Origin of the sequence: Anaerovibrio sp. JC8 (assembly GCF_002100115.1) — a bacterium.
Classification (GTDB): Bacteria; Bacillota; Negativicutes; order Selenomonadales; family Selenomonadaceae; genus Anaerovibrio.
The window spans coordinates 57672-115342 of sequence record NZ_ANBM01000001.1 but is presented as its reverse complement, the minus strand read 5'-3'; the positions used below and the strand labels follow the sequence as shown (position 1 = coordinate 115342).

General features: G+C 47.1%; 54 protein-coding genes and 1 pseudogene (2 of these 55 cut by a window edge). 51 read left to right on the top strand and 4 right to left on the bottom strand.

The window, feature by feature from the left end:
• From D081_RS00520 to D081_RS00455, 14 genes are all read left to right on the top strand, one after another.
• Positions 1-1669: the 3' portion of an endonuclease MutS2 gene (locus D081_RS00520; RefSeq protein ID WP_085022186.1), read on the top strand. It extends 707 nt beyond the left edge of the window; only the last 1669 of its 2376 coding nucleotides appear in the window; its start codon lies beyond the left edge, outside the window; its stop codon occupies positions 1667-1669.
• 69 nt (positions 1670-1738) lie between these two features.
• Positions 1739-3835, top strand: a complete 2097-nt coding sequence (locus D081_RS00515; RefSeq protein ID WP_085022185.1) for a transglycosylase domain-containing protein — start codon at positions 1739-1741, stop codon at positions 3833-3835.
• A gap of 48 nt (positions 3836-3883) precedes the next feature.
• Positions 3884-5107: a tyrosine--tRNA ligase gene (tyrS, locus tag D081_RS00510; RefSeq protein WP_085022184.1), complete on the top strand. Its 1224-nt coding sequence runs from the start codon at positions 3884-3886 to the stop codon at positions 5105-5107.
• A 288-nt stretch (positions 5108-5395) separates the two neighbouring features.
• Complete coding sequence (locus D081_RS00505; RefSeq protein ID WP_085022183.1) at positions 5396-6130, top strand: YebC/PmpR family DNA-binding transcriptional regulator; 735 nt, start codon at positions 5396-5398, stop codon at positions 6128-6130.
• Positions 6131-6189: 59 nt separating this feature from the next.
• Complete coding sequence (gene ruvC, locus D081_RS00500; RefSeq protein ID WP_085022182.1) at positions 6190-6684, top strand: crossover junction endodeoxyribonuclease RuvC; 495 nt, start codon at positions 6190-6192, stop codon at positions 6682-6684.
• Between the two features lie 200 nt (positions 6685-6884).
• On the top strand, positions 6885-8114 hold the full coding sequence (locus D081_RS00495) for an aspartate kinase (RefSeq protein ID WP_085022181.1): 1230 nt from the start codon (positions 6885-6887) through the stop codon (positions 8112-8114).
• 226 nt (positions 8115-8340) lie between these two features.
• Positions 8341-9582, top strand: coding sequence for a pyridoxal phosphate-dependent aminotransferase (locus tag D081_RS00490; protein WP_085022180.1), 1242 nt, complete (start codon positions 8341-8343; stop codon positions 9580-9582).
• 145 nt (positions 9583-9727) lie between these two features.
• Entirely contained in the window at positions 9728-10357 is a 630-nt protein-coding gene (locus tag D081_RS00485; protein WP_085022179.1) for a DUF47 domain-containing protein, read from the top strand.
• Entirely contained in the window at positions 10350-11342 is a 993-nt protein-coding gene (locus tag D081_RS00480) for an inorganic phosphate transporter (RefSeq protein WP_085022178.1), read from the top strand. Before D081_RS00485 ends, D081_RS00480 begins: the two co-directional genes overlap by 8 nt.
• Before the next feature lie 113 nt (positions 11343-11455).
• Entirely contained in the window at positions 11456-12448 is a 993-nt protein-coding gene (locus D081_RS00475; protein WP_233127373.1) for a uridine kinase, read from the top strand.
• 91 nt (positions 12449-12539) lie between these two features.
• On the top strand, positions 12540-13151 hold the full coding sequence (locus tag D081_RS00470; protein ID WP_085022176.1) for a hypothetical protein: 612 nt from the start codon (positions 12540-12542) through the stop codon (positions 13149-13151).
• Positions 13152-13230: 79 nt separating this feature from the next.
• Positions 13231-14250: an HlyD family secretion protein gene (locus tag D081_RS00465; RefSeq protein WP_085022175.1), complete on the top strand. Its 1020-nt coding sequence runs from the start codon at positions 13231-13233 to the stop codon at positions 14248-14250.
• Between the two features lie 184 nt (positions 14251-14434).
• On the top strand, positions 14435-16321 hold the full coding sequence (locus D081_RS00460) for a glutamine synthetase (protein ID WP_085022174.1): 1887 nt from the start codon (positions 14435-14437) through the stop codon (positions 16319-16321).
• Positions 16322-16481: 160 nt separating this feature from the next.
• Complete coding sequence (locus tag D081_RS00455) at positions 16482-17060, top strand: peptidoglycan-binding protein (RefSeq protein ID WP_233127372.1); 579 nt, start codon at positions 16482-16484, stop codon at positions 17058-17060.
• Between the two features lie 58 nt (positions 17061-17118).
• Here D081_RS00455 and D081_RS00450 read toward each other — a convergent pair whose 3' ends face one another.
• On the bottom strand, positions 17119-18189 hold the full coding sequence (locus tag D081_RS00450; RefSeq protein WP_085022173.1) for a GGDEF domain-containing protein: 1071 nt from the start codon (positions 18187-18189) through the stop codon (positions 17119-17121).
• A 240-nt stretch (positions 18190-18429) separates the two neighbouring features.
• Between D081_RS00450 and D081_RS00445 the strand changes: the two genes are divergently transcribed.
• Positions 18430-18822, top strand: a complete 393-nt coding sequence (locus tag D081_RS00445) for a hypothetical protein (protein ID WP_085022172.1) — start codon at positions 18430-18432, stop codon at positions 18820-18822.
• 140 nt (positions 18823-18962) lie between these two features.
• Positions 18963-21116, top strand: coding sequence for a response regulator (locus D081_RS00440; RefSeq protein WP_085022171.1), 2154 nt, complete (start codon positions 18963-18965; stop codon positions 21114-21116).
• A 47-nt stretch (positions 21117-21163) separates the two neighbouring features.
• Here D081_RS00440 and D081_RS00435 read toward each other — a convergent pair whose 3' ends face one another.
• From D081_RS00435 to D081_RS00425, 3 genes are read right to left on the bottom strand one after another with little or no spacing between them, the layout of a single operon-like run.
• On the bottom strand, positions 21164-21337 hold the full coding sequence (locus D081_RS00435) for a prevent-host-death family protein (protein ID WP_085022170.1): 174 nt from the start codon (positions 21335-21337) through the stop codon (positions 21164-21166).
• Positions 21338-21353: 16 nt separating this feature from the next.
• On the bottom strand, positions 21354-21584 hold the full coding sequence (locus tag D081_RS00430) for a hypothetical protein (RefSeq protein WP_085022169.1): 231 nt from the start codon (positions 21582-21584) through the stop codon (positions 21354-21356).
• Between the two features lie 17 nt (positions 21585-21601).
• The gene (locus D081_RS00425) at positions 21602-22555 is read right to left on the bottom strand and encodes a magnesium transporter CorA family protein (protein ID WP_085022168.1); all 954 of its coding nucleotides are present in this window, start codon (positions 22553-22555) and stop codon (positions 21602-21604) included.
• A 354-nt stretch (positions 22556-22909) separates the two neighbouring features.
• On the opposite strand from D081_RS00425, the gene D081_RS00420 reads away from it, so the two are divergent.
• From D081_RS00420 to plsX, 35 genes and pseudogenes are all read left to right on the top strand, one after another.
• Entirely contained in the window at positions 22910-23614 is a 705-nt protein-coding gene (locus D081_RS00420; RefSeq protein WP_085022167.1) for a TVP38/TMEM64 family protein, read from the top strand.
• Between the two features lie 23 nt (positions 23615-23637).
• Positions 23638-24249, top strand: coding sequence for an acyltransferase family protein (locus D081_RS00415; RefSeq protein ID WP_085022166.1), 612 nt, complete (start codon positions 23638-23640; stop codon positions 24247-24249).
• Positions 24233-24772, top strand: coding sequence for a hypothetical protein (locus D081_RS00410; protein WP_085022165.1), 540 nt, complete (start codon positions 24233-24235; stop codon positions 24770-24772). The genes D081_RS00415 and D081_RS00410 overlap by 17 nt, the downstream gene beginning before the upstream one ends.
• 95 nt (positions 24773-24867) lie before the next feature.
• Positions 24868-25128, top strand: a complete 261-nt coding sequence (locus D081_RS00405) for a DUF4321 domain-containing protein (RefSeq protein ID WP_085022164.1) — start codon at positions 24868-24870, stop codon at positions 25126-25128.
• 10 nt (positions 25129-25138) lie between these two features.
• Entirely contained in the window at positions 25139-25726 is a 588-nt protein-coding gene (locus D081_RS00400) for a nucleoside triphosphate pyrophosphatase (protein WP_085022163.1), read from the top strand.
• A complete protein-coding gene (gene radC / locus D081_RS00395; RefSeq protein WP_085022162.1) occupies positions 25698-26384 on the top strand; it encodes a DNA repair protein RadC in 687 nt (228 codons plus the stop codon). The genes D081_RS00400 and radC overlap by 29 nt, the downstream gene beginning before the upstream one ends.
• Positions 26385-26515: 131 nt before the next feature.
• Entirely contained in the window at positions 26516-27553 is a 1038-nt protein-coding gene (locus D081_RS00390; RefSeq protein WP_085022161.1) for a rod shape-determining protein, read from the top strand.
• A gap of 1 nt (position 27554) precedes the next feature.
• The gene (mreC, locus tag D081_RS00385) at positions 27555-28487 is read left to right on the top strand and encodes a rod shape-determining protein MreC (protein ID WP_085022160.1); all 933 of its coding nucleotides are present in this window, start codon (positions 27555-27557) and stop codon (positions 28485-28487) included.
• On the top strand, positions 28487-28981 hold the full coding sequence (gene mreD / locus D081_RS00380) for a rod shape-determining protein MreD (protein WP_085022159.1): 495 nt from the start codon (positions 28487-28489) through the stop codon (positions 28979-28981). The genes mreC and mreD overlap by 1 nt, the downstream gene beginning before the upstream one ends.
• A gap of 20 nt (positions 28982-29001) precedes the next feature.
• A complete protein-coding gene (mrdA, locus tag D081_RS00375; RefSeq protein ID WP_085022158.1) occupies positions 29002-30939 on the top strand; it encodes a penicillin-binding protein 2 in 1938 nt (645 codons plus the stop codon).
• 40 nt (positions 30940-30979) lie between these two features.
• Positions 30980-31627, top strand: coding sequence for a septum site-determining protein MinC (gene minC / locus D081_RS00370; protein ID WP_085022157.1), 648 nt, complete (start codon positions 30980-30982; stop codon positions 31625-31627).
• 11 nt (positions 31628-31638) lie between these two features.
• Positions 31639-32427 carry a septum site-determining protein MinD gene (minD, locus tag D081_RS00365; RefSeq protein ID WP_085022156.1) on the top strand — a complete coding sequence of 263 codons (789 nt, stop codon included), beginning with the start codon at positions 31639-31641 and terminating at the stop codon, positions 32425-32427.
• 13 nt (positions 32428-32440) lie between these two features.
• Positions 32441-32701 (top strand): cell division topological specificity factor MinE, encoded by a 261-nt coding sequence (gene minE / locus D081_RS00360; RefSeq protein ID WP_085022155.1) that lies wholly within the window; start codon positions 32441-32443, stop codon positions 32699-32701.
• Positions 32702-32831: 130 nt separating this feature from the next.
• Positions 32832-33167 (top strand): DUF4258 domain-containing protein, encoded by a 336-nt coding sequence (locus tag D081_RS00355; RefSeq protein ID WP_085022154.1) that lies wholly within the window; start codon positions 32832-32834, stop codon positions 33165-33167.
• A 1-nt stretch (position 33168) separates the two neighbouring features.
• Positions 33169-33396, top strand: a complete 228-nt coding sequence (locus tag D081_RS00350; protein ID WP_085022153.1) for a type II toxin-antitoxin system MqsA family antitoxin — start codon at positions 33169-33171, stop codon at positions 33394-33396.
• A 465-nt stretch (positions 33397-33861) separates the two neighbouring features.
• Entirely contained in the window at positions 33862-39873 is a 6012-nt protein-coding gene (locus tag D081_RS00345; RefSeq protein ID WP_085022152.1) for an autotransporter outer membrane beta-barrel domain-containing protein, read from the top strand.
• 132 nt (positions 39874-40005) lie between these two features.
• Entirely contained in the window at positions 40006-41115 is a 1110-nt protein-coding gene (rodA, locus tag D081_RS00340; protein ID WP_085022151.1) for a rod shape-determining protein RodA, read from the top strand.
• A gap of 44 nt (positions 41116-41159) precedes the next feature.
• Positions 41160-43731: pseudogene (locus D081_RS00335) on the top strand (TIGR03960 family B12-binding radical SAM protein).
• A gap of 40 nt (positions 43732-43771) precedes the next feature.
• Complete coding sequence (locus D081_RS00325; protein WP_085022148.1) at positions 43772-45205, top strand: Rne/Rng family ribonuclease; 1434 nt, start codon at positions 43772-43774, stop codon at positions 45203-45205.
• Between the two features lie 149 nt (positions 45206-45354).
• Entirely contained in the window at positions 45355-46071 is a 717-nt protein-coding gene (rpsB, locus tag D081_RS00320) for a 30S ribosomal protein S2 (protein ID WP_085022147.1), read from the top strand.
• Between the two features lie 84 nt (positions 46072-46155).
• Positions 46156-47028 carry a translation elongation factor Ts gene (gene tsf, locus D081_RS00315; RefSeq protein WP_085022146.1) on the top strand — a complete coding sequence of 291 codons (873 nt, stop codon included), beginning with the start codon at positions 46156-46158 and terminating at the stop codon, positions 47026-47028.
• A gap of 135 nt (positions 47029-47163) precedes the next feature.
• Positions 47164-47880, top strand: coding sequence for a UMP kinase (gene pyrH / locus D081_RS00310; protein WP_085022145.1), 717 nt, complete (start codon positions 47164-47166; stop codon positions 47878-47880).
• Positions 47881-47882: 2 nt separating this feature from the next.
• Positions 47883-48440, top strand: coding sequence for a ribosome recycling factor (gene frr, locus D081_RS00305; protein WP_085022144.1), 558 nt, complete (start codon positions 47883-47885; stop codon positions 48438-48440).
• 1 nt (position 48441) lies between these two features.
• The gene (locus tag D081_RS00300; protein WP_085022143.1) at positions 48442-48669 is read left to right on the top strand and encodes a hypothetical protein; all 228 of its coding nucleotides are present in this window, start codon (positions 48442-48444) and stop codon (positions 48667-48669) included.
• Positions 48653-48826 (top strand): DUF362 domain-containing protein, encoded by a 174-nt coding sequence (locus D081_RS00295; protein WP_085022142.1) that lies wholly within the window; start codon positions 48653-48655, stop codon positions 48824-48826. The genes D081_RS00300 and D081_RS00295 overlap by 17 nt, the downstream gene beginning before the upstream one ends.
• Positions 48827-48920: 94 nt before the next feature.
• A complete protein-coding gene (gene uppS / locus D081_RS00290; RefSeq protein WP_085022141.1) occupies positions 48921-49715 on the top strand; it encodes a polyprenyl diphosphate synthase in 795 nt (264 codons plus the stop codon).
• Positions 49716-49727: 12 nt separating this feature from the next.
• Complete coding sequence (locus D081_RS00285) at positions 49728-50555, top strand: phosphatidate cytidylyltransferase (RefSeq protein WP_085022140.1); 828 nt, start codon at positions 49728-49730, stop codon at positions 50553-50555.
• Between the two features lie 95 nt (positions 50556-50650).
• Entirely contained in the window at positions 50651-51799 is a 1149-nt protein-coding gene (locus D081_RS00280) for a 1-deoxy-D-xylulose-5-phosphate reductoisomerase (RefSeq protein WP_085022139.1), read from the top strand.
• 14 nt (positions 51800-51813) lie between these two features.
• Positions 51814-52845: an RIP metalloprotease RseP gene (gene rseP, locus D081_RS00275; protein WP_085022138.1), complete on the top strand. Its 1032-nt coding sequence runs from the start codon at positions 51814-51816 to the stop codon at positions 52843-52845.
• A 17-nt stretch (positions 52846-52862) separates the two neighbouring features.
• A complete protein-coding gene (gene ispG / locus D081_RS00270; RefSeq protein ID WP_369823977.1) occupies positions 52863-53924 on the top strand; it encodes a flavodoxin-dependent (E)-4-hydroxy-3-methylbut-2-enyl-diphosphate synthase in 1062 nt (353 codons plus the stop codon).
• A gap of 4 nt (positions 53925-53928) precedes the next feature.
• The gene (locus tag D081_RS00265) at positions 53929-55638 is read left to right on the top strand and encodes a proline--tRNA ligase (RefSeq protein WP_085022136.1); all 1710 of its coding nucleotides are present in this window, start codon (positions 53929-53931) and stop codon (positions 55636-55638) included.
• Positions 55639-55731: 93 nt separating this feature from the next.
• Positions 55732-56244 (top strand): DUF177 domain-containing protein, encoded by a 513-nt coding sequence (locus D081_RS00260; RefSeq protein ID WP_085022135.1) that lies wholly within the window; start codon positions 55732-55734, stop codon positions 56242-56244.
• 44 nt (positions 56245-56288) lie between these two features.
• Complete coding sequence (rpmF, locus tag D081_RS00255) at positions 56289-56468, top strand: 50S ribosomal protein L32 (RefSeq protein ID WP_027396398.1); 180 nt, start codon at positions 56289-56291, stop codon at positions 56466-56468.
• A 329-nt stretch (positions 56469-56797) separates the two neighbouring features.
• A complete protein-coding gene (fapR, locus tag D081_RS00250; RefSeq protein ID WP_085022134.1) occupies positions 56798-57358 on the top strand; it encodes a transcription factor FapR in 561 nt (186 codons plus the stop codon).
• A 14-nt stretch (positions 57359-57372) separates the two neighbouring features.
• Positions 57373-57671, top strand: the 5' portion of a protein-coding gene (gene plsX, locus D081_RS00245) for a phosphate acyltransferase PlsX (protein WP_085022133.1). It continues 730 nt past the right edge of the window; only the first 299 of its 1029 coding nucleotides appear in the window; the start codon lies at positions 57373-57375; its stop codon lies beyond the right edge, outside the window.

Below are 57671 nucleotides of genomic sequence, written 5' to 3'. Positions count from 1 at the left end.
GGTAGCCGCAGAAAAGCATGAGGTGGAGCGGATTTTGCGGGATATTTCCAGCCAGATTCGCCGTAAGGATGATATCCTTATGGAAAACTGCGATATATTGGCCTTTATTGACTTTACCTTTGCCAAGGCGGGGCTGGCCCGGGATATGAGGGCTGTGGAGCCGATTGTCAGCGACAATGGAAGCACATCCCTGTTATCTGCCCGTCATCCGCTTATTGACAATAACAAGGTGGTGCCAATCGATATTGCCATTGGTGCCGATTATAATATGCTGCTGGTAACAGGACCGAACACCGGCGGCAAGACGGTCAGCATGAAGACCCTGGGCCTCCTGGTGCTCATGGCCCAGGCCGGTCTGTTCCTGCCAGTGGAAAACGGGTCTACAATTGCGGTTTACAATAATATTTACGCCGATATTGGCGACGAGCAGAGCATCGAGCAGAGCCTCAGTACCTTCTCTGCCCACATGACTCATTTAGTTGAGATTTTGGGCAAGGTGGAGTCCGATGACTTGCTGCTGCTGGACGAGCTGGGTGCCGGTACTGACCCTGAAGAAGGGGCGGCATTGGCCATGGCGATTTTGGAGCAGCTGCTGAATATTAAGGCTACAGTTATGGCTACTACCCACTATTCTGAGTTGAAGACCTTTGCCTTCAGCCGGGATGGAATCGAAAATGCCTGTGTGGAATTTGACGTTAATACCCTAAGACCGACTTATAGATTGCTGACGGGAATCCCGGGGGCAAGTAATGCCTTTGCCATCAGCCGCCGGCTGGGGCTCAGTGAGGCTCTGGTTATTCGGGCCAAGCAGCTGATTCAGGCGGACCATGCCCAGTTTGAGAAGGTCATTAACCAGCTGGAAAAAGAGAAGATGATGTATGAGCAGATGAATGCCGACATCGAAGCGAAGCTCCAGCGGGCAGAAAAAATGGAAGCCAAGGCAGAGGCCATGCGGGCTGAGCTGTCCCAGAAAAAAGCGGATATTATCCGCAAGGCCAAGGACGAAGGCTCGGCCCTGGTACGTCGGGCCCGTCGTGAATCCGAGGAAATCATCAAGCAGCTCAAAGAGCAGTTTAACGATATGGGAATTCAGAAGCGGCAGCAGGCCATTCAGGATGCCCGTAACAAGCTGAACGAGGAGGCTGGCCGGGTTCGCCCTGGCATCGTTTCCGCCAAGGCCTTTAGAAAGCCTATAGACCTGAAGACCATAGAGGTTGGTGATATCATTTATGTCACCAAGCTGGATCAGAAGGGCACTGTTCTGGGTATTCATGGCAAGGAGCTGGAGATTCAGCTGGGGGCCATGAAAACCACCATGAAGGCTTCAGCCTGCAAATTCGTGGAAAAGGGCCGAAAGGAGCAGCCGGCCAATGTCGGCACCAAGCAGTCCAAGGGTGGTGGCAGCTTCATCAGAAAAACCCAGGAAGCCCATCGTGATATTGATATCCGTGGCATGATGGTGGACGAGGCAGAGGTTATCCTTGGCAAGTTTATTGATGACTCCATTATGGCGGGGCTGTCCCAGGTGCTTATTATTCATGGTAAGGGAACTGGGGCACTGCGTAAGGGAGTTCACGAGTATTTGAAGCGTCACCGCAATGTTGCCGGCTTTAATTTTGCTGATATGAGTGAGGGTGGCACAGGTGCGACCCTGGTGACATTAAAATAATATATTTCGCGAAATTAATTCATTTATGATAGAATAGTACCGTATATGTGTATAACGAGGAGGTCTATCATGGAAAAACGTACAGGTGCGGCTCAGCAGCGGGCTCGTCAGGCCAAGAAGCCTCAGAAGTCCTCAGGCGGCAGCAGTGCAAGTCGAATCCTGATAATTTTTGCATTAATAATGCTAGTAATGGTAATCGGCGTAGGCTGCGGATTCCTTACAGCTACTTTGAATACAAAGGCGGATCTTGCAGATGTTAGACCGCCGGCGTCATCCCAGATATATGATATTAACGGCAACGAGATTGCCAATGTTCATGCGGATGAAAACCGGGTGCCGGTCAAGATGAACCAGATTCCCGAGAATTTGAAGAATGCCTTTGTGGCAGTTGAGGATGCCCGCTTTTACGAGCATTCCGGCGTGGACCCACGGGGTATTCTGCGTGCTACATGGTCAAATATTACCAGCCAGGGTGTGGCTGAGGGTGGCTCCACCATTACCCAGCAGCTGGCGAAAAATGCTTATTTGACCCAGGACCGTACTTTTAAACGTAAGATTCAGGAGATGTTTTTGGCCATTCAGCTGGAGCATCAGTACACCAAGGAAGAGATTCTGGAGCTGTATCTGAACCAGATTTATTTTGGCAATGGTGCCTATGGTGTACAGGCCGCAGCCAAGACTTATTTCGGCAAGAATGTTGAGGACCTGGATTTGAGCGAGTGTGCTATGTTGGCCGGTATTCCAAAGAGTCCAAACTATTATTCTCCTACCAACAATTTGCAGGCTGCCCAGCAGCGCAAGGCAACCGTTTTGGATCAGATGGCCAAATATGGCTATATCAGCTCCTCCACGGCCAACAAGACCAAGAATGAGGAACTGCGCCTGGTTAAGGCTTCCAGCAAGGCGGGCGAAGAAGCCTCTTACTTTATTGATTATGTAACCCAGACCATGATTGAAAAATATGGTGCTGATGCAGTGTATAAGGAAGGTCTGAAAATCTATACCACCTTGGATATAGATATGCAGAAGGCGGCTGAGGAAGCCATGAAGAATCTGCCTGATATGTATGACAGCAATGGCCTCAAGCAGCCTCAGGGTGCTTTGGTGGCAATTGATCCTCATACCGGCTATATCAAGGCCATGGTAGGCGGCCGGGGAACAGACCAGTTCAATCGTGCTGTATTGGCGGAAAGACAGCCGGGTTCTGCCTTTAAGCCATTTGTATTTGCTGCAGCACTGGAGTCCAATTATACTCCGTCATCCGTAATTGAGGATAAGCCGTTGGAAATCAATGGCTGGTCCCCACAGAACTACAGCCGTGAATTTAACGGCAAGGTTTCACTGCGTTATGTGGCAGAGCAGTCACTGAACGTGCCAACGGTACGGGTGGCTCAGGATATAGGCATAGATAAGGTCATCTATCTCGGCAAGGAGATGGGTATTTCCACCTTTGTTACTGAGGGTCCTCAGAATGATGGCAATCTGTCCACCTCATTGGGTGGTCTGACCCGTGGTGTAACTCCACTGGAGCTGACCAGTGCTTATTGTACCTTTGCCAATGACGGTATTCATGTGAATCACACAGCTATTGTCAAGGTACTGGACCGCAACGGCAAGGTGCTGGAGGAGGCTCATCAGGAGTCCAAGCAGGTACTGAAGAAGGCTACTGCCAACGAACTCACCAGTATGCTTTTGGGTGTAGTGGCCCGTGGCACGGGTACTGCTGCCCAGATTGGACGTCCGACTGCCGGCAAGACCGGTACTACCAGTGATTATCACGATGCATGGTTTGTAGGCTATGTTCCTGATTTGGTGGTAGGTGTCTGGGTTGGCTGCGACGACAACCAGCAGATGGGCACCATGACCGGTGGTACAACGCCGGCTGTTATCTGGAAGGCCTTTATGAATAAGGCATTGACCGGTATGCCTGTGAAGCAGTTTGATGGTGCAACTCTGACCAGTGTGGAGTCCCCTGTAAAGGATGATGACAAGGATACCAAGGCAAAGGATGACAAGGACAAGAAGGCCGATGGCAATGAGAAGAAGGCAGCTGATAAGCCGGCCAAGCCGGAAAGCACCAGACCAAAGCCAGCTCCGAGTCCTAGTCCAAGCCCAAGTCCTACGGCTCCTTCCCCAACGGCCAACCAGGGGAAAACGGCAAACTAATATCGTAAAAAATATCCTGTTTTCAGGTTTAAGGAGAGAAATACAATAATGTCAACAAGTGTTTTTGATGTACTGAAAGAACGTGGTTACATCGCTCAGTGTACCAATGAGGATGAAGTCCGGGCAATGTTTGAAAATGAGAAGGTTACCTTCTATATTGGCTTTGACCCAACTGCTGATAGCCTTCATGTAGGCCACTTCCTGGGCCTCATGGTTATGTCCCATCTCCAGAAGGCCGGCCATCGCCCGGTATGTCTGGTGGGCGGCGGTACCGGTACTGTAGGTGACCCGTCCGGCCGCAGTGATATGCGTAAGATGCTCACAGATGAGGATATTGAATATAACTGCAACCAGTTTAAAAAGCAGATGGCCCGTTTTATCGATTTCAGTGATGGCAAGGCCTTGATGGTAAATAATGGTGACTGGCTCCGCAAGTTGAATTATATTGAACTTCTCCGTGAAGTAGGTGCTCATTTTACTGTCAACCGCATGCTGGCGGCTGAGTGCTACAAGAACCGCATGGAAAAGGGCCTGACCTTCCTGGAATTCAACTACATGATTATGCAGTCCTATGACTTCCTGGAGCTTCATCGCCGCTATAACCTTAAGCTGGAAATGGGCGGTGACGACCAGTGGTCCAACATCATTGGTGGTGTTGAGCTGACCCGCCGCATTACCGGTGATGCTGTATACGGTCTTACCTTTACTCTGCTGACCAAGAGTGATGGACAGAAGATGGGCAAAACCGCTGGCGGTGCTCTCTGGCTGGATAAGGAAAAGACTTCTCCTTATGATTTCTACCAGTATTGGCGCAATGTGGACGATGCTGATGTGGAGCGTTGTCTGGCTCTGTTGACCTTCCTTCCTATGGATGAGGTTCGTCGCCTGGGTGCCCTGGAGGGTCAGGAGATTAATGAGGCCAAGAAGGTATTGGCTTATGAGGTTACCAAGCTGGTTCATGGCCAGGAGGAAGCTGACAAGGCCAAGGAGGCTGCTGAGGCAGTATTTGGCGGCTCCGGCTCCAATGAGAACATGCCTACCATTGAGCTGACAGCTGAGGATGCTTCCAAGAAGCTGGTTGATGTTTTGGTGGCTGCTGAGGTATTTGGCTCCAAGGGTGAGGCCCGTCGCCTCATTCAGCAGAACGGCCTGTCCCTCAATGACGAAAAGGTCAGCGACCCAGATTATGTACTTTCTGACAGTGACTTCACTGATGGGGAAGCCATCGTCAAGAAGGGCAAGAAGAAGTTCTATCGCTTATTAAAAGCGTAAAATTTAGATAAGATATATAGAATTATAGAGTTAATAGGACAGACAGGAGTGCAAAAGGGGACATATTTTGCCTTGGTACTTAGTGAATGCCAGCTGAAAAGCGCAGCATGAGCTTAGTACCGCCAGGCAAACTAGAGAGTGCGAGCGTTCCCCGTTGTACTCCTGCCTGGCCGATGGTGGCTTATATAAGAGTAGATAAAACTTATTATTTGTGCTAAAATATCTACTTGTGAAATATAGCTTAAGGGGAGTCCCCTTAAGAAAATGCAATAAAAGGAGTTTTCAGTAATGTCAGGACATTCTAAATGGGCTAATATTAAGAGAAAGAAAGGCGCCAACGACGCTATCCGCGGCAAGATCACCACTAAGATCGGCCGTGAGATTACCATTGCCGTTCGCATGGGTGGTTCCGACCCAACCGGTAACATGCGTTTGAAGCTGGCTCTGAGCAAGGCCAAGGCCAATAATATTCCAAAGGACAACATCAACCGTGCAATCCAGAAGGGTCTGGGTGCTTCTGATGGCAGCAACTACGAGGAGATGACCTACGAGGGCTACGGTCCTGGCGGTACTGCTATCATGCTGGATATCCTCACCGATAACCGCAACCGTACTGCGGCAGATGTTCGTCACATCTTCTCCAAGTATGGCGGCTCTCTGGGTGCCAATGGCTGCGTATCCTGGATGTTTAACAAGAAGGCTGTTTTTGTAGTTGAGAAGGAAGCCTTCGATGATGAGGATGCTCTCATGGAGCTGGTTCTGGAAGCAGGTGCTGATGATTTCGTAGCTGAAGAGGATGCTTTTGAAATCACTGGTGAGCCGGATGCTTTTGATGATATTCTTCAGGCACTGACTGACAAGGGTATTGAGACCGCTTCCGCTGAAATCACCATGGTGCCTGACAACACCGTTAAGGTCGAGGGTGAGAATGTTGTCAACATGCAGAAGATGCTGGATGCTTTCGATGATAACGATGATGTTCAGGAAGTATACGGCAACTACGAAATGGACGAAGAAGAATAATAAATACAGCGGCCTGCGGGCCGCTTATTTTTTACCAAAATATCAGGGGGAGAAATAAAATGCTAGCATTGGGTATTGACCCGGGAACTGCTATCTGTGGCTATGGCTTTGTGGAATCCAATGGCAGCCGCCTTATAGCCCACGAATATGGGGCCATTACTACCAGCTCCAAGGCCAGGCCTGAGGACAGGCTGGTGAAAATATATGACCAGCTGGATATGCTCATAAAGAAATACAAGCCGGATGTTATGGGGGTTGAGCAGCTGTTCTTTAACCGTAATGTAACCACTGCTATTCCCGTTGGCCAGGCCAGGGGTGTGGTGTTGCTGGCGGCGGCCAAGAACGGTCTGGAGCTGGTGGAGCGTACCCCACTGCAGGTTAAGCAGTCTGTAACGGGCTACGGCAAGGCCACCAAGGAACAGGTTATTTACATGGTGACCAAGCTGCTGAATTTGCCGGAACCGCCGAAGCCGGATGATGTGGCGGATGCACTGGCGGTAGCTATATGTACATCCCATGTTCTGGACAGCTTTACCCATAGGAACAAACTGTAGGTTTACAGAGAAAATGGTTTTGTACGTAAAAAAATACAAAGTATACACTTTTTATTGGGGATTTCTGTAGACTGGAACACATAATTGTATTATAATACTTGTTGTTTGAGTGTATTAATAAGATTTTATAAAACAAATGTCTACATAGTATGGAATTTGCTTTCCGCTACGGTGTTTGTTTTGAATCATAGGAGGTAAATATGGCTCTTATTGTTAAGAAGTTTGGCGGCTCCTCAGTGGGAACCACTGAGAAAATCCTTAATGTAGCCAAGAGAATTATTGCCGAAAAGCAGCCGGGGGATCAGATTGTTATGGTTGTATCCGCCATGGGTGATACCACCGATGAGCTGATTGAGCTGGCAAAGCAGATTAATCCAAATCCGTATCAGTATACCCGTGAAATGGATATGCTGCTGACCACCGGTGAGCAGGTGTCGATTTCCCTGTTGACCATGGCCTTCCGTACCTTGGGACAGAAAGCTGTATCCCTTACTGGTCAGATGGTGGGCATGAAAACCAATTCCGTCCATACAAAGGGCAAGATTGTAGATATTAAGCCGGCCAGAGTAAAGAAAGAGCTGGAAAAGGGCAATATCGTTGTAGTTGCGGGTTTCCAGGGCGTGGATGAGCATGGTGACCCGGTAACCTTGGGCCGCGGTGGCTCTGATACCTCTGCTGTGGCACTGGCTGGTGCCCTGAAGGCTGATTCCTGTGAGATTTACACTGATGTTGACGGTATTTATTCCGCAGACCCACGTCTGATTCCTGATGCCAGAAAAATGCAGGAAATTACCTATGATGAAATGCTGGAGATGGCCCGTCTGGGGGCTGGCGTAATGCAGCCGCGTTCCGTGGAAATGGGTAAATACTTTAATATTCCAATTCATGTACGTTCAACCTTTACCAACACACCAGGCACAATGATTAGGGAGGCATATACAATGGAAGAGAAGGATTTCTTGATTCGTGGCGTAGCTCATGATAAAAATGTTGCAAAGATTGCAGTTTTGGGTGTTCCTAATAACCCGGGTATCGCAAAGGAAATTTTCTCTGCTTTGGCAGATAAGAATATTGCAGTAGACATGATTGTTCAGAGTATCAGAAACATTGAGAAGAACGTTACTGACATGGTATTTACCACTACCCTGGATGATCTGCCGGAAACCAAGAAGACTGTTGATGCAGTTGCTGAAAAGCTCCACGCTGTAGCCGTTCTCATTGAGGAGGATGTGGCAAAGGTTTCCATCGTTGGTGCCGGTATGCTGGGCAACCCTGGTATTGCTGCCAGAATGTTTGGCGCCCTGGCTGATGCCAATGTCAATATCGATGCCATCAGTACCTCTGAAATCAGCATCAGCTGCCTGATCAAGGGCAGTGAGCTCAGCGAAGCAGCCAATGCCATTCATAAGGAATTTTTCCCTGAAAAGTAAATATAGCAAGGCTCGAAAGGTAAGAAGGGAGGATGTCTGTTATATGGACATTCTCCTATTTTTGTGGGCTAAAACAGCTTATATGTAAAAAGATACATATTACATATAAAAATGTTTAATAGGTACAATATATTATTTTAAATATAATAAAGGAAAAATTGCATAAAAGTGGTATAATGATTTAAAAGAGTATTTATATTTTTAAAATTAAGGAGGAAGATAATGTATGAGTTCACAGGTTGCTAAACATCGTGTTGGTAAGAAGCTGGTGGATGTTATTTTTGGTGCCAGCGGAGCTTGTAATGAGGCCATTAAGGTTCACGGCGCTGACAAGGTTACCAACGCTACTGTCGGTTCAATTATAGGCGAGGACGGCAAGCTGGCCTGTCTGCCTACCATGGAAAAGGCTTTTAGAGAGCTGAAAATTGCTGATGTGGCTTCGTATGCACCACCAGCCGGTCTTCCTGCTTATCTGGATGCGGTTATCGGCCTGACCTTTGCTGATAACAAGCCAGAGGGGCATATTGCAGCATGTGCTACTTCCGGTGGAACCGGTGCATTGCACATGGCTATCCAGAATTATTCTGAAATCGGTGATCAGGTGCTGACCTCTGACTGGTTCTGGGGTACCTACAATCCTCTTTGCCAGGAGGCTGGCCGTACTCTGGCTACCTACCAGCTCTTTGATGAAAATCAGAATTATAATGTCAAGGCCCTGGAGGCTAAAGTGGAGGAGCTCTTTGCCAAACAGGAATCCTTGCTGCTGATTATCAATACTCCGGCTCATAATCCAACCGGCTACAGCCTCACTGATGAGGAGTGGACCAAGGTTATTGATATGTCCAAGGCTTGGGCAGCCAAGGGCAAGAAGGTTAATCTGCTGGTGGATATTGCTTATATTGATTATGCCGGCGAAAAGAATGAAACCCGCCGTTTCATGAAGCAGTTCAGCAATCTGCCTGACAATATCTTTGTAATGTTTGCATTCTCCATGTCCAAGGGCTACACCATGTATGGCCAGCGCACCGGTGCATTGATTGGTCTGTCCCAGAATGCTGAGTTAATTGAGGAATTCAAGAATGTAACCAAGTTTACTGGCCGTGCCACCTGGTCCAATATCAACCGCGGTGCCCAGACCCTGCTGACCAATATTCAGCAGGATAAGGCTATGCTGGCTCAGTTCGAAAAGGAACGTGATGAGCTTTACGGTGTAATCCGTGACCGGGCTGCCATCTTCATGAAGGAAGCAGAGGAGTGTGGCCTCAAGGCATTGCCTTACAAGGCTGGCTTCTTCATTTCCGTACCGGCCAAGGATTCTGCGGCTGTATGCGAGAAGATGCATGAAGACCTTATTTTCGCAGTTCCATTAAAGAAGGGTGTCCGCATTGCGGTATGCTCTATTCCAAAGGCCAAGATGTATGGCATGGCAGCAAAGGTGCTTAAGGCATTGAAGGCAGTGGAAGGATAACATAGGACCATAATCCTTGTTTATAATGCAGATAAAGGGGAGATATCATAAGGTATCTCCCCTTCTTCTATGAGGAAAATTTATTGTTAAAAGCCTCTATTATGTGTTATAGTTATTGTAGAATGCAAGTTGCAGGGAGGTTACTATGTTTAATTTCAATAGAAAAGGAGATTCTGAGTTTTACGATCTCTTCTTGGAAAGTGCCCAATTTTTCTATCAGGGCTCACTTTTGATGGATGAGGTAATGGTGGACCATCGTAAGGCTGATATAAAGGTTAAGGAGATTAATGACATTGAGCACAAGGCTGACAGAGTCAACGACCGGATAATTGACAAGCTGAATCAGACCTTTATTACTCCAATTGACCGTGAGGATATTTATGCTATTGCCAATGGCCTTGATGATGGCGTAGATCTGCTGCAGGGTATTTTGCAGCGTATTGTTATCTATCATACCGGTGAGGCCCGTGAGGGAGCTATCAGACTTACCAAGCTCCTTATTGAGTGTACCCAGAAGATTATCAAGGTGTTGGAGCTGTTGCCGGAAATCAGCAAGAATCAGGAGGAGCTCCTCAACCTGACCAGTGATGTCAGCAAGCTTGAGAGTGAGGGTGACCACATTTTCAGAAGCGAGTTGGCATATCTCTTTGCACAGGTGAAGGATCCTATTGAGCTTATCAAGTGGAAGGATTTGCTGGAGGATCTGGAGGATACCCTTGATCACTGCGAAAAAATGGCAGATTTGCTCAGAGGCGTGGTAATGAAGTATGCTTGATTTACATCCTTTTATCATCATAGTTATTGTTTTGGCCCTGGCATTTGACTTTATTAACGGTTTCCACGATACTGCAAATGCTATTGCCACATCTGTATCCACCAGGGCAATTTCACCAAGCCGTGCCATTATGATGGCGGCGGTGCTGAATTTCTTCGGTGCCATGGTCAGCACGGGCGTTGCCAAGACCATTGGTGGAGATATTGTGGTGGGGCATATTGATCAGCCAATCATAATAGCTTCCTTGACGGGTGCTATTATCTGGAATCTGCTGACCTGGAAAATAGGTCTTCCCAGCAGCTCATCCCATGCATTGGTTGGTGGCCTTATCGGTGGTGTCCTCATGTCGGATATGGGCATGGAGGGACTCAATTATGCCGGTATCGGTAAAATAGTTATTGCATTGGTAACATCTCCGTTGGTGGGCATGGTATTGGGCTATATCATCATGAATTTGATGTTCCAGTTTTTCCAGAATACCAGTCCTTCCAAAGTTAATCATCGTTTTAAGAAAATGCAGATCGTGACAGCGGCTACCATGGCTTTTTCCCATGGTTCCAATGATGCTCAGAAATCAATGGGTATAATCACCCTGGCATTGGTATCCGGTGGTGTGCTGCAGGAATTTGAGGTACCTCTCGTTGTAAAGGTACTTTGTGCTACTGCCATGGCATTGGGTACTTCTGTTGGCGGCTGGAGCATTATTAAAACTGTAGGTGGCAAGATTATTAAGCTGGAGCCAATTAACGGCTTTGCAGCTGACCTTAATTCATCTATTACGATTTTCACTGCTACCCTGCTTCACCTGCCTGTAAGTACCACTCACGTGGTATCCGGTTCTATCATGGGTGTTGGAGCAGCCAAGAGAATCAAGGCTGTCCGTTGGGGCGTTGCCCAGCAGATGGTTATGGCCTGGGTGCTTACTATACCATGCACCGCAGCCATGGGAGCACTTTGCTATGTTTTGTTGATGTCAATGTTTTAATTAAATAGCCTGAGGGAGCTTTTATATCCCTTTAGGAACGTGCTAAAGAGATAAAGTGACTGTGCAGGCAGTCACTTTTCTTATATATTCTGGTTTGAAGGATGGTGGGGCTTATGTTTAAGGAAGTATTGGAGGAAGCCAAGGAATGGGCAAAGATTTTGCATTGCTCCTATGTTTCGGATTTAAATGAAATAATTGAAAATGGCGGTATCAGCGACCTGATCCGGGTTTCTGAGGCCCTTCACGAAAAGAAGATTGCCAATATTGCGGACAGAATCGCCGGGGATTTGAAGAATAATAGATTGATTCTTATAGCAGGACCATCATCCTCAGGAAAAACCTCCTTTGCCCAGCGGCTTCGGGTTCAGCTGCGTGTCATGGGACTGGAGCCTGTGTCTCTTTCCATTGACAATTATTTCGTAAATCGGGATGAGACCCCAAAGCTTCCGGATGGCTCCTATGATTTTGAGTCCATCGACGCGGTGAACACCCAGCTGTTTAATGAGCAGCTTACGGCATTGCTGGACGGGGAAAAGGTAGTGGTTCCTACCTTTAACTTTAGAATCGGTGTGCGGGAGGTTCACCCGGAAAATGTTAAGCAGATAGCCCAAAATCAGCCTATTATCGTGGAGGGGATTCATGGCCTTAATGAAAAGCTCACCAGCGCCATTCCCCGTGACCATAAGTTTAAGATTTATGTAAGTGCCTTAAATCAGCTTAATATGGACGAAAATACCCGCATTTCCACCTCCAGGGTGCGTCTGCTGCGGCGTATTGTCCGGGATTTCCGTACCCGGGGGCGCAGTGCCGACAATACTATTGAGCTGTGGCCGGGAGTCAGGGCCGGAGAGGAAAAGTACATTTTCCCTTATCAGGATGATGCCGATGTAATGTTTAATTCTGCCCTTATTTATGAGCTGGGGGCGTTGAAGCATTATGCCATGTATATGCTGGCAGAAATTTCCCCGGAGGAAAAATCCTATGAGAAGGCCCAGGAGCTGCTGGCATTCTGCCGTAACTTCAACTCTATATATGACCAACGGGATATTCCGTGCAATTCCCTTATAAGAGAATTTATTGGCGGTTCCTGCTTCGATGTAAGCTGATTTAATAATTTTTTTGCTTTTAATATATATTTAAGGACTTATCGCTGTCTGCGTGGTATAATGTAAAGAAAGGCGTAGAGGGGTGACTCCTATGGTAAAGCTCAACGGTACTTTTGGTATTAAGTTTTTATCTGGATTATTGCTCGTTAGTTCTTTGGTATTGTCATCAGGCTTTTGCCAGGTGACGGAAGCAGCGGTACAATCACCGTCCAGGGGCCACTATGATGTGGAAAGGGCCTGGCCTGACAGAAATGAAATGGCTGCCACTATAGCCAACAGCTATGGTGTGCCTTATGGTGCTGTGCTTAGATACTGCAAGGAGAACGGATGCCTTGAGGATGCCTGCCGTATAGCTTATATGGCTATGCTTACAGACACTTCCTTTGATCAGGTTGCTGGTCTGAAAAATAAGGATAATACATGGATCGATGTAACTGAAGCACTGGGGATTACGGAGGACCAGGTGAGGGCATACAGAAACAATGCACTTGCCGAGCGTATTAATGCCAGATATGGCATTGATAAGGCCTCTGTTGCAGCGCTTATAGATAAGCAGTATAAAATTAGTGATATAGTCAGGGCCAGCCGGTTGGCCAAGGCAACGGGCATGGATGTGATGGCAGTTATGAGCCGGAAAACCATGACCAACACTTGGGCAGAGCTGGAGATACAGTTTACAGGCAGTGGGCTGGAGGAGCCTTGATGTTAGTTTTGTACGAATTGGAGGAGTCTGTGTATAATCACAGACTCCTTTTATGTGCTTTTGATTTTGGAGGTTTGTTTTGGCTGAGATAGATGTTACAGATAAAGCAAAATTAGTGATAAAATATGGCTTGGCCGGGGTTTTGGGCCTGGCACTGCTGTGCTCCAGCCTGGTTTGGTACATACTTTATTGTGCAGGAAACCTGGATATATATGATGCCAAGGTGGCCGGCAAGATGGTAGGGGCCCGTGCCGGGGCACCGGGCAGTGTGGCTGAAATAATGGTGCATAACGGTGACAAGGTGAAGGCCGGTGATGTTATTGCCCGGATTAATGTAACAGTTACAGAGGAGCAGCTGCAGCAGATGCAGCAGACTCTGGAGCTGTCCGAGAAAAATCTGGCCCAGATAAGGCAGGGGGTTATGGTGCAGCGCCCACGGGTGGTTCAGTCCGGCGGTGGGGCTTCCTCGGCGGAGATTGCCAATGCCAAGAGCAAGCTGGACCAGATGAATCGTCTGTACGAAATGGGAGCAATCAGCGGAAGTCAACGGGATGAGGCTGAGGCCCAGTATCAGGCGGCACTTTCCCAGGGAAGTGGCTCCACCAGTGTTACATACGAAAATACCTATCAGCCTCCTAATGAAGAAGCCGTAAGGCGGGCAGAAATACGGGTGAATCAGGCCCGTCTGGCTCTGGAGCAGGCAAGGGAAAGCAGCAGTGCCACTGAGATTACAGCTCCCGTGGATGGTGTTGTGTATCTAAATGGCATTGAAACCGGCTCAGACATAAAGGCCGGGGATGTGGTGGCCTATGTGGGCAATGATAACGATATTTGGGTGGAGGCATATCTTAATCCATCCGAAAGTGACTATGCCCTGCCGGGGCAGCTGGTTTCCTTCTTCGTAGACCGTAAACGGTATGAGGGAACCATTGTGGAAGTGATGCCACCCCTTGCGGATGAGGAAAAGGAGACCAACAGTGAGGCTGGCTACAGCAGCCCATACCCCGCAGGCAAGGTAGTGGTGAAAATCGCTATCCCTGCTGAGGCGAGGGAAGCCATTCACTTTGGGGATCAGGTGGATATCCGTTTCAGCAAATAATATTTATTTTTCAAAAAAATGCTTGCCAAACAATTTGGACTATGTTAACATTTGTCTTGTAAACAAGTGCATATAAATGGCAATGATGCCACACAGACTATATTCTTTTAGTCTGTGTGGTTTTTTTGTTTACTAAAATCGTTAAGCAATTATTTTTATAAAATAAGAAAAGGTGGTAAATGATATGGAAGAATTAGTATTTGTAATCCCAGCCAATTCCAAGAAGGAAGACATTGTTGCAACCCTCACAGCCCATCCTGAAATTCAGTTCGTTTCCCTGGTAGGCATTGACCTGGCCGGTAACGATACTGACGAGAAGATCCCTATGCGGGTTTTCCTGAAGGATATTGATGATTTCTATTCTGGACGTGCAGTACAGACCGACGGTTCTTCCGTAGTTCTTTCCGGTATTGCCACCCTGAACAATGCCAAGGTTGATATGCCAATTGACCCAAGCGTTAACTGGTTTGTTGACTACAACTTTGAAAATTACGATGAGGAGACCGGTCTGCCAGTAGGTACTCTCCGTATCCCGGCTTTCCTGATTCATAACGGCAAGCGGGTTGATTCCCGTTCCGTATTGGCTGATACTTTGTCCTTCGTAAAGAAGGAGCTGCTGGAGCTCTTCCACAAGAATCCAAAGATTTCCGGACTGGAGCATATCGACTGCAGCAAGATTAAGGACATCAGCTTTACCTCCGCCACTGAGCTGGAGTTCTGGGTAAAGACTCCACTTTCCCATGTTCATGTTGATGAAATGTTTGCCTCCCAGGTTATGCAGGAGCAGTACTGGCAGAGAACCCACGGCATAGTTCGTACCGCTCTGGAGCAGACTGTAAAGCGTCTTGATGATTACGGCCTCCAGGTTGAGATGGGCCATAAGGAAGTAGGCGGTATCAAGTCTCAGATGGACAAGGGCGGCAATTTGACCTCTGTTTGTGAGCAGATTGAGATTGACTGGCGCTTCGCTGATGCTCTCCAGGCTGCAGACAATGAGCTTCTGGCCCGCACCATTATCAAGCAGACCTTCCGTCTCAATGGTCTGGAGGTTAGCTTCAAGGCCAAGCCTATGATTGGTGTTGCCGGTAACGGTGAGCATACTCACATTGGTCTGGCAGCTATTATGGAGGATGGCTCCTTCGTAAACCTGTTTGCACCAAAGGAAATGACTGTTGATTACATGAGTGCCGTTGGTTATGGTGCTATCATGGGTCTGCTGAAGAACTATGAGGTTATTAACCCATTCGTATCTGCTACCAATGACTCCCTGAACCGCTTAAAGCCAGGCTTCGAGGCACCTGTATGTATCGTTACCTCCCTTGGCCACAGCCCTGAGGTTCCTTCCCGTAACCGTTCCATTCTGGCTGGTCTGGTCCGTGATGTTACCAATCCGGCAGCAACCCGCTTCGAGCTTCGTGCCTGCAACCCATACACCGATACCTATCTTGTATTGGCAGCTATTTATTCTGCTCTCCTGGATGGTGTTCGTTATGCAGTGTCCAAGACTACCAAGGAGCTGCTGGCTGAGCTCTCCAAGGAAGCCGGTGACAAGGCAGATTATCTGGAGACAGACAGAGCATATCGTTCCGAGCAGGATGTATTTGAGGACTTCACTGCTGAGGAGCGCAACCGTCTCTTTGGTGCTCCACCGGCAACTGTATGGGATAACCTGTCTGCTTTGGATAAGTATACTGACAAGCTGGCAACCATCACTTCCTCCGGTGCCTTCACTGATGCTATCATCGAGGCCTTCAAGGAGGGTGCCCTGACCCGTTGGAAGACTGAGCTTATTGCCCGCATTATTCCTGAGAACCGTGAAATCGTCCGGGCAGCCAAGGAAATCAAGTCCGAGTATGTAACTGACCAGGATGCATACAACTGGAACAAGATCAATGAGCTCCGTTACTATCTCTCCAAGGACAGCATTGATGAGAAGTCCCTGTTCACCCTGCTGACCAACGCACTTAACGAGGGTGATTATGAGATGGCTTCCGGCCTCCAGGTTGAGATGTATGACCGCATTGAGGAATTGAAGTCCCTCTATGATGCTTATGTGAAGAACATAATCTGATAATTATTTGAATTAAAAATGGCCCCCATACCATGAGGCAATGCCTTCTGTGTGGGGGCCTAATTTGTTCCTGAAGTCGCGAATTGTCTGAAAAATTGACGCAATTATACGGAATATGATAGAATAATTCTGTCTTTAAATTGAAGAGAGAGGTGATTTTTTGAGATTTGGCAAGCTCACTGTTTGCGCATTGATTAGTGCCATTGTCATGATGTTCAGTGCTTCAGCTTTGGCATACGGTATTATGGTCAAGGAAGGCTCAACCGGCGCAGACGTAGTAACAGTACAGGCATTGTTAAAGGAAAAAGGTTTTTTCTCTGGTGAAGAAGATGGTGTTTGCGGCAAGGACACTGTAGAAGCTATCAAGAAATTTCAGGCTTCTGAGGGACTTGAGGTAGATGGTATTTGTGGTCCTCAGACTTATAGACGTTTGGACCCTTATGATAACGAAAAGGATATTGCAACCGGACGTCCTCTTTATGTACATGCAACTGCGTACAGTCCCGAGGAAACCAGCGGTGTAACCGCTATGGGAACTGCAGTAAGAAAGGGAATTATCGCTTCGGATCCAAGTGTCATTCCTATGGGGACCAGGGTGTATATTCCTGGGTATGGCGAGGCTGTAGCCGAGGATTGCGGCGGCAGTATTGTTGGCACCATTATTGATATTGCCTTTGATACTCATGCAGAGGCACTGGCCTTCGGCAGACAGGATATTGAGATTTATATTTTGGATTAAGACATTAAAAAATGCGGCCTGATTTCAGGCCGCATTTTTATTTTTGGGTGCAGTAAAATTACCGGTTGCTGTTTTTGTTGGTATACATCATGGTATCAGCATTATGGACAATATCTGCAATTTCTGTTTCGCCATTAAATATTTCGTAGCCCACAGACACTGTAGGAAGAGCTCTTTCCTTTTGGCGCAGCTCACCAAGTAGTGAATTAAAGCGATTGTTTAGCTTTATAACAGTGGATTCACTGCGGAAGCTGTTTTTGTTGAGGATAACACAGAACTCATCACCGCCTATGCGGTAGCAGAGTCCCCGTGACTGATAACAGCGCAGGATAGCCTTGGAAATCTTTTTTAATATTGCATCACCATAGGCATGACCATAGGTGTCGTTGACATCCTTAAATTTATCAATATCAAAAATGATAACCGCAGTACGGTAATTGAGCTTTGATAGATGACTTTCGTAGGAGCGGCGGTTCAGCAGCCTGGTAAGACCATCACTTTGCACCACCAATTCCACATAATAAATGTAAAAGAGCACGCAGCAGACAGCCACGGACAACCAGGCGGTCCTGATATCAACATCCATAATGTTGGCCACAATGCCAATAAACAGGGAACTGAAGGCTGCAATGAGGGAACTGAGATTTCGGTTCTGATATTTGCGGCTGAAATAATAGGCCTCAATAAACATGACGGCAATGGCCAAGGAGTAGCAGGCCACATATATGATGTAGTATTCGCCCCTACAATATTTATTTGCAGCATCAATATAGAATATGGCACCGGTCCAGATGGAGGAAAACTCCACCAATGCGTGAAGCAGGAGGAAAAACAAGACTATCCGGCCATGCCTTATATTTCCTATGGCATAAATCCACATAACCACAAGGGAAGGTGCCAGACTAAATTCCAAAAAGCTGAAAAATCCGTGCAACCATCCTGGGAAAGCAGGATGGCCGTTTGCCATGTATGTCATCCATTCCAGAAAGGATGTGGCAATAATGATTGTAAAGCCAACGCAAAAGCCCCTTCGGGCATTTTCTATTACTATATTTGAATTATTGATGTGTACTATCATTATTACGCTGAGCATAATGGTGATGAGTACCACTGTTGAATAGAAAGTCATTATAATACTCCAAGATAAAAACAATTCCCGTACATTATAGCACGAAATAATATAATAAGTAAGCAAAATGTCCTAGGAAAATATAAAAAATTTTTCTATACGAGTGTAGGCAATTCATAGTATAATACTTAAAAATATATACAAACTCTTGTAAAACTTTTAATTTTGTATTTATATATTGATTATATAACTTTTGTAGCCGCATCATTGTTCTTGTGTACAGGAAAGAGAGTGATTGTGATGTATACATATTTGCAGGAGGTTCACTATGACAAGGAGCTGCTTCCTTTTGCCAGTATTTCGGATGCTGTCAGGGACAGCTATGATGTGAGATCCATCGGCAATGCCGTACCAAAGAGCTTTTTGCGTCGTCTTTTGGCACTTTTTGAGGATGAGAAGGGCCATGTTTTTTATGCCCAGAAGCCGGAGACCATTTATATGATTAATCGGGTATACGGCTGCAAAAAAGAGGTTTTGGATGTTTTTGCCAAGATTGACAAGATACTGGAAAAGAGCCCCGGGGTTATTGTCACCATTGAGGACAATGAGTATGTCATGAGCCGTACAATGCCAAAGCGCATTGCCATTCCGCGGGAGAAGATGAAGCGTCTTGGCATAGAGGAGCTCCTATAATATATAGGATAATTTTATATACTTTGTTTTGTTATTCTTATGTTATTTTTCTTGACTATGGAGTGAAATTTTAGGAAAATAAAGTATAAGAGTATAACTATGTTTTAGTGCGCATTAGTTTTAGGGGAGGCATTTGCCTTATGGGAGTTGTGGAAAAGGAATCTGCTCTTGATACAAGTATAAAAGAATATTTGTGGCGGTTTACTGAAGGAAAAAACAACACCGGGTCACATGATGATGAGCTGCTTAAAGCACTCAGGGAAGCCATGGATTGTGATCTTGCTTTTGTGTTGGCCAGAAACTCCAAGGGTGACAGCTTTTCCATTACAGAATTTAGTTCTGATGCCGATAGCAAGCTTGATGGAGCTGAGTTCCCTGTTGGTGAACAGGAAGCTGAGAGCCTGACCAAAGCTTTGGATGATAACTGTATTGGCTGTGAGCGGCTGTCCTTTTTGGGGGACGGATTTGCCAATAGTGCCATACTTTATTTTGGCGTTGTTGTTATGGGCGAGGTTTGGGGCCTTGTGGGAGTAATGGACTCCCATAATCAGACACGCAGCTGGACTGATGAGGACAGACGGTCAGTGTCCAAGATAGGCCGTATTTTGGGAGCCAAGCTGGAAAATACCCGTCTTTTGCAGGAGAATGCCCTGCAGATGAAGCATCTGGAGGAGCAGATAAAGGCTGAGCTTAGCCAGAAGAAGCTTCTGGAGGAAGCCTTGATTCAGGCTGAGAATGCCAATAAGGCCAAGCAGCAGTTCCTGTCAAATATGTCCCATGATATTCGTACCCCGATGAATGCGATTATTGGCTTTGCCACCTTGGCAGGCAGCCATCTTCAGGAATTCGAGAGAGTTCAGGCCTATCTGGACAAGATTACTGCCTCCGGCAAGCATTTGCTGAGCTTGTTTAATGATGTACTGGATATTACCCGTATTGAGGATGGTCGGGTTCATTTGGAGGAATTGCCTCATTCCCTGGCAGATATGGTTCATGATATAAAGAACATGGTCCAGGGGCAGGCAGATGCCAAGGAAATTAATTATGTCATGGAAACAGTTGATGTGGTCCATGAGCGTATTTTCTGTGACCGTCTGCGTTTTAACCAGGTATTGCTTAATCTTATCAGCAATGCCATTAAATATACCAATCAGGGGGGCAATGTTACCTTTACTGTCAGTGAGGTTCCTTCCGGCAGTGACGATCTGGCATCCTTTGATTTCAAGGTAGTAGATAATGGTATCGGTATGAGCCCGGAATTTGTGGAGCATATCTTTGAGCCATTTGAAAGAGAAAACAATACTGGCAGTAATATAGTTCAGGGCACCGGCCTTGGCATGGCCATTACCAAAAATATTATTGATCTTATGGGTGGCCAGATTTCCATTAAGAGTACCCAGGGCGTGGGCACTGAGGTGTTGTTGCATCTTGATATGAAGCTTCAGAGCGACTTCTATGTTGAGGGCAATGTGGAGGCCCTGCCTGAAATTGAGGGCAAGAGGGTGCTGGTGGCCAATGAGTCCGCTGAGACCTGCGATTGCCTTGTGGGAATTTTGGATAGACTTGGTGCCAAGGCTGAGAGTACGCTTTCTGCCGAGGATGTATTGCGTCGCACTGAGGCTGCAAATGACAAGGGTGAGGGCTATGATGCCTTCTTTGTTGGCTGGCGCATGGGTGATACACCGGGCATTGATTTGGTAAAGCAGCTTCGTCAGATGGTTGGGGATACGGTTCCAATGTTCCTCATCACGGAAGGAGCATATTCCGGCATTGAGGAAGCGGCCTTCAGCTCAGGAGTGTCTGTTTGTCTGCAGAAGCCAATCTTCCTGTCTGATGTGAGAAAGAACATCAAGAATGCCATGAGCATTTGTGATACAGATACCGAGGAGCATTCCATTGCCCAGGAAGAGTTCATGGGAAGACGTATCCTGCTGGCAGAGGATAACAAGATGAATCAGGAGATTGCCATCACCATCCTTGAAGAAGCAGGGTTCTTTGTGGATCTGGCCGAAAATGGAGAAATGGCAGTTAACAAGGTTATTAACCACGCTCCACATCATTATGATATTATTCTGATGGATATTCAGATGCCGATAATGGATGGTTATGAGGCAACCCGCCGTATCCGGTCCATGCCGGATGAGGGCAAGAAGGATGTGCCTATAATTGCCATGACAGCCGATGCTTTCTTTGAGGACCGTCAGGCGGCCTTGGCCTGTGGCATGAATGAGCACATTGCCAAGCCAGTTGACGTGGAGATTCTCTTTGGTATATTGAAGTCCGTTCTTGACTGAGGTTTTAATTTGAATATTTAAATAAAAAAATAGACTGCTTTTGCAGTCTATTTTTGTTTTTCATATAATTTTTTCTGTATTTCGTTGTAGGCATCCATTGACATTACCACCAGGTTTTTGTCGCTGGCCCGTTGAACAAATATGGTTTCCTTCTCATCGTTGGCCTTGTCGGCATAGATGGTGAATTCCTTCAGAAAATCTGATGATGAAACAGCTATCATGGATAACACCTCTTTCCTAGCATGAAGTTTTACCCAGACGGGGATGGGCAGTAGGCCGGAGGCTGCGGAGCCGGATGGTCCTGATGGCTTCCTCCAGATCCATATCATCCCGGCGGGACTCATATTCATATACGCACACGGGGTGGGCAACTCCCAGCTCGCTGGCTGGCATGTAGACATATTCGGCGGTTTCGTTGTCGCCAAAGATTACCCCGGCCCGTAATTGTGATTCAGTCATTGTGGCCATGGTAAGCCTCCTTTGTTTTAGAACATATCCCGTTTCCACAGCAGATAGCCGCAGATAACCACCAGTACACCGGCAATGCCGAAAATGTAGCTGAAGGCCCAGGAGCTTTCAGACATTGGCACAGGCACGTTCATGCCAAAGAAGCTGGAAATTACTGTTGGGATAGCCAATAAAATGGTGACTGCCGCCAAAAATTTCATGACCTGATTCAAGTTGTTGGAAATGATGGAGGAGAAGGTATCTGCCAAACGGGCAAGGATTTTGCTGTACATCTCAACCATTTCCTTGGCCTGCTTGTTTTCTATGATAACATCCTCCAGCAGGTCCTCATCCTCCTCATAATATTTCAGCATGGGCTGCATGGAGGAATTGGTCCTGAGGCGCATAAGCTTATCCAGCACCGCACCATTGGAACGGAGGGAAGCGTTAAAGAATGTCAGGGATTTCTGTAATTCAAGCAGCTTCAGAATTTCCTGATTGCGCATGGAATGACGCAGATTACGTTCAATTTCATCGGACTGCTTGCTGATTTGACGCAGATAGCTCAAATAAAAGGTGGCAGAACGATAAAGAATCTGAAACAGGAATCTTGTCTTTTTAAAGGTGCGGAAGAAGCGGGCATTCTTTTCGTTGAAGTAGGAAAGCACGGGAGTTTCTTCCAGACATACGGTAATGATATAGTCCTCGGTAACAATGATGGCCAGAGGCAGGGTATCGTAGCCACCCTCCTCCCTGATAACAGGAACATTGGTCAAAATCATGACACTGTCGTCCTCAATATCAATATGGGAACGCTCCTCATCATCAAGGGCTGAACGCAAAAAGTCAGGCTCAACCTCGGTGAGATTGCCCACTACCTTCAGCTCGTATGGGGTAGGGTCCACAATGTTAATCCAGGCACCATTTTCCAGGGTTTTCAGGCTTAACTCATAGAGAGGACCATTCTCGTGGGATTTGTAAATTTTGAGCATTATGGTACTCCTTTCGGTTTGAAAGAAACCATAAGCCTTTAAAGAACTACTATTACCTTAGAATATAAAATAATGGCAGGATAAAAGGGATACGGTTTCAGTATTTTTTGTTAATTTACCCGGGGGTTCCGGACTAGGATAATCTGTATCCATTTTTTCCTCACCAACTTTTCATTTAAAATTTAAAAATGTCCTATATAATTTTGTTGTATCAGACCATTAAAATATTACTACCAGACCCGCTATTCGTCAATGTTTTTATGGCTTTAAAGGGGATATTGGTAAAATTAAATTGTTTTTTTGGACGCCTTATAGTGTTATAATCAATTGTATTGATTTTTTAGGAGGCATCTTATGCAAAAGAAACGCTCTGCATCCATGATAAAAATAGGTGCAGTCTTGATTATGCTCACCCTGTTTCTGATAATATATCTGATTAATCCGGACTTTTTTAATGAGCTTTGGGATGTCTGTCTCAGCGGTGACATGAATCAGGTGGCACAGTATATTAATTCCTTTGGACCGTGGGCCATGGTGTTCAGCTTTATGTTGGTGCTGTGTGTCAATGCCATAGGCTTTCCGCCGGCCATTATCTTTTCCTCCGCCAATGCCCTGATTTTTGGCATTGTGCCGGGGATAATTCTGGCATGGCTGGCTGAAACCGTAGGAGTGGTCATCAGCTTTCTGCTGCTGAGATTTTTATTCAGGGATGCGGCGGAGGAAGTCATTGCCAAGAATTCCTACTTGAAGAAAATTGATGATATGAGCGGCAAGGAGGGCTTTAAGATAATGCTCATTGCCCGTCTGGTGCCTTATCTTCCGTCGGGACTGCTTAATGCAGTGGGAGCTCTGAGCAAGATGAGCCTGAAGGACTACACCCTGGCGGCCCTTATCGGCAAGCTGCCATCCACTGCCATTGAGGCCATGATTGGCCATGATGCGGTAACCGCCAGTGAAAACCCATACCGTCTGGTGTTCAACATCGTATTGGCTGTTGTGGTGGTAGGCTCCTTCTTAATTTACGAGAAAAGGAAAAAGAAGCAGCAGGAGATTGAATAATATTATTTTGTGAGGTTTGTTTTATGTCAGAGATTTCCGCAAGCACCAAAAGAATTTTCTTTTTGGATAATTTAAAATCCTTTATTATTTGCCTGATGATAGTGTTCCACATAGCCATGAGCTATATGCAGTATGTGCCTGAGTGGTGGTATGCCGTGGATAAGGCTGACCCTCAGCTGTCCTTTACGTTTTTTGTGGTTTGGGCAGATATTTTTATTATGCCCATCATGTTTTTTATATCCGGATATTTCGGGATAATGTCCCTTTCCCGGCAGACGGCCAAAAGCTTCTGGAAATCAAAGCTGATGCGGATCGGCATTCCGTGGGTGTTGGGCGTTTTGCTGCTGGCCCCTGCAGTTACATATCTCATCTTTTTGACAAGACACGTTCCCTTGCCTTTTACGGAATATCTTAATAAGGTGTTTTTCTTTGGTCCGCTGTTTTCCCATACCCAGTACTGGTTCTTGGGAACCCTGTTTTATCTTTATGTAATTCTTTTTGTGGTGGCCCGGATAAAGCCGGTTATCAAGGAGAAGCTCGCTCCGGAAGCACCGGGGAAAATATTTTTCCTGGTAATAGCCATATTGACTTATGCCCTCACTGTTGGGGCATATTATCTTGTGGGGGGTCAATAATGATAACTGGTCCAAGGTTTGGCCGATATTTGTTTATCAGCCCACCAGAATTTCCCTGTATGTAATCTATTTCTTTGCCGGGGTATATGCCTGGAGAAAGCAGTGGTTTACGGAAAAGGGCTTTAAGCTGGATGCCACGGTTTGGATACCGGCATTTATTTTCACTGGAGTGTTTTACACGGGCTACACCTTCTTTGGCAGGCTGACCACATCTCCTACATCCTTTATGGTGGTGAAGTCGGCCCTGCACAGCCTGTTTGCCATGTCGTCAGTATTTGGCCTTTTGGCCCTGTTTCAGTCCAAGCTGGATTATACCAACGGCTTTTTGAAGGCTGTCAGTGACAACTCCTACACCATGTATTATGCCCACATGGGCCTTGTTATGCTGGTGGTGTGGGCCCTTATGGGCATCTCCCTGCCTGTCTATGTAAAATATCTGCTGGCCTGCATTTTGGGTCTGGTAATTACCTATATAGTAGGACGTTTGTTGATGTTTTTGCCATTTTTTGCCGTGAAGAAATAGGGGGCAAGCATTAAGTTTGAAATGGCTTGATTTTGATTTGGTTCTGTCTGTATAATTATAAACGGAGAATTGTGTAATGGAGGTTTATTGGCATAATGAGAAGAAGCTATGGCACGTTAATCGTGTTTTTAATTATAGGTGCCATTTTAGGCGGCATTATCGGTGATTTGCTGTCCGGTGTGGACGCTTTGGCCAGTGTAATGCCTATTTTGGTGCACACTTATCCGGTGTTGGAAATGACGCCGGCTACCTTGAATTTGTATGTAATCCAGGTGACCCTTGGATTGTCTTTTACGCCAAATCTGATGAGCATCATCGGTATGGTGGTTGCCATTATTTTGTTCCGCCGTTATTAAGAGGTGCAGAATGATAATATTGGCCTCAGCTTCCCCGAGAAGGCGGGAGCTTTTGACACAAATCGGCTGCCGGTTTGAGGTAATAACCAGCAATGCCGAAGAAATAACTGACACCGGTCTGGAGCCTCACCAGCTGGTGGTAAAAAACGCGCATTTAAAGGCGGCAGCTGTGGCGGCCGAGCATCCGGAATATCCGGTGCTGGGCTCCGATACGGTTGTGAGCCTTGATGGACATATATATGGTAAGCCTCGGGATGAGGAGCATGCCAGAGAAATGCTTAAGGCCTTTTCCGGTCGTACACACCAGGTTATAACTGGTATTGTGTTGGCCTGGAAGGGACAATTCTGGCAGGCATGGGAGACGACAGAGGTTGTTTTTTCCCCTTTATCCGCAGATCAGATTGATGCATACATAGCCACTGGAGAGCCGGCTGACAAGGCCGGAGCCTATGCCATCCAAGGCAGGGCGGCTGTGTTTGTAGACGGAATCAGAGGTTCTTACTCCAATGTCGTAGGTTTGCCGCTCCATTGTCTTGATGGTCTTGCCCGGAAAGCGGGGATTGATTTATATGACAATGGTGAAGGATCTTCCAGTTGATGACCGTCCACGGGAGAGGCTTATGGCCTATGGCCCGGGAATACTCAGCAACGCTGAGCTTCTGGCAATTTTGCTGGGAAGTGGATCCAAGGAAAAGTCGGCAATGCAGCTGGCTCAGGAAATCTTGAGCCGGCATCGTGAGAGCGGGGTACTGGCTCTGGCTACAATGTCTGTAGAGGAGCTTATGGAGTACAAGGGCATCGGCTCAGCCAAGGCCGCCTTGCTGGCGGCAGCGGTGGAGCTGGGAAAACGCCTGGAGCTTAATGCAATCTCCAAGCGGCCCATAGTACGCAGTCCCGCAGATGCGGCGGATTATGCAATGCCAAGGCTGCGCCATGAGCAGCGGGAGCATTTTGCAATCATACTGTTGAATATCAAGAATCATATTTTGTCCATGCCGATTATTTCCATTGGCAGCCTCACAGCCTCGGTGGTTCATCCACGGGAGGTGTTTAAGGCGGCTGTCCAGAATTCGGCAGCAGCCTTGATTTTGGTTCATAACCATCCCAGCGGGGATCCATCTCCCAGCAAGGAGGATCTGAACATTACCAGGCAGCTGATAGAGGCGGGAAAGCTAATGGATATACCGGTTTTAGATCATATTGTCCTGGGAGATAATAAATATATTTCCCTTAAAGAGGAAGGTATGATACAATGACATGTGGCTCTCTATTTTGAGGGCCAAAAAATACAGCAGACAATGTTAAAGCATTTGTTAAGACGCAGTGGTTAAAATTAGCGTTTTAAACGAGGTTTTGACCCAGTTATATTGAAGGGAGCTATTTATTTATGTGGAGTTTATTTGGTGGTTTGTCCCATGACATGGGCATTGATTTAGGTACTGCAAACACTTTGGTACACGTTAAGGGCAAGGGTATTGTTCTCCGTGAGCCATCTGTTGTTGCTATAAAGAGTGATAGTGGTGAGGTTTTGGCTGTTGGTGATGACGCAAAGCGCATGCTGGGCCGTACTCCTGGCAGCATTATTGCCATCCGTCCAATGAAGGACGGCGTTATTGCTGACTTTGATGTTACCCAGGCTATGCTGAAGTACTTCATCAGAAAGGCCATGAACACCAAGTCCTTTGTACGTCCTCGTGTTGTTGTAGGCGTTCCATCCGGTGTTACCGAGGTTGAGAAGCGTGCGGTTATCGACGCTGCCCAGCAGGCTGGTGCCCGTGAAGCATATCTCATTGAGGAGCCTATGGCAGCTGCTATCGGTGCCGGCTTGCCGGTAGAGGAAGCTACCGGTTCCATGGTAGTTGATATCGGTGGCGGTACTACTGAAATCGCCGTAATTTCCCTTGGTGGTATTGTTACCAGCTGCTCCATCCGTATCGGTGGTGATGAAATGGATTCCGCTATTATCCAGTACATCAAGCGGGTATACAACCTCATGATTGGTGAGCGTACTGCAGAGGAAATCAAGATTACCATTGGCTCTGCCATTGTTAATCCTAATGCTGACAAGACCATGGATATTCGTGGCCGTGACCTTGTAAGCGGTCTGCCAAAGAATCTGACTATCAGAGCCAGCGAAATCCGTGACGCTCTCAGCGAGCCTGTATATAAGATTATTGATGCTGTAAAGAGCACCCTGGAGAAGACTCCTCCTGAGCTGGCAGCTGATGTTATGGACCATGGCATCATGATGACCGGTGGCGGTGCGCTGCTTAACAATCTGGATAAGCTCCTCAGCAACGAGACTGGCATGCCTGTATTGGTTTCCGAGGATGCCCTGTCCTGCGTTGGTGAGGGTACCGGCCGTTCCCTGGAGAACATTGAGCTCCTGAAGCGTGTTGTTATGACTACAAAGAAGTTGAGATAAAATGAGCAGGATTAGACGGGATAATAATACACGAAAGACAACCTGGATGCTCGTGGTGGTAGCAGTCAGTATCTTTGTGATTATTTTTTTCGCTGCCCGTGGCCGCATGGCCCCTGTGTTGACAAGTCCGGCTGTTGTATCGGCCTTGGCACCATTTCAGCGGGCTATCACCTGGGCTGAATCCCAGGTGAACGGTGTGGCTACAGCCGTATGGGAAGTGGCAACTGTATATTATCAGAACAAGGAGCTGCGGCAGGAGGTTGTTGCCCTGCGTCAGCAGAACCTTCAGGCTTATGAATATGCAGCTGAGAATATGCGTCTTAGGGAAATGCTCAATTATAAGAACATAGCGGTTCAGTTTGATCTTATGCCCGCCAAGGTTATTGGTCGGGAATCCTCAACCTGGACCAGCATGATTGTTATTGATCGTGGTTCCTCGGACGGCATTACCAAAAACATGCCGGTGGTTACGGAAAAGGGTCTGGTAGGCGTGGTTACTGAGGTGGCTCCTGGAGCCTCCAAGGTTCAGCTCATCCTTGATCCCCGTTCTTCAGTTGGTACGCTGGTTCAGCGTCCTGAGTCCAGGGTAGCGGGTATCGTTCAGGGTAATCCAAGCGATCCCATGCTGCCTCAGATGATAAATATTCCCCGCAATGCTGACATAGTTGAAGGGGATGTTATTGTAACCTCAGGCTTCGGCGGCGTATATCCAAAGGGGCTGCTTATCGGTTCCGTGGCTGAAATACGGAATGATGACGGTGGTCTTTTGGAGATTGCTTATTTATATACTTCAGTAGACTTTCAGAAGCTGGAGGACGTGATGATTATCACTGCCTCCCGTGAAGCACCGCCACAGCCATTGACTGCTCCGCAACAGACCCCTGGAACGGAGACTGACAAGGATGGCAATCCAATAGGTGGGGATGGAAAATAATGAAGACTTTTCTGGCCTGGCTATTATTTGTTTTAGTAGTTTATGCTTTTCAGTCCGCTTTCATGCCAATGTTTTACTTTTATGGCACTGGACCGGATCTTATATTGCTGATGACCAGCTCTGTGGCTCTTCTCAATGGTAAAAAAGTAGGGAGCTTCGCTGGTTTTATATTGGGGCTGTTTCAGGATCTGGCCACTGGCACTTTTTTCGGCTTGAATGCCTTTACAAAAATGCTGGTGGGTTATGTATGTGGAATTTTTTCCACCCGGGTTCTGAAGGACAGCTTTGGATTGCCTGTAACAGCGGCAATTCTGACCTCTCCGGCGTGCTTTTTCATGACGGGGGCCATAATGCTGTTATTGGGTTACCGGTTTAATTTGTTCACACAGTTTTATACTAAGCTGGGACCATTGATTTGTTATAATTTGGTGTTTGCTTGGCCGATTCATTGTGCCGTAAGATGGCTGCATAATAAAACAGCAGACAAGAAGTAACGTGTATGGGAGTTTTTTGAGTGAACACAAATGAAATAGAATTCGGCGGCCGCCTCAAGGTAATCAGTTACATTATTGTGCTGGTTATTGCTGTGCTCATTGGCCGCATTGGCTATTTGCAGCTATATGAAGGGGATTATTATGCCAATCTGGCAGATGGTAACCGTATCCGTATAGTTCCGGCGGTTGCCCCACGGGGAACCTTTTATGACCGCAATGGAAATTTGATGGTTACCAACCGTCCCGGCTTTGCAGTGTCCCTGTTGCCGCTGACGGAGCCCATTTCTGACGATGTTATTAACCGTCTGTCAGGGCTGCTGAAGGTGCCAAAGAATGACATTACGGAAAAAATTGATGCCCATGTGGGCTTTGATCCTATTCGTATCAAGACAGATGTAGGTCCGGAAATCATCAGTATCATTGCTGAGCAGAAGGATCTGTATCCCGGCGTAGTGGTGGAGGTTCTGCCAATCCGGGAATACATATATAAGGAACAGGCTGTGCATGTATTTGGTTACGTTAGTGAAATCAATGATGCAGAGCTGGAGGCCAAGAAGGATTCTCCTCATAAGTACAAGATGGGAGATATAATTGGCAAGGCTGGTCTGGAACGGGTTTATGACCTGGAGCTCCGTGGTGAAGACGGCGGTGAGCAGGTGGAGGTAGATGTTACTGGTAAGCCCGTGGAAATACTGGGAAAGAAGAATCCTGTTCCCGGCTCTGATCTGTATTTGACCATTGACAAGGACATTCAGGCTGCTGCTGAAAAAGCGGTGGATGAGCAGCTCATAGCTGTAGGGGCCAAGGCCGCTGCCGCGGTTGTTATGAATCCCCAGACCGGTGAGGTGCTGGCCATGGTCAGCCGTCCGTCCTTTGACCCGAATTTGTTTGTAGGTGGCATTTCCTCCAAAAACTGGAATGCCATTAATAATAATCCTAATCATCCAATGGATAATAAGGCCATCACCGGTGAATATCCGCCGGGATCTACCTTTAAGATTGTAACCGGTACTGCCGCCTTGGCGGAGCACGTGGTCAGCCCGGAGGAAAAAATCTTTGACTCTGGTAAGCATTGGATAGTTGATAAGGGAAATGCCGATGGAGAGGCCCTTGGCTACATCAATTTTGAGGAAGCCATGGCCCATTCAGATAACGTGTACTTCTATGAAATGGGTAACCGTTTGGGCATTGACCGCCTTGAAAAATATGCCCGGATGTTTGGTCTGGGGCAGCCTACCGGTGTAGATTTGCTTTTTGAGGCAGAGGGTCTGGTGGCATCCCAGGAATACAAGCGGAAGGTTTTTGATGAAGACTGGTATTTGGCGGAAACCTTTGATGCCGCCATCGGCCAGGGCTTTAATAATGTAACCCCTATCCAAGCAGCTATGGTAATGGGAGAGATTGCCGCTGACGGCAAGCGCTACAAGCCATATCTGGTGGATAAAATCGTGGGCCCTGACGGCAAGACTGTAAAGAAATTCAAGCCGGAGGTGGTGGGGGAGCTGGAGGTTGATCCTCAGCATATCCACCTGGTTCAGCAGGGTCTGAAGGGCGTTGCCAAATATGGTACAGCGGCCTCTGTATTTAGGGGCTTTCCTATAGAGATTGCCGGTAAGACCGGTACTGCCGAGAACCCTCATGGCCGTGACCACGGCTGGTTTGTGGCCTATGGCCCATTTGATAATCCAAATGTAGTGGTTGCAGTTATTGTGGAGCAGGGCGGTTATGGTGCAACATCTGCAGTACCAATTGGCAGAAAGATTCTTGAGGCTGCCTTTAATATTCCGGATCCCGCCAAGCAGGCAGAGCTGGAACGCCAGAAGAAGCAGGCTGAGCAGGCCCGGAAAAACAATCAGAACAATTCAAATTCCAACAACAAGGCTCAGGAGCAGCCGGCAGTTGTAAACAATGCCCCGGCGGCAGGCAAGGAATATGGCGCTGCCAACGGCAAGCGATAAATTTATCATTTTATCTTCATAAAAGATAGGTGGGGAGTATATGAGCAGGGATTTAGTAACCATAAAGGGGGGCAAGGATGGCTTCCGTTTATTGGTGGATAGTTCAGCCAGCATGGAGGAAATCGAAGCTGAAATCAAAAAGAAGCTCGACGCGAATCCAGGCTTTTTCCCAGAGGGGACCAAGTTCGAATTGGAGGTAGCTGATCTGGACCGTTCCGTGAAGAAGGGAATAGGTCAGATACTGAGCCAGCATGGCCTGGGGGTGGAGCTGTCTGCCAGAAAGGAAGCACCAGCCAAGCCCAAGGAGCAGCCTCAGCCTGTATCCCAAGCCGCCATACAGCATGACGGCAATGTGGAGGCCCAGGAGATGACGGTGGTTGACCATACCATTCGTGGTGGTGAGGAGGTTACCAGTCAGGGCTCCGTTCTTATTATGGGAAATGTGAATCCCGGTGCTCAGATAATTGCCGGCGGCAGTATAGACATAAGAGGAACCTGCCGTGGCATGGTCCATGCCGGTGCCTGGGGAGATACAAGTGCAGTGGTTATTGCTGATAGGCTGATGCCAACTCAGATTCGTATAGCCAACATGATAGCCCGTTCTCCTGATATAATGGAAAAGAATAATTTTGCCGAACGGGCAAGCATAAAAGATGGACAAATTATTATTGAACCGATAGAAAGGTAGGATTTGTGAGAATGAGTGAGGTTATTGTTGTTACTTCCGGCAAGGGTGGTGTAGGCAAGTCTACTACTACAGCAAACCTTGGTGTGGGTCTGGCTATGCGTGGCAAGAAGGTTGTTCTGATTGATACTGATACCGGTCTTAGAAACCTTGATTTGCTGTTGGGTCTGGAAAATCGCATCATGTATGATCTTGTAGACGTTATTGATGGCCGTGTGGAGATTAAGAAGGCCTTGGTTCGCCATAAGAAATATGAAAATCTCCAGCTTTTGCCTACTTCCCAGGTGAAGGACAAGTCAGCGGTTAATCCAGCTGATCTGATGGCTCTTTGCGACGAGCTTCGCAAGGAATACGATTATGTAATTATTGACTGTCCGGCTGGTATTGAGCAGGGCTTCCAGACAGCAATCGCTGGTGCGGATACTGCCATTGTTGTTACTATGCCTGAGGTTTCTGCAGTCCGTGATGCCGACAAGATTATCGGTGAGCTGGGCCGCTCCGAAAAGGACAATATCAAGCTCATCATCAACCGTATCAGACCTGCCATGGTAGACAGCGGCGAAATGATGGACATGGATGATATTAACGACATACTGGCCATCAAGTGCATCGGCCAGGTTCCGGATGACATTAAGGTAGTAACCTCTGCCAACCGTGGTGAGCCTGTTGTAGGTGACAGTGATTCCCAGGCCGGCAAGGCTTATGAGAATATTGTGGGACGTCTTCTGGGTGAAGATATTCCATTTATGGAGTTTGAGAAAGAGGGCTTCTTCAAGAGATTGAAGAAAGCATTTAAATTTTGAGGGGGACGTATAAATGCTTGATTCAATAAAGCGCATGTTTTCGAGTGAGAAATCCGGCAAGGTGGCCAAGAAGCGCCTGCAGATGGTTCTCATTCAGGACAGGGCCAGCGTTTCACCGGAGGTAATGGAGAAGCTGCGTGATGATATCATTCAGGTTATTTCCAAGTATATGGTAATTGATAAGGCCGATATGGAAATTTCCCTGGAGAATGTGGATGATTCTGTAGCACTGGTAGCCAACATTCCGGTTCAGAACATGAGACATCATAGATAAGTACTACAAAACTGCTGCACATTGGTGCGGCAGTTTTTTTATAAAAAACTTCAACATGTTGTTTGGTTATGGGTTATTTATCTAGTAATTGTGTTATAATATAAAAAAGGCTGCAAGGATGGATATGTAAATGGTCATTGAAGAATTAAGAAATGCTTTTTTGGCTGGTACGCCCATTGAATACAAAGTGCATTGTCAAAAAAGGATGTTGGAAAGGGATATTTCCAGAAAAGATATTGCTAACTGTATAATGAATGGGGAAATTATTGAAGATTATCCGTTAGCTGGAGAGAATAAATCAGATAAATCATTTCCTGCTTGTTTAATCTTGGGTATTAATGTTAGTGAGGATACAGTTCTTCATGTTGTGGTAGGTTATAATGGCCATAAAATAATTATTATTTCAGCATACCATCCGGATAAGGATCATTGGGAAGACGACTATAAGACAAGGAAGGTGAAATAATATGTGCAATGCGTGTTTTGATGGGGACAAAATTTCAACAACAACTACTTTTACTGTTGAATATAAGAACTGTATTATAATTGTGCGTAATGTTCCTTGTTTGGAGTGTCAGGTTTGTGGAGATATAACTTTTACGGATAAGGTATCTGAGCAGTTGGAAAAAATCGTTACAGCAGCAAAAACTGTACTGCAAGATATTTCCGTTATTGATTATGCAAAAGTTGCTTAATAATTAAGTAGGGTTCCTGCTGGTTGGTCATTTGACTGGTCAGCAGGATTTTCATTTAAGTCCTCCTATGATTTTGGTCGATATAATAGTATATGGTTTGGTAAGAATTTATTATCCCCAAAATATTTTTTGCAGGATATTTGGATTATATGTAGAAGTAACAAATAATAAGTATTTAGTAATTTATTTTCACCACGTAAAGGAGGGACAGGGCATGAAAAGGCAGGAATTAATTATTTTAGCTGACATGTGCCGTTTTTTTGTGCCTAATACTGTCCTTATGGGGGGGGCATCTGTCCACTAAATATAGATACTTATACACAAGTAAATAATGATATAAATAAGCCTTCTCTCAGGGGGCAGGTGAGCCATTGGGGCTCCTCTGCGGCCTGAGGGGAGGCTTTTTCGCGTTTATTTAGGAAAACTCAACTTTAAGAAAAATAAACCATGGAAGGAGTAGATAATATGACGAAAAAAGAAAAGGAACGGAATATGAAGTTGACCAGATATATTACCTGTGCCCTGATGCTGGGGAATGGGCTGCTTTTTGCACCTATGGCAGAGGCGACACCTTATACAGTCGAAGATGCCACGGCTTCTGGTATGACTCAGTTTCATGGATCTGATGATGTTCTCTATGGAAACGCAGGAGGATCCAGCACAGACACCCTTACTATCAATTTCGATGGTGACACATTTAAGGACTGGGTTATTGCCTGCGGATTTATACAGGATACGGGTAGTACGACGCATGATTTAAAAAATAACACGACATTTGTCACTAAAAGCAATACGAACAATATTTTTAGTGTCTATGAACTAACAGGAATTTGTGGAGATGTGAGCAATAACAAGCTGATTTTTAATGGCGGAAAATTACCGTGGCAGATGGGAGCTGCAGTACTTATAGGTGATAAAAGTGCTACAGTTAAAGATAATATTCTAACCATAAACAGCGTCGGAACAGGGAAGGTGAAGGATAGTGTTTATCTTTATGGCGGTTTTGGAGGGAAAACCAATCAAAACAATGCCATAAATATTAATGCGGCAGTAAATGTCGATGAGATTTCGGTTGGTTATGTATCTACATATAATAACCCTGGAGTCGCCAGCACAGGCAACACTCTAAACCTTGGCACAAAAGGCATAACTACAGGAAAAGTTAGTTACACACAGAAAATTGCCATTGGCTACACGGATACGAAAACCAATACAGGCACTCATCTTATAGATTTCGTGGATGGTGCTACTGTGCTTTCAGCCACCGGGCTGATTGATACCAGTTCGAGTGAATTTGGCCTCCAGACTCTGGACATCACAGCGAACAAGGATAAGTTCTTGGCTGCCACCTCCGGCACGATGCATCTTCTTTCCGGCGGAGGAGCTACTGATTTCAGCAATCTGAAGCTCGACTGGTGGGGTGGAACTGGACATACTTTTGACGAATCAGGTAGTATCACCATAAAGCAAGATACGGAGGACCAGACAAACGAGGTTAATAATGTAACCTTAACTTATAGGGGTGCGCATAAGGTTCTTCTGACGAGTGATAAAAAGGGAGTAGATTACAGTGTTGTGACAAATGCCAGTGGCGTATCCTTTGGGGCCATTGAATGGAATACAACTACACCTGCGCGGTCGGGCACAGGGTATACCTTTGATGGAAATACCACCATTAACGGAAGCAATCTGTCCTTTACAGACATCACTGCAGACCCAATGGGAAAGACTATGACCCTTCTTTCGAATGCAACAAACATAACCGAAAATGGTATTACACAGCCGGGAGATATGAATCTTTCGTTTAAAGATGGAAAGAATATTGCGTACACGGGAACTGCATCAGGGGCGATAAGTGTTTCTGGTTCCGCTGTGAAATACAAATTCAACAGCGGTACTATGAAAACTATCGATCTTAGTGGCTGGAGCGGCAGTGGTGGCATAACTTTGGATGATGGCTGGTCTGCGCCAACTGGAGGAGTTTCCGTAGACACAGGGAGCTTCGGTGTAAACCCTGCAGGCGGAATTATCATCACGGCAAAGGAGGGATTCTTTGGTGAGATAACTGGAGATAAAGCATATTCTGATAGTGGTACTTTCTCGGGAGATACGGATAAAGGCGTAACTCTTTCGGGTACAAAGTCAGGCGGTGTCAAGACGAATGACACAAAGTCAGCTCTTATTTATGAAGCTGAGCAGAGACAAGCCAAAAACATTTCCTTGGGGAATATGACATGGAAGGATGGGCGTACAGCAGCATCCAACTATGACTTTACGGGTGTTACTATAGATGCATCTAATCTGAAATTTACCGCCTTTAATTCTCCTTATAGTGTAAATACTATAGCGAAAAATGACACCATGGCAATCCTTTCGGGTGCCACCAACTTAGCCGCAGGGCTTCCTGTGACGGGAGCAAATCACAGCCAGTCCATCAGCTATGAGGATACCACAAATAAGGTTACCCTTAATGGTACCCTGACTGGAACAGTGTCCACTTCCGCATCTGCTGGTACTGGACAGGTGGACTATACAGTTACCAAGAAAACCTTGGACAAGGTGGATCTTTCCAATTGGGATGGTACACAAAATATCACCGTAGATGGCAGCTGGGAAAAAGGCACATCCGGCGGTATTGATGTGGATACTGGCACCTTGCAAACCTCCTTTGATGAAGATAAGGATATTATGGACCTTAGCGGTGGTGACCTTGAGTTTGGCAATGTAACTGGAGATAAAAAATACAGGGACAATGAGAGGTTTTCCGGGGACAAGGACAAAGGGGTAAGCCTTTCCGGCACCAAATCCGGTGGAGTAAAGGTTGATGATACCAAAAAGAAGCTCCAATACAAAAAAGAGCAAACCAATGTAGATGGCATTACTCTTGAGGCCATGGGATGGGACAACCCACGGGTTATGGATGCTGCCTATAATTTCAATACTGTGCGAGATAATGGTATTGATGCCTCCAATCTTTCCTTTACCTTTACCAACGATGCAGTAAATAATATAAATACAGGGAAGAGCACAAATCTTATTACAGGGGCCACGGGTCTTGGCAGCGGCCTTGCAGTAAAGGGCTCACCAAAGGATCAGTCCCTTAGCTATAATACAGCGAACGGTGCAGCTATTGGCGGTACCCTGACGGGTGATGTGACCACTGATTCAGGGACGGTAAAATATACTGTTACCAAAAAGACTCTGGACAGCGTAAATCTTTCCAAATGGGACAGCACCAAGACTGCCTATGATGTTTCCACTGGTCATTGGACCAAGAAAACTGGGGGGATTACGGTTTCCGGCACCGGTTTCACTCCTCCTACGGCCAGTGTTCCTACAACATTTTACATTATGAATGGTGGTGGGAATGGCTTCTTTAGTGATGCCCATATAGATGACAGCATTATTTATAAGGCTTCCGGCACATATAATGAAACGGATAAAGGGGTTACATTATCCGGGTCCCAGTCCAAGGGTGTTACTTCCAGCGACGATGGCCAGTCCCTCCTTTATAAGATAGGTACTGCCAATATTTCAAATATTGCATTTGGTGGAATTACCTACCAAAAAGATTCCGTATATCTGGATAAGAGCGGTGCTCTTTATAACTTTGGACCTGTTTCCAGCTTTGACCTTTCCGGCTTCTCCGTGTCAATGAATGACACTGATAAGAAGTCTGCAAGGGCAGGGGATTCCATGACTCTTCTGAAGGGAAATAATACCTTGAAGGATATTGGAGCCACCAGCGTAGGCTCCAGCAGCTATACCTATACTGCCACTCCGGGCCTCGATGTAACAGGGGAGGTTACGGGAGCAGTTTCCTCAACTGGGGGAAATGTTATTTATTCCGTGACTGACAACAAGGCAACAAATCTTAATTTCAGCACAGTGGGCTGGAGCAGCACCTTCTATAACCGCCCTGATACTGAAATTGCATATAACAGCGCAGCAGTTGAGTCGGAGAATCTAACCTTCAGCGGTGTTGCCAACCTTTCAAAGGGCGACAAGATGATTCTTGTAAATAATTTTGGCGACGGGGTGAAGAAAACCAGCAGCGGTATCTTTACTCTGGGAGGCCAGTCCGGCAAGGGGCATTCCTACTGGGAAAACGGCAGTCTGTGGTATGTTGTGGACAGAGGCATAAATGAGGTGGTTCCAAAGAAGGATGCCATTGATGAAAATACCCAGGTGGTATCCGGAGAAACCAAGAATGAAAGTGTAGTTGGTGGACAGGCCGAGGGTGATGGCGTAGCCAAAAAGAACGAGGCTGATGTTTCCAATGCCAAAATAAAGATTAAAGAGGACGGAACCGGCGGCGATGTTATCGGTGGCTCCAGCGAGGAAGGTATCGCTGAAAATAATACCGCAAATGTTACCAATAGTGAAGTAGATGGCAATATCTACGGCGGCAAAACAGATACGGGAACCAATCAGGGGAATACAGCCAATGTAAGCAACACCACAGTAGGTGGCAGCGTATATGGCGGTTATGCTATAGATGGTGAGGTTACTTCCAATACTGCCACTGTTTCCGGTGGTGAAGTAGATGGTAATGTATATGGCGGCAAGACCAGTGGTACGGACCAGCCAGTGGATCAAAATACGGTTACTTTGGCTGATGGTGCAGTGGTCAATGGAAGTGTATACGGTGGCTACAGTGCCAACGGAACAGCCTCTGGCAATACTGTAACCATTAAGAAGGCCAATATTAGGGATTATCTCTACGGCGGCAAGAGTAAGACCCGCTCTGCCAACGACAAGGTAAACTTTGAGGACGGCTCTGTTTTGGGTATTATCGGCGGTGGCTGTGCCGAGGCTCTGAACAATAATGTTACTCTTTCCAACGGTACTGTACAGGAGCATGCTATTGGCGGCTTTGCAGATAATACTGCTACTGGTAACTCCATTACCATAAATGGCGGTACTGTAAATGGCAGTGTTATCGGCGGTTATGCCGGCAATACTGCTGATGGCAACAGTGTATATTTAGGTGGCGGCAAGGTAGAGGGCAAGACCTTCTATTCCACCACATTGGGCGTAACCATTGATGGCGGAGTATACGGCGGTTACAGCAACAGCTCCACCAAGAATAACAGCGTATATCTCTACAGTGATGCGGATGTTTCCAGCACCAATTTACTTGGTGGCAATCAGGAATTCACCGGCAATCTGTTGAATATTGGCTATATGCTGAATGGAACACCAACTGCCTGGACAGGCGGTGGCCAGAGCATGAAGAATGTCTCTAATTTTGAGACCCTTAATTTCTCAGTTGCTCCTTGGGATACCAGCAAGGCAGCTTTGACCATCTCTGATGGTACAGCAAGCAATTTGTCAAATACTACAGTGGGGGCAACCCAGGTGGCCTTTACAGGAGTAAAGACCCTTAGCAAGGGTGATACTATGACCCTCCTTGACCAGAACAAGGTGACAGCAGCCAATAAGGCTACCAAGGTGGAAGAAAAATCCAAGTACACCCTTGGCACTGCAGCAGAGGGCGTGGGTGTGGTTTCAAAGGATGCCGAAGGCAATATTATTTACACTGTTGACAGCATTTCTGCCTCTGAGCAGACCCATAACACAGTGGTGGCCGGAGAGGCTGGTATTGTAGCCCTCACCGCAGGCAATGATTTCATTAACTCTGCCACTGAGGGTCTGGCCCGCAAGGAAAATATTGGCAAGGATGGTATTTCCACCTATGCAAAGATTGGTGGCAGCTCCCTCAGACAGGAAACCGGCAGCCATGTCAATGTAAATACATGGAATGCTATTTTGGCATTGGGCCACAAGAATGTTCAGAAGAAATCCACCTTTGAATATGGTGCTTTCGTTGAGCATGGTAGAGGAAGTTATTCCACATTCAATGATAACGGCCAGCGTGGGGACGGTTCCCTGGATTATACTGGCGGCGGTCTTTTGGGTAAATGGACCTCAAATAAGGGCCTCTATGTGGAAGGCAGTGTAAGAGCCGGCAGCCTTCATGATGATGCCAAGAATCTCCTTCGGGACAATGTACAGGCATATAGCTATGACCAGCGCACCAATTATTATGGTTTCCATATTGGTGTAGGCAAGGAGACCACTGTGGCCGGTGGCAATCTGGTGGATGTTTATGGCAAGTATTTCTACAACCGTAAGAATTCCATGGACTTTAATGTTAATGGGGACAATTACAATCTGGATGCTGTAAACAGTCAGATTTTCCGCTTGGGTGCCCGTTATACAATTAAGGGAAGCAGATGGGACTTCTATGGCGATTTGTCCTATGAGCATGAATTTGACGGCAAGGCCACAGGTACAGTAAACGGGCTGGCCATTCGCGGCGCTGACACCAGCGGCGGCAGTGTACGCCTTGAAATCGGAACATCCCTTGTACCTAGTGAAAAATCCCCTTGGAATGTGGATCTGAATCTTACCGCTTATGCCGGGAAGAAACAGGGTATCAAGGGCGGAGTATCCCTTAATTATTCCTTCTAAAAGCATTTTAAAATACAGTGATACCTTTTATGGGGTGTCACTGTATTTTTTTGCTATATTCAGTTGTTCTTTCCCATAGTTCGTGATAACATATATAAGCTATACTAGAATTTAAATTTGGAGGCAAGTCCCTTGATTTTAAATAAAAAACTTAGAAAAATAGATGTGGAGCTGATTGCCGCTGTAGCCGGCATTATTATCATGAGCCTTATAACCATCGGCAGCGCCACTCATATAAATACCCCATCGGAGGACAGATACTGGTATGTGGTGCGACAGGGCATTTTTACCCTTTTGAATGTGGGTGTTGTGATATTCTTTATGAATTTTGATTACAAGATGCTGCAGGCTTATGGCAAGAAGCTATACATCTTCAATATAATCATGCTGCTGGCCGTAATGTTTTTGGGTCAGTCTGCTCTTGGTGCCCAGCGGTGGATTCAGTTGGGGCCAATATCCATTCAGCCGTCGGAGTTTTCCAAGATAATCATGATTATCTGCATGGCTTCCGTATTTCAGGACAAAATTGGGCAAATCAACAAATGGTCTGATTTGTTGCCCTTGGCCGGCTATGTAGGGCTGCCCTTTTTATTGGTGCTGAAGCAGCCGGATTTGGGGACCTCCCTGGTATTTATGGCTATTTTCATTGGCATGATTTTTGCCTGTGGGGCCAATTTGAAGCTGCTGGCCTGGATGTTTGGAGCAGCGGCGGCCTGTGCGCCCTTGATATGGCATTTTGTGCTGAAGGAATACCAAAAAATGCGTATCATGGTGTTTATGGACCCTAATGTGGACCCATTGGGCTCCGGATATCATATTATTCAGTCGAAAATTGCCATAGGCTCCGGAATGCTGTTCGGCAAGGGCCTCTTTGCAGGGACCCAGAGTCAGCTGAACTTTTTGCCGGAGAACCACACTGACTTTATTTTCGCTGTAGTGGGCGAGGAGCTGGGCTTTGTGGGAGCCACCATATTGCTTCTTTTATATCTCGTGGTGCTGTGGCGGGGTATCAAGATCGCCCAGCAGGCCCAGGATACCTTTGGTATGCTGTTGGCTGTGGGGATTACCTCCATGCTGGCCTTCCATGTGCTGGTCAATGTGGGCATGACTGCGGGGATTATGCCAGTAACCGGTATTCCACTGCCATTTATGAGCTATGGCGTCAGTGCCCTTACCACCAATATGTTCGCCGTGGCCATTTTACTTAATATTTATCTGAGAAACCAAAAACTCCAGTTCTAACATGATGGTTTCTGTTTTTGTAATTATATAGAGGAGCTTGAGCAATGATTAAATTAGAACCTGAAATCCTGCAGGCTGTTGAAAAGCCTGCCCGCTATACAGGTCATGAATTAAATGCCGTGCATAAGGACTGGGACGAGGTGGATTGCCACTTCGCCCTGGCCATGGCCGATACCTACGAGGTGGGCATGTCCAACCTCGGGCTGAAAATTCTTTATGAGGTGCTGAATAACCGTCAGGATACTGCCTGTGAAAGAGTGTATGCTCCTTGGACCGACATGGAAGCAATCATGCGGGACAGAAGCATACCTTTATTTTCTTTGGAGAGCTTTACTGAAATCAAGAAATTTGATTTTCTGGGCTTTACCCTCCAGTATGAGATGATATATTCCAATGTTCTCAATATGCTGGATTTGGCCGGGATTCCTATTTGGGCCAAGGACCGCAATGAGGATGCCCCATTTATTCTTGGCGGTGGCCCTACCGTTTACAATACGGAGCCTATTGCCGATTTCTTTGATTTCTTCGTTTTGGGAGAAGGAGAAGAGGTTATCTCCGAAGTGGCTGAGGCCTTTGTGAAATGGAAAAAGGACGGCAAGCCAGGGGGCAGAAAGGGCTTTTTAAAGGAAGCTGCTAAGCTGGAAGGTATTTATGTGCCTTCTTTTTATGAGGTTAAATATAACGACAAAGGGTATTTTGCTTCTATAGAGCCAAAGGAGCCAGAGGCAAGAGACAAGATTTACAAGCGGGTTATTAAGGATCTGGACAGTGTTCATTTCGTGGAAAAGCCTGTAATGCCATATATTGGCATAGTTCATGACAGAATTATGCTGGAGCTGTTCCGTGGCTGTACCCGTGGGTGCCGTTTCTGCCAGGCGGGCACTTCCTATCGTCCTATCCGCGAAAGAAGCCGCGAATATCTCCGGGGACTGGCCCGTAAGCTGGTGGATTCCTCCGGCTACAACGAAATGTCCCTTACATCCCTCAGTTCTGCAGATTATTCCTGTCTTGGGGAGCTGGTGGATGATTTGTTCTCTGATTTTGAGGGGGAGAAGGTTAGCTTTTCCCTGCCATCCCTGCGTATAGACAGCTTTTCCATTGATTTGGCCCACAAGATGCAGCAGGTGCGTAAAAGCGGTCTTACTTTCGCTCCTGAGGCGGGAACCCAGCGCCTTCGTGATGTTATAAATAAGGGCGTTACCGAGGAAAATCTTATGACTGCTGTGGAAGCGGCCTTTAAACAGGGCTGGAAGCAGGTGAAGCTGTATTTCATGATGGGACTGCCTACAGAAACTGATGAGGATATTGTGGGTATCGCCAGACTGGCGGAGAAAGTAGCCAGAAAGTACAAGGAGGTTAAGGGCAAGTGGGGCGTTACTGTAACTATCAGCGTATCCTGCTTTGTACCAAAGCCCCATACTCCTTTCCAGTGGTTTGGCCAGCTGCCAAAGGATGAGTTTGAGCGCCGTCAGCGTCTTTTGAAGGACAGCATTACGGAAAGAGCTGTAAAGTTCCATTATCATGATGCCAGAGTCAGCGTCCTTGAAGGTGCTATTTCCCGTGGAGACCGCCGTATTTCCCAGGTGATTTATCAGGCCTGGAAGGATGGGGCCAAGTTTGATGGCTGGACTGATCTCTTTAAGGAAGATGTTTGGCATGAAGCTTTCAGAAAATGTGGCATTGATATGAAGGAATACAGCCAGCGGATTCGTGATTTTGATGAGCCGTTGCCATGGGAGCATACCACCCCAGGTGTTTCCAAGGAATTCCTTAAGCGTGAGTGGGATAAGGCCATAGCAGAACAGCTCACTGAGGATTGCCGCCGTGGCAAGTGCTCCGGCTGTGGTGTGTGTCCATCCCTTAAGGTGGATATTGTGGACTGGAAGCGGAAGGAAGGGGAGGTGAAGGCCAATGTATAAGTATCGTGCCCAGTTAACCAAGGGTGATGAAATAAGATATATTTCCCATTTGGATTATGCTGGCGTTATGGAGCGGGCTATTCGTCGGGCCAAGCTGCCAGCGGCTTATTCCGAGGGCTTCAATCCTCATTTGAAAATGTCCTTTGCATCACCATTATCCTTGGGGGTAACCTCAGATTCGGAATACATGGATTTTGAGCTGACCAAGCCTCTTTGTCAGCCGGAGATTTTTGACAAGCTGTCTGCAGCCCTGCCTCCGGGAATAAGACTTATTAAGCTGAAGCCCGTGAAGGAACCAAAGCCTTGTGAGGGGAAAAAACATAAGGCCCTTATGGCAGAGGTGGAGCAGGGGATATACGAGGTGATGGCTCCCCTGACTGGTGACTGGGATGAAGCGGTGAAGGCAGTGGAGGCCTATAATAAGGAACCAGAGGTCAATTACCATCGTGTTACCCCTAAAAAGACCAGGGATATTGAAGTTAAGCAGTATATGATTGAGCCAGTTAAGATTGGCATGAGCGGGGACTGGGTGAAGCTGACCATGAATATTTCCATTACCCAGACCGGCAGTATCAAGCCAGCGGAAATACTGGAGCTGTTACATAATGAATATGGCTTGCCAGTGGCCTTGGGCCGGGCACTGATCAACCGCAGCAAGCTCATGGGCCAGGGCAAGGACCTTATTGATTTAGTATAGTAACTTTGTATGTCAATTTTTATAGAAAGGAGGATTTGCCATGAAAACAATATATGTAAATGTTATGCCGGAAGAGACCCGGATGGCAGTGGTGGAAGACGGCCAGTTAGCCATGCTGGAGCTGGAACGGCCGGAGCATGCCCATCTGGTAGGCAACATATATAAAGGCCAGGTGCAGAATGTCCTTAAGGGCATGCAGGCCTCATTTGTGGATATTGGCCAGCCCAAGAATGCCTTTTTATATGTGGGCAATGGCAAAATTGCATCAAAGGCCCAGGCAAATTCTCCCCGTGAAAATATCACCGTTGGCCAGAATGTCATCGTTCAGATTATAAAGGACGAGGTGGGCACCAAGGGTCCGCGGGCTACCATGCATCTGTCCATCCCCGGCCGTCATGTGGTATTGATGCCAAATTCCGCCTATATTGGCACCTCCCATCGTATAGAGGACGATGGGGAGCGGCAGCGGCTTCACGACATTGTCCGGGCCGAGGTGCCAAAGAACATGGGCTGTATTATCCGCACAGCGGCCCAGGGCCAGCCGGCGGAAAATATCGTCAAGGATATCCGTTATCTCATGAAAATATGGGATGAGATACTGGCCAAGGCCAAGCTCTCTGCCACCAGCGCACTGCTTTACCGTGATGCAGATCTGGTGATTCGCATTGTCCGGGATTATCTCACGGATGATGTGGACAAAATGGTTATAGATAATCCAAGGATGTATAAGCGGGTCTGCGATTTGATAAAGGCCACTGCACCGGATATGCTGTCCCGCATTGAGCTTTATGAAGGCCGCAATATCTTCAAGGATAATGGCATTACCGAGGCCATGGAGAAGCTGAACGGCCGCACTGTGGAGCTGGAATCCGGGGGCTTTTTGGTTATTGACAAGACCGAGGCCATGACGGTGATTGATGTGAATACCGGCAGCTTTGTAGGTGATATGAACCTCGCTGACACGGTTTATAAGCTGAATATTGAAGCGGCGGATGAGATAATGCGTCAGCTTCGCCTGCGGGATATGGGCGGCATTATATTGGTGGATTTTATTGATATGGACAGTCCGGAGCAGAACGAAAGACTGCTGGAAAGAATGCGCCAGCTGGCCCAGGGGGATCGGTCAAAAACCAATATTGTGGATATCACCTCCCTTGGTCTGGTGGAAATTACCAGAAGAAAATCCCGCAAAAATCTGGAAAGCCTGCTCTATTGCCAGTGTCCGGTCTGTGAGGGCACCGGCAGGGTCCTGTCACCGGAAACCCTGGCTGTGAAAATCAGCCGCAACATTCGGCGGGTGGAAGCCAAAAAGCATGCTGCCAATGGGTATCTGCTTCAGCTTCATCCTCAGGCCGCCAATGAAATCAAGGCCATGGACAGCTTCAGAAGGCTCATGGAGGATTTCGGGGCAGAGGTGACCATAGAGGCTTCACGGGAAATATCCCCGGGCAGTTATATTCTCACACAAAGATAAAATTATAGTTGCATTCTATAATTCTATATGGTATAGTATTTCACGGTGTAATTAGAAAACGCACGCCAGAGGACGTTTAACCTGTGCCCAAAGTGGTGGTTTAAACGGATGAGGCTGGCGGAGGAAATAAAAACAGGAGGTGCACCACTATGGCAGTTGTTTCTATGAAACAGTTATTAGAAGCTGGTGTTCATTTCGGACATCAGACCAGAAGATGGAACCCTAAGATGGCTAAGTACATCTTCACCGAGCGCAATGGTATCTACATCATTGACCTTCAGAAGACCGTTAAGAAGGCAGAAGAGGCTTACAACTTCGTTCGCAGCGTAGCTGAGGAGGGCAAGTCCGTTCTGTTCGTTGGTACCAAGAAGCAGGCTCAGGAAGCTATTAAGGAAGAGGCTATCAAGGCTGACCAGTACTTCGTTAACGAGCGTTGGTTGGGCGGCATGCTCACCAACTTCAAGACCATCCAGACCCGCGTTAAGCGTCTGAAGGAGCTTGAGGCTATGGCTGAGGACGGTACTTTCGAGGTTCTCACCAAGAAGGAAGTACAGGGCCTGAAGCATGAGATGGAGAAGCTCGAGAAGTATCTCGGCGGTATCAAGGAGATGAAGGAGCTCCCAGGTGCTCTGTTCATCGTTGACCCACGCAAGGAAAGAATCGCTGTAGCTGAGGCTCACAAGCTGAACATTCCTATCGTTGCTATTATCGATACCAACTGCGATCCAGATGAGATTGATTTCCCAATTCCTGGTAACGATGATGCTATCCGTGCAGTAAAGCTCATTACCGGCAAGATTGCAGACGCTGTTATCGAGGGCCGTCAGGGCGAGGCTGCTGAGGCTCCAGCTGAGGAAGCTGAGTAATATAAAACCTTAAAAGGGGTAAGGGGATATCCCTTATCCCTTATTTTTTCGATAAAAAACCGAGTTAATAGGGGGAAATAAACAATGGCACAGATTACTGCTGCATTAGTTAAGGAACTGCGCGAAATTACCGGCGCTGGTATGATGGACTGCAAGAAGGCTCTCGTTGAGTGCGATGGCGACAAGGACAAGGCTATCGATTATCTCCGTGAGAAGGGCATTTCCAAGGCTGCCAAGAAGGCTGGCCGTATTGCTTCCGAGGGTGTTGTTGCTGCTGCTTATGATGCTGCTTCCAACACTGCATGTCTGGTAGAGGTTAACTCCGAGACTGACTTCGTTGCAAAGAACGACAACTTCAAGGAGCTGGTAAAGAAGATTGCAGAGCACATCATTGCTACCAAGCCTGCTGATATTGATGCTCTCAACGCTTCCATGCTGGATGGCAAGACCGTTGCTGATACCATGACCGAGGCTGTTGCTTCCATCGGTGAGAAGCTCTCCCTCCGTCGTTTCGTTGTATACACTTCCGACAAGAAGCTGGCTACCTACATTCACATGGGTGGCAAGATCGGTGTAGTAGTTGAGCTTTCCGGCGGCAGCGATGAGCTGGCACAGGATATCGCTCTTCAGATTACTGCTCAGAAGCCACAGAGTATTGACCGCAGTGGCGTTGATCCTGAGTATCTCGACCATGAGCGTGCAGTTCTTCGTGCACAGGCTCTGGAAGAGGGCAAGCCTGAGAACATCGTTGACAAGATGGTTGAAGGCCGTCTTAACAAAACCTATAAAGAGATTTGCCTTGTTGAGCAGGAGTTCTTCAAGTCTTCCGACCATGAGACCATTCAGGACATCCTTGGTGATGTTAAGGTTCTCCGCTTCACCCGCTTTGAGATGGGTGAGGGCCTTGAGAAGAAGAATGAGGACTTCGCAGCAGAGGTTGCAGCTCAGATTAAGTAATTAAATAATTGATTCTCATAGAAAAAGGGACTTGCACATGCGGTCCCTTTTCTTTAAGATATAAATGGTAAATATTGTTTTTGAAAGTTAAAATATACAAAAAATTAGTTATTCTCAAATTTGGAGGTTGTTGCAGTGGGAAAATACAAGCGCGTTCTACTTAAGCTTAGTGGTGAGTCTTTGGCAGGAGACCAGGGATTCGGTATTAATCCTGTTGTGGTTGAAGCTATCGGAAAGCAGATAAAGCGCGTTCATGATGCGGGCATTGATGTGGCTATCGTTGTGGGCGGTGGCAACATCTGGAGAGGTCTGGCTGGCAGCGCCAAGGGCATGGACCGTGCCCAGGCTGACTACATGGGTATGCTGGCTACTGTTATTAATGCATTGGCTATTCAGGATGCCCTGGAGCAGCAGGATGTTCCTGCACGGGTACAGACTGCCATTGAGATGCGTCAGGTGGCAGAGCCTTACATTCGCCGTAAGGCCACCCGTCATATGGAAAAGGGCCGTGTGGTAATCTTTGGTGCCGGCACCGGTAACCCATATTTCTCCACTGATACTACCGCAGCACTCAGAGCCGCTGAGATTGAGGCAGATGTTATTCTCATGGGCAAGAAGGGTACCGAGGGTATCTACGATAAGGACCCTAACCAGAATGATGATGCCAAGAAGTTTGACAATATCAGCTACAAGGAGATTCTGCTCCGCAGCCTGAGTGTTATGGATTCCACTGCCACCAGTCTTTGCATGGACAATGATATTCCATTGGTTGTATTCAAGATTGATGATTTTGAAAATATTTACCGTGCAGCTATCGGTGAAGATATTGGTACTACAGTAGGAGGCAAATAATCATGATTAACGACATTATATCTTCCAGTGAAGAACGCCTGAACAAGTCCATTGATGCTCTCAAGAGAGAGTTTGGTTCTCTCCGTGCCGGACGTGCTACTCCTTCCCTTTTGGATAAGGTAATGGTAGACTACTACGGTACCCCAACTCCTGTTAACCAGGTGGCAAAGGTTTCTGTTCCGGAGGCCCGCATGATTATGATTCAGCCTTGGGAAAAGACCATGCTCCACGAGATTGAGAAGGCTATCATGAAGTCTGAGTTGGGCCTGTCCCCTAACTCCGATGGTACTGCAATCCGTCTGTCCATTCCACAGCTTACCCAGGAGCGCCGCAAGGAGCTGGTTAAGACTGTCAGCAAGAAGGCAGAGGAGGCCAAGGTGGCTATCCGCAATATCCGCCGTGATGCCAACGAGCATATCAAGAAGCTGGAAAAGGACAAGGAAATCACTGAGGACGAGTCCAAGAAGGGCCAGGAGAAGTTCCAGAAGATCGTTGATGGCTTCATCAAGAATGTGGACACTCTGAAGGAAGCAAAAGAAAAAGAAATAATGGAAGTATAATATGGAAATTGATGTTGTAGGCAGGCCTTGGCATTTAGCTAAAACCTTGCTTAATGATGCCCATATAATGTATAATGTAACGGTAACCCGACCGACTAAGGACTTTTTTAAGCTTGAGCCTGAAGGGTATTATGTCATTAGGCAGCGACAGCTTCCTGATGGCACGTTAGACATTGGAATAGCAGCTAGGCTGCTGAAGGAGGTTTCTAGTAATGGCTTACAAGATTGAAGACGGTTGTATTTCTTGTGGTACTTGTGCAGGCACCTGCCCTGTAGAGGCAATTTCTGAGGGCGACGGCAAGTACGAGATCAATGCAGATGTTTGCGTTGAGTGCGGTGCTTGTGCAGCAGGCTGCCCTGTAGGTGCAATTGTTGCTCCTGAATAAGACACGCGGCCGCCGCAAGTGACGGATAAAAGTGTCAAAGGCCCCTCAATAAGTAATTTTGAGGGGCTTCTTTTCTTTGATTAGGAGTATTGCTATGTTAAAAAAAATATTTGGAAAAAAGAACAGCTCCAATAAAAATGCAAAAACAGAGGAAGAAATTCTTGCTCTTATAGATAGAGACAGATTGCCAAAGCATGTTGCCGTAATCATGGATGGCAACGGACGCTGGGCAAGTGGCCAGGGTATGGTCCGTTCAGCCGGCCATGCTTCAGGTGTTAAGACCCTGAAAACCATTTTGCGTGCGGCAGTAGATTTGAAAATCGAGGCTTTCACGGTATATGCCTTTTCCACGGAGAATTGGAAGCGTCCTACCGCTGAGGTTGAGTTTTTGATGAAGCTGTTTGCTGATTCCCTGGCAAGGGAACTGGATGAAATGGATGAGCTGGGAATCCGCATAAAATTTATTGGCAGATTGGACGGCTTCTCTCCATATCTTCAGGAACAGTTTGACAATGCGTGCAGGCGTACCGCCAATAATACAGGCGTAAAGTTCAATGTTGCCGTTAATTACGGCGGTCAGGATGAAATGCTCAGAGTTATGCAGTCCTTGGCCAAGGAGGTTCAGGCGGGGAATGTTGCTCCGGATGACATAGACGTGAGCATGATAGAGGAGCGTCTGGATACTGCGGGAGTATCACCGGTGGATCTGGTAATCCGGACCAGTGGTGACATGCGTCTCAGCAACTTCCTTATCTGGCAGACGGCCTATGCTGAGCTGTGGTTTACAGATACCAACTGGCCTGATTTTACAAAGGCTGAATTTTATAAGGCCTTGCTGGACTTCTCCCAGAGAGACAGAAGATTCGGCGGTCTTAGTAAAAAGAAATGAGGAAACTAAGGAATGCTTACTAGAATAATTACCGGAATCATTGGCATAATACTGGCGGCACTGGTCATCCAGAATGGTGGAACGGTGTTTGCGGGGGCAGTACTGCTGCTGGCCTTTGGTGCCTGGTATGAGTATTGCAATGCCTTTCAGCAGAAGGGCTACAAGCCTACACTGGTAACCGGTATGGTAATGATTTCCATTATGTGGGCCGGCGGCTTCTTGGGCAGCACTGGTATGCTTGTCGGTGCGGCAATGCTTTCAGCACTTGTGATTATGCTGCTCACAGTTTTGAATCACGATAAATTCGATGTTTTGTCTGCTGTTATTTCAGTGGCAGGCGTTTTCTATATAGGCTTGTCCTTTGTTCATCTGGTAATGCTTCGCTTCATTGGTGAGGAAGCCTATATTGCCACCAGCCTTGGTGATTTCCAGCTGGGCTGTGCCCTGGTTTGGGTGGCCCTGATTGGCACCTGGGCCAGTGATACCTTCGCTTACTTTGCAGGCTGCTTTTTGGGAAAGCACAAGCTCTGTGAGAAGATCAGTCCCAAGAAGACCATAGAGGGCTTTATTGGAGGCCTTGTTGGTACTACCGCTTCCGTGGCCGGTCTTGGAGTCTTTTTCGGCTTTGATGTGGTTGTAATGGCCGTTCTGGGCTTTTTCATCTGCGTTGTGGCAACCCTTGGGGATTTGGTTGAATCTGTGGTTAAGCGTTACACGGGCATTAAGGATTCCGGCAATGTCATTCCCGGCCATGGTGGTATCTGGGACAGATTTGACAGTGTAATCTATACAGTTCCCTTTGTATATTATTTTCTGTATTGTGCAAGGATTGCCGGCTGAGCTGCCGCAGTTTTTGTTGATGGGTATAAATTGGCAGTAAAGCAAAATGCTTTATTGCCTATTTCTCTTTAAGTATATTTTAAGGAGTATGTGACATGAAAAATTTAGTTGTTTTAGGGTCAACCGGTTCCATTGGTACCCAGACCCTGGATGTGGTTCGTGATAATCCTGAGTTGTTTCATGTATCTGTGCTGGTAGCCAATCGCAGTGATGAGCTGCTGGAAAAGCAGATTAATGAATTTAAGCCGGAAATGGCTGTATTGTCCGATAAGGAAGCAGCAGAGCGGTTAAAGAGCCGTTATTCCGGCAGGACTGTTATAAAGGGTGGCCGTGAGGCTGTTATCGAGGCAGCGGTGTTCCCGGAGGCAGACACAGTAGTTACCTCTCTCATGGGCTTTGCCGGTCTGGAGCCTACCATGGCAGCCTTGGAAGCAAAGAAGGACATTGCCCTTGCCAACAAGGAGACTCTTGTGGTGGCCGGTGAGCTGGTAATGGCCAAGGCCAAGGAAATGGGCTGTGCCATTTTGCCGGTGGACAGTGAGCATTGTGCTCTCTTCCAGTGCCTGCAGGGACAGGACAGAAATGCAGTGGAAAAGCTTATTCTGACTGCTTCCGGTGGCCCCTTCAGGGGCAGGAAGGCCAGTGAGCTTACAGAGGTTACAAAATCTGATGTGCTGGCTCATCCAACCTGGAATATGGGGCAGAAGATTACGGTGGATTCCGCTTCTCTGGTCAACAAGGGCCTTGAGGTTATTGAAGCCAAGTGGCTCTATGGTGTGACCTACGATCAGATTCAGGTGGTGGTACACCCTCAGAGTATCGTTCATTCCATGGTGCAGTATCGTGACGGCACTGTAATGGCGCAGCTGGGGTGCACTGATATGCGTCTGCCTATTCAGTACGCATTGACTTATCCTGAAAGAGTGGAGTCCAGATTCCCGCGGGTAGATTTTTATGAGCTGGCCCAGCTGACCTTCGAAAAGCCGGATATGGATACCTTCCGTGGCCTCAAGCTGGCCTTTGAGGCGGGCAAAACCGGCGGTACCATGCCATGTGTCATGAATGCTGCCAATGAGGTGGCGGTTGAGGCCTTTTTGAAGGGACAGGCCGGTTTCCTGAAGATATACGATTTAATCGAAAATGCCATGAACAAGGCTGAGGTTCAGTATAACCCAACTCTGGAGCAGCTTTTGGAGGCTGACAGGTGGGCCCGGGAGATTACCCGTCAGGAACTGTCTAAATAAAGGGAGAAAACATTATGTTATTGACTATAGTATCTGCGGTATTTGTATTTGGCCTTTTGGTGCTGGTTCATGAGTGGGGACATTTTGTTACTGCCAAAATGACTGGCATGCGGGTGGATGAATTTGCCATTGGCTTTGGACCGACACTGCTGAACTGGCAGAAGGGGGAAACCAAGTATGCCCTGCGGGCCATTCCTTTGGGAGGCTTTAACCGCATTGCCGGCATGGATTTTGATGAGGATGAAAATGATGCAGGGGAGCGGGCTTATTACAGACGTCCTGTTTGGGCGCGGATGATTGTAATATTGGCCGGTTCCTTTATGAACTTCGTTCTGCCATTGGTACTGTTCTTTTTGATTTTTGCCTTTACCGGTGTTCAGACCCCCAACACGGAGCCTGTGGTTGGGGATGTAATTGCCGGGGCACCTGCCCAGTCTGCTGGCTTGGCATCGGGAGACAAAATCCTTACCATCAATGGCCAGCCGGTAGCTGAGTGGAAGGATATTTCTGCATTGATAAGTGATGGTGCCGGCAAGCCTTATGAGGTAACCTACCAGCGTGGCGATGAGACAAAGGCCACCACTGTAATTCCTATGGAGGATGAAGCCACCAAGCGGGTGGTCATCGGCATTCAGGGTACCCTTGTCACCGAGAGCGTTAATCCGTTGGAGGCTGCCTATCTGTCAGTGGATAAGACCTGGAGTATTTTCAAGAGTATGCTGGGAGCACTGGTAATGCTCTTTACCCAGGAGGGGGCGTCATCGGAGCTGTCTGGTCCAATCGGTGTGGCCCAGATGGCCGGTGAGGTGGCTCAGCACGGCTTTATTCCGCTGTTGAATTTTGCTGCCTTCTTGAGCCTTAACCTTGGCATTGTAAATCTGTTGCCGGTTCCGGCCCTGGACGGCGGTCACTTTGTGACCCTCTGCATTGAGGCTGTGCGTGGCAAGCAGATGAGCAAGCAGGCCATGTATTACATCCAGACTGTGGGTGTGGTACTGCTCATAAGCCTGATGATTTTTGCTACATTCAATGATATAACCAGATAATGGAGGGGTGCCCAGTGATAAAGCGTAAAGAAACAAGACAGATACATATTGGCAATGTTGCCATTGGCGGCGGTGCCCCTATATCTGTTCAGTCCATGACCAATACCAAAACCACAGACACTGAAGCCACTGTAGCCCAGATTAATGCCCTTCAGGCCGCAGGCTGTGATATCGTTCGTCTGGCAGTGCCCGATATGGATGCTGCCCTTAATCTTGGCAATATTATTAAGAAGGTAAATGTGCCTTTGGTGGCGGATATTCACTTTGATTACCGCTTGGCATTGGAAGCCATTAATCAGGGGATTTCCGCTTTGCGCCTCAATCCCGGCAATATTGGCGGCGAGGCCAATGTCAAGGCAGTGGTAACCGAGGCCAAAAAGCATAACATTCCAATCCGCATCGGCGTTAATGCCGGTTCCTTGGACAAGAAGCTGCTGGCCAAGTATGGTGGAATTACGGCAGAGGCTCTGGTGGAATCAGCCATGGAGCATGTGCGTATTTTGGAGGCCCAGGATTTCCACGATATGAAGATTTCCTTGAAGGCCCATGATGTTCCGCTGACCCTGGAGGCCTATCAGCTTATGTCCAAAACCGTGGATTATCCGCTGCATTTGGGCATTACTGAGGCGGGAACCGCCCGCACCGGCATGATAAAATCCGCCGTGGGCATTGGCGCCCTTCTGGCTCAGGGTATTGGTGACACCTTCCGCATTTCCCTCACTGGTGACCCGGTGGTGGAGGTTAAGGTGGCCAATGAGATTCTGAAATCTCTGGGTATGCGTGAATATGGCCCGACCCTGATTTCCTGTCCGACCTGCGGCAGAACCAGCATTGATCTGGCCGGAATTGCCGAGGAAGTGGAAAAGCGTCTGGAGGATATCAAAAAGCCGATTTCCGTGGCCGTAATGGGCTGTGTGGTAAATGGCCCGGGTGAAGCCAAGGGGGCTGATGTGGGCATTGCCGGCGGCAACGGTGAAGGCCTTGTATTCAGAAAAGGGGAAATAATCCGCAAGGTGAAGGAAACTGAACTGGTTGAGGAATTATTCAAGGAAATAGATAAGATTTTACAGGAGGATTAAGATAGTGCGCGCAACTAGACTTTATGCACCAACATTGAGAGAAACACCAGCCGAGGCGGAGGTAAAAAGCCATCAGCTTATGCTGAGAGCCGGCATGATCAGAAAGGCAGCCGGCGGCTTGTACACCTATATGCCATTGGCCTGGAAAACTCTGAAAAAGATTATGCAGATTATCCGGGAGGAAATGGATGAGGCAGGCGGCCAGGAAATCGCCATGCCGATTGTTCAGCCGTCCGAAATTTGGAAGGAAACCGGCCGTTGGTCTGTATATGGTGATGAGATGTTCAGAGTATCTGACCGTCATGGCCGCGAATTCTGTCTTGGTCCTACCCATGAAGAAATGGTTACAACCCTGATCCGTGATGAGGTGCGTTCCTACAAGCAGCTGCCTCTCATGCTGTATCAGATTCAGAACAAGTATCGTGACGAGATTCGCCCTCGTTTCGGCCTCATGCGTGGCCGTGAGTTCATCATGAAGGACCTCTATTCCTTCGACAAGGATGAGGAGGGCATGAACGAGTCCTACAAGATTATGTATGATGCCTACACCCGCATCTTCAGCCGCATGGGCCTGGAATTCCGTCCTGTAGAGGCTGATAACGGTGCCATCGGTGGCGGTCATTCCCATGAGTTTACCGTTTTGGCAGATGCCGGTGAGTCCAATATCGCATACTGTACCAAGTGTGATTATGCCGCTTCCGACGAAAAGGCTGAGCTGACAGTTATTAAGGCTCCTGAGGAGGAAATGAAGGCTTTGGAGAAGGTTTCCACTCCGGATGCCCACACCATTGAGCTGGTGGCAGAGTGCCTGAAGCTGCCATTGGATAAGACCATCAAGGCAGTTGCCTTCCAGAGCGACAAGGATGAGCTGATTTTGGCCTTCGTCCGTGGGGACCATGATGTAAATGATGTTAAGGTAGTAAATCTCTTTGAGGATGCCATTGAGCTTCATATGGCAGCTGATGAGGCCATTGTGGCAGCCGGCGGTGTGCCTGGCTTCATGAGCCCAATCGGCCTTAAGGAAGGCACCAAGGTAGTAGTGGATGCTACTGTTATGGAAATGTACAACGCCTGTGCCGGTGCCAACGAGAAGGATATGCACTACATTAATGTAAATCCGAAGCGGGATTTCAAGGATGTTATTGTAGCTGATATCCGCATGATTAAGGAAGGGGATGCCTGCCCTCATTGCGGCGCACCTGTAAAGATGACCCGTGGTATCGAGGCTGGACAGGTATTCACCCTGGGTACCAAGTATTCCCAGTCCTTACATGCAACCTTCCTTGATGAAAACGGCAAGGAGAAGCCATTGGTTATGGGCTGCTACGGTATTGGCGTAAGCCGTACCATGGCTGCGGCCATTGAGCAGAACAACGACGAAAATGGCATTATCTGGCCAAAGGCCATTGCACCATTTGAGGTGGTTGTGGTTCCAATCAACGGCAAGAATGAGGAGCAGCTTAAGATTGCCGAGGATATTTACAACGAGCTCAAGGCCAAGGGCGTGGATGTTCTTCTGGATGACCGCAAGGATCGTGCCGGCGTCAAGTTCAAGGATGCTGATCTTATCGGCTATCCTCTGCGCATCACCGTTGGTCCAAAATCCGTTGATGAGGACAGCGTGGAGCTGAAGGTTCGCCGCAACGGTGAAATGGTCAATGTGGGCAAGGCCCAGGTGGCAGCAAAAGCCCTGGAAATGCTGGAAAACCTTTAATAAACCAGCCGCAATTTAAATTGATATTTTGTCAAGGTAATTCTCTTGACAAACAATATGGCTGTCGCTATAATAAATGAGGTTGATGTCTATATGATGAAGATCAATATAATTGAAGCCAATGAAAACCTTGGTTCTCCCGTATCCTTTGAGTTTGTTACCAACGCTCAGGAGATAGATGCCATCCATGAAAATTATTCCTTTGACGGTGATATTACCGTAAAGGGTGAGTTCGTGGCTACTGGCCGGGGGTATCGCGTAAGTGGCCGGATTTCCTGTACCAAGTCATTTGTCTGTGACCGCTGTCTGGAGCAGTCCTCTCAGCAGCAGGAGCATGAATTTGACGAGGAATATCAGAAAAAGGGCCAGGGTTATGCAGAAGATGACCAAGATGTGAATTATTTTGATGGCGATATGGTGGATATTTCACCGATGATCAGAGATGTTCTCTTATCAGACCAGCCGTTAAATAATATATGCAACGCTGATTGTCGCGGTCTGTGCCTCAAGTGTGGTGCAAACCTCAATCATGGCGATTGTGGCTGTGACCGTACTGTTATTGACCCAAGACTGGCGGCATTGCAGCAATTATTGATTAAGAAATAATTCTATTCATTAGTGAATGTTTCGTTAAGGAGGTGTATCCTGAAATGGCAGTACCAAAGCGTAAAATGTCTAAGGCTCGTCGTGATTCCCGTCGTGCCAACTGGAAGTTAGAGGTTCCTGGTTTCGTAGAGTGCCCACAGTGCCACGAGCCAAAGATGCCTCATCATGTTTGCACAGAGTGTGGTTACTATGATGGCAAGGAAGTTATTTCCGCAGCTGAATAATTGACTGCTGAATGAGCAGGCTGTAAGGCCTGCTCATTTTTAATGTGAGCATTGAACCAATTGTACATATAATTCAAACATTTAGTAGCTGATAATATTTTTCTTGCCTTTTGCAAAGAAAATTTATATAATCATAAGCAGTTAGTAGGACTTGGTACTAAATTTTGCGGATCACAAGGTATGGCCTATGTTATGAAGTGTCAGATTACCAAACGGATTGATGTGTTTTTAAAGGAATGAATTCATTTGTTAACCTGACAATTTGTAATGTTTGGAATGAAATGCCTTTTTGTGATATGATGATTATGTTGTTTTAAAAGGTGAGTAAAATGGCGCGGGTAAAAAAGAAAGAAAGACATACACTCTTAATGCGTCAGGTCAGCGAAAAGCCTTTTCTGACAGATGAGGAACTGGCCAAGCTCCTTGAGGTAAGTATCCAGACTATCAGACTGGACCGCATGGAGCTGGGCATACCAGAGGTGCGTGAGCGCATCCGCAAGGTTGCAGAAGAGGCCCGTGAAAAAGTTACCACTATTGAAAAGGATGACCTGGTAGGTGAGCTCATTGATTTGCAGCCAGGCCGTTCCGGAATTTCCCTTTTGAAGATTACCGAGGAAATGGTGTTTTCAAAAAATCAGATTGCCAAGGGACATTATATATTTGCCCAGGCCAGCTCGTTGGCGGTGGCTGTAATTAATGCTCCTATGGCCTTGACTGGCGTGGCAAATATCAAGCATAAGGTGCCGGTCAAGTTGGGCGAGATGCTTGTTGCCAAGGCAGAAATCATTCGTCAGCGCAGCAACAAATTCTTTGTCTGGGTCAAGACCAGAAATGACAAGGAAGAGGTATTTCGTGCCAAATTTATAGTGGTTTCGTTGACTGAGAGTTAATAGGAGGCTCAAAATTGAAACTTGCAGTAGATGCAATGGGCGGAGACTACGCTCCAAAGCAGATAGTCATGGGGGCAATTGAGGCCGTTAAAAAATATGACTGTGAAATAGTCCTGGTAGGTGACCAGGAACAGATAGAAGCCGAGCTTAAGGCAAACAATGCTCAGAACCTCGACAGACTGAGTATTCATCACACTACCGAGGTTATCGAAATGGGCGAGCATCCGGTGGAGGCAGTGAGAAAGAAGAAGGACTCCAGCCTGGTGGTAGCCACTAAGCTTGTCAAGACTGGTGAATGTGACGGTGTACTGTC

Excerpts from the sequence above, each read along its gene's own strand:
- frr (WP_085022144.1), top strand. The coding sequence starts at position 47,883 with ATGATTAACGACATTATATCTTCCAGTGAAGAACGCCTGAACAAGTCC.
- minD (WP_085022156.1), top strand. The coding sequence starts at position 31,639 with ATGAGTGAGGTTATTGTTGTTACTTCCGGCAAGGGTGGTGTAGGCAAG.
- D081_RS00505 (WP_085022183.1), top strand. The coding sequence starts at position 5,396 with ATGTCAGGACATTCTAAATGGGCTAATATTAAGAGAAAGAAAGGCGCC.
- D081_RS00405 (WP_085022164.1), top strand. The coding sequence starts at position 24,868 with ATGAGAAGAAGCTATGGCACGTTAATCGTGTTTTTAATTATAGGTGCC.
- D081_RS00420 (WP_085022167.1), top strand. The coding sequence starts at position 22,910 with ATGCAAAAGAAACGCTCTGCATCCATGATAAAAATAGGTGCAGTCTTG.
- rpmF (WP_027396398.1), top strand. The coding sequence starts at position 56,289 with ATGGCAGTACCAAAGCGTAAAATGTCTAAGGCTCGTCGTGATTCCCGT.
- D081_RS00325 (WP_085022148.1), top strand. The coding sequence starts at position 43,772 with ATGAAAACAATATATGTAAATGTTATGCCGGAAGAGACCCGGATGGCA.
- fapR (WP_085022134.1), top strand. The coding sequence starts at position 56,798 with ATGGCGCGGGTAAAAAAGAAAGAAAGACATACACTCTTAATGCGTCAG.
- uppS (WP_085022141.1), top strand. The coding sequence starts at position 48,921 with ATGTTAAAAAAAATATTTGGAAAAAAGAACAGCTCCAATAAAAATGCA.
- D081_RS00285 (WP_085022140.1), top strand. The coding sequence starts at position 49,728 with ATGCTTACTAGAATAATTACCGGAATCATTGGCATAATACTGGCGGCA.
- mreD (WP_085022159.1), top strand. The coding sequence starts at position 28,487 with ATGAAGACTTTTCTGGCCTGGCTATTATTTGTTTTAGTAGTTTATGCT.
- ruvC (WP_085022182.1), top strand. The coding sequence starts at position 6,190 with ATGCTAGCATTGGGTATTGACCCGGGAACTGCTATCTGTGGCTATGGC.
- D081_RS00280 (WP_085022139.1), top strand. The coding sequence starts at position 50,651 with ATGAAAAATTTAGTTGTTTTAGGGTCAACCGGTTCCATTGGTACCCAG.
- D081_RS00345 (WP_085022152.1), top strand. The coding sequence starts at position 33,862 with ATGACGAAAAAAGAAAAGGAACGGAATATGAAGTTGACCAGATATATT.
- minE (WP_085022155.1), top strand. The coding sequence starts at position 32,441 with ATGCTTGATTCAATAAAGCGCATGTTTTCGAGTGAGAAATCCGGCAAG.
- D081_RS00515 (WP_085022185.1), top strand. The coding sequence starts at position 1,739 with ATGGAAAAACGTACAGGTGCGGCTCAGCAGCGGGCTCGTCAGGCCAAG.
- D081_RS00355 (WP_085022154.1), top strand. The coding sequence starts at position 32,832 with ATGGTCATTGAAGAATTAAGAAATGCTTTTTTGGCTGGTACGCCCATT.
- D081_RS00460 (WP_085022174.1), top strand. The coding sequence starts at position 14,435 with ATGGAAGAATTAGTATTTGTAATCCCAGCCAATTCCAAGAAGGAAGAC.
- radC (WP_085022162.1), top strand. The coding sequence starts at position 25,698 with ATGACAATGGTGAAGGATCTTCCAGTTGATGACCGTCCACGGGAGAGG.
- D081_RS00485 (WP_085022179.1), top strand. The coding sequence starts at position 9,728 with ATGTTTAATTTCAATAGAAAAGGAGATTCTGAGTTTTACGATCTCTTC.
- mreC (WP_085022160.1), top strand. The coding sequence starts at position 27,555 with ATGAGCAGGATTAGACGGGATAATAATACACGAAAGACAACCTGGATG.
- D081_RS00440 (WP_085022171.1), top strand. The coding sequence starts at position 18,963 with ATGGGAGTTGTGGAAAAGGAATCTGCTCTTGATACAAGTATAAAAGAA.
- D081_RS00450 (WP_085022173.1), bottom strand. The coding sequence starts at position 18,189 with ATGACTTTCTATTCAACAGTGGTACTCATCACCATTATGCTCAGCGTA.
- D081_RS00350 (WP_085022153.1), top strand. The coding sequence starts at position 33,169 with ATGTGCAATGCGTGTTTTGATGGGGACAAAATTTCAACAACAACTACT.
- tsf (WP_085022146.1), top strand. The coding sequence starts at position 46,156 with ATGGCACAGATTACTGCTGCATTAGTTAAGGAACTGCGCGAAATTACC.
- D081_RS00445 (WP_085022172.1), top strand. The coding sequence starts at position 18,430 with ATGTATACATATTTGCAGGAGGTTCACTATGACAAGGAGCTGCTTCCT.
- D081_RS00295 (WP_085022142.1), top strand. The coding sequence starts at position 48,653 with ATGGCTTACAAGATTGAAGACGGTTGTATTTCTTGTGGTACTTGTGCA.
- D081_RS00400 (WP_085022163.1), top strand. The coding sequence starts at position 25,139 with ATGATAATATTGGCCTCAGCTTCCCCGAGAAGGCGGGAGCTTTTGACA.
- minC (WP_085022157.1), top strand. The coding sequence starts at position 30,980 with ATGAGCAGGGATTTAGTAACCATAAAGGGGGGCAAGGATGGCTTCCGT.
- D081_RS00425 (WP_085022168.1), bottom strand. The coding sequence starts at position 22,555 with ATGCTCAAAATTTACAAATCCCACGAGAATGGTCCTCTCTATGAGTTA.
- D081_RS00480 (WP_085022178.1), top strand. The coding sequence starts at position 10,350 with ATGCTTGATTTACATCCTTTTATCATCATAGTTATTGTTTTGGCCCTG.
- rseP (WP_085022138.1), top strand. The coding sequence starts at position 51,814 with ATGTTATTGACTATAGTATCTGCGGTATTTGTATTTGGCCTTTTGGTG.
- D081_RS00490 (WP_085022180.1), top strand. The coding sequence starts at position 8,341 with ATGAGTTCACAGGTTGCTAAACATCGTGTTGGTAAGAAGCTGGTGGAT.
- D081_RS00390 (WP_085022161.1), top strand. The coding sequence starts at position 26,516 with ATGTGGAGTTTATTTGGTGGTTTGTCCCATGACATGGGCATTGATTTA.
- D081_RS00470 (WP_085022176.1), top strand. The coding sequence starts at position 12,540 with ATGGTAAAGCTCAACGGTACTTTTGGTATTAAGTTTTTATCTGGATTA.
- rpsB (WP_085022147.1), top strand. The coding sequence starts at position 45,355 with ATGGCAGTTGTTTCTATGAAACAGTTATTAGAAGCTGGTGTTCATTTC.
- D081_RS00475 (WP_233127373.1), top strand. The coding sequence starts at position 11,456 with ATGTTTAAGGAAGTATTGGAGGAAGCCAAGGAATGGGCAAAGATTTTG.
- D081_RS00435 (WP_085022170.1), bottom strand. The coding sequence starts at position 21,337 with ATGATAGCTGTTTCATCATCAGATTTTCTGAAGGAATTCACCATCTAT.
- D081_RS00260 (WP_085022135.1), top strand. The coding sequence starts at position 55,732 with ATGATGAAGATCAATATAATTGAAGCCAATGAAAACCTTGGTTCTCCC.
- D081_RS00430 (WP_085022169.1), bottom strand. The coding sequence starts at position 21,584 with ATGGCCACAATGACTGAATCACAATTACGGGCCGGGGTAATCTTTGGC.
- D081_RS00415 (WP_085022166.1), top strand. The coding sequence starts at position 23,638 with ATGTCAGAGATTTCCGCAAGCACCAAAAGAATTTTCTTTTTGGATAAT.
- tyrS (WP_085022184.1), top strand. The coding sequence starts at position 3,884 with ATGTCAACAAGTGTTTTTGATGTACTGAAAGAACGTGGTTACATCGCT.
- D081_RS00495 (WP_085022181.1), top strand. The coding sequence starts at position 6,885 with ATGGCTCTTATTGTTAAGAAGTTTGGCGGCTCCTCAGTGGGAACCACT.
- D081_RS00300 (WP_085022143.1), top strand. The coding sequence starts at position 48,442 with ATGGAAATTGATGTTGTAGGCAGGCCTTGGCATTTAGCTAAAACCTTG.